Raw genomic sequence first — 54,598 nt, forward strand, 5'->3', positions numbered from 1 at the left:
TGACGGCGGTAGCCGGTCACGGTCGGCGGTGACGGCGGTAGCCGGTCACGGTCAGCGGTGACGGCGGTAGCCGGTCACGGTCAGCGGTGACGGCGTCGGCCCGCGGTGGCCCTCCGGCGCCGCTCGCGGGCTCCACCGGGCCACCGCAGGCCCTCCGGCGCGGGGGGCCTCACCCCTGCTTCGGCGCCCTGGAGGGCCCGAGGCGGAGGGTGAAGGAGTGGCCGGACGGGTCGGCGTAGCCGCGCTCCTCGTGGGGGCCGGGAGCGCCCTTGGTCTCCAGGGGGCGGCCGCCCAGGCCCACGACCCGGCGTTCCACCTCGTCGAGGTCGTCGACGAGGAAGTCCAGGTGGGCCTGAAACGAGTTCTCGGGGCGGGGCCAGCTCGGCGGCGTCGCGTTCGCGTCACGCCGGAAGGCGAGACGGGTGCCTTCGGCGCCCCTGATCTCCACACGGTTGGCGGACGCGACGACCTCCTCGGCGTCCAGCAGCCCCTTGTAGAACTCGGCGAGCTTCTCGGGCTCGGCACAGTCGAGCACCACGACGCCCGCTTTCACCAATGTCATGTTGTCGTCTCCTCCGCGAGGTCCGGACCGGGGCGGGCGGGTCCCGCCCCCGAACCTTGCGGATACCCCGGTTTCAGTCGGCCACCAGCCACTCGCCGCCCCGCATCAGCTCCCGCCCCTCGATCTCGTCGGCCGCCCGCCAGGCCTGGATCCGGCCGGGGAGGACACGGAAGTACAGGTAGGGCGCGGCGAGTTCGCGCGGGTCGAAGCCGGTCTTGCCCGCGAAGATCTCGGCGTCCTCCTCCGGTAGTTCGACGGGCGGCACGGCCACGGCGGTGCCCTCGATCATCACGACGTCCTGGGTCGGGCCGACGGCGATGCGCGCGACGCCGGTGGCGAGCAGGTTGCGGCCCGTGGGGCTGGTGGCGGGGGTGGCGAAGAGCAGGGTCGCGCCGTCCCAGACGAAGGAGAGCGGCACCAGATAGGGGGCCGCACCGCCTTCGGCGGCGGTGGCGACCCATGCGTCGACGTCGTGTTCCAGCCGGTGAAGGGTGTCGATCCTGCGCTGCTTCGCGGGGCGTGCGGATGCCGGAGTCATGGTTTCAGTGTGGCCGCCGCCCCCTGATCCCCGCGAGCCGCGCCACGGGACACGCAGGGGCCGCGCGCAGGGGACGCGCCGCAGGACGGCGGGCACCACTGACAGCTGGACTTCCTGGACAGGTGCCCTGCTATGGTGGACACCTGTCCAAGAAGTTGAGGGAGACCATGGAGATCCTGGCGAACGTACTGGTCGGCCTGGTGGCCGTACTGCATCTCTACATCCTGGTGATGGAGATGTTCCTGTGGCAGAAGAAGCCGGGGATGTCGTTCCACGGTCTGGACGCGGAGATGGCGAAGCGGACCGCCGCGATGGCCGCCAACCAGGGGCTCTACAACGGCTTCCTCGCGGCCGGACTGGTGTGGGGGCTGATCGCGGCCGACCCGACCGGGTTCCGGGCGCAGCTGTTCTTCCTGTCCTGCGTGATCGTCGCGGGCGTGTACGGCGCGGTCACCGCGAACCGCCGGATCCTGGTCGCGCAGGCCCTGCCCGGCGCGCTCGCCCTGGCCGCCGTCCTCATCGCGCAGTGATCCGCGGCGAACCCGAGGACCCGCGCGCGGCCCGCACCCGGGCGAGGCTGCGTTCCGCGCTCCTGGAGGAGTGCGCCGAGCGGCCGTTGGAGGAGGTCGGCGTCGCCGCGCTGGTGCGGCGGGCCGGGGTCGGCCGGGCCACCTTCTACGTGCACTATCCCGATCTGGAGGCGCTCGCGGTCGACGCCTGCGCGGACGTCGTGCGCGAGGCCGTGGAGGCGCTGCACGCCTGGCAGGGACGGCCCGACCCGGTGCGGGCGCCGGCCGCGCTGGCGGAGTTCTTCGCCTCGCTGACGCCGCACGCCGCGTTGTACCGCGCGCTGCTGGCGCCGGGCGGCGGCGGACCGCTCGGCCGCGTACTGCACCGGGACCTGCGGGCCTACAGCCTGCGGGAACGGGAACGGGCGGGTGCGGCGGACGCGCCCCTGGTCGCCTCGGCCGTCGCCGCGACCTTCGCGGGGGTGCTGGCGGACTGGCTGCACGGCGACCTCGAAGGCACACCCGGCGAGATCGCCGACCAGGTGTGGCAGCTGCTGGTCGCGCTGCACGCGAGCCGCTGAGCCGCGTTCACATGCACGCCACCGCGTCCTTCGCCAGGGGCCATGCCTCGACGCCGTCGGAGGTGCGCACGTACGCCGTCGACCGGTCGTCCGTCAGCCACAGCCGCCGGTCGCCGTAGCGGTATCCGGTGTCGTGGGCGTCGGCGGGCATACGGGCGTCACCGTCGTACGGAGAGGTCAGCAGGTCCTCCTCGATCACACCGTCGGGGTCGCGGACGTACTGCCGGTACTCCTCGCCCCGGCCCGTCCCCAGGAAGTGCGCCGTCTGCCAGCCGCAGTGCTCGGCGCCGGGGTGACTGCTCAGTGTCGTGGTCGCGACCCGCGCGCCGTGCCCGTCGGTCCAGATCTCCTGCTCGCCGGAGTCGGTGACGCTCGCGGGGAGTTCGGCCGGGTCGCAGGAGGCTTCGGTCTCCGGGCCCCAGCCCGGCCGGTCCTTCTGGTCCCGGGCGACGACGATCGCGACCTTCGTCCGGCCGCCCACGTCGTACGAGTACAGCACCCGGTCCGGCTCCCGGCGCTCGACGCGGAAGCCGGAGCGCGGGCCGGCCGGCTCGAACACGTCGAAGTAGAGCCGCAGCCCGCCCTCCGGCGTGTCACCGCCGTCACGCTCGCTCCAGCCGTCCGGCCCGGCGCCCCAGGAGATCTCCCCGTCGCACTCCAGCGCCCGGCCCGCGGCGCCCGACGCGATGCGCAGGGCCTGCGGAGTGCTCTCGTCCAGCTCCTTGGTGGCGATGTCCAGCGGACCGCCGTACGGCGTCGCCGGGGGCGTGCCCTCGACGACGACATCCTTCTCGTCCTCGGCGCCGCACCCCACGGCCGCCAGTACCACCAGCAGTCCCGACGCCACGAACCGTCCTCGCATACCCGGCCCCCGTTCCTGTTCCTGTCCCCGTTCCCGCGGTCGCCCCTTCGCGCCCGCTCCTGTGACGCCGCGGTGATCCGGAACGTTCAGCGGGCCGTCTGGAACGTCCGTCGGTAGGCCTGCGGGGAGACCCCGATCGCCGCGTGCAGGTGCTGGCGCAGCGACGCGCCGGTGGCGAAGCCGACGCGGCCGGCGATCTGGTCGACGGAGAGGTCGCTGGCCTCCAGCAGGTGCCGGGCGTGCACGACGCGCTGCTGGATGAGCCAGCGGCCGGGGCTGAGGCCCACCTCGCCGTGGAAGCGGCGGGCAAAGGTGCGCGCGCTCATCCGGGCGTGTGCGGCGAGGTCGGCGAGGGCGAGGGGCGCGTCGAGGCGTTCCAGGGCCCAGGCCCGGGTGGCCGCCGTGCTCGCCGCGCCGGCCACGGGAACGGGCTGTTCGATGTACTGGGCCTGGCCGCCGTCGCGGAACGGCGGGACCACACAGCGGCGGGCCACCTTGTTGGCGAGTTCGCTGCCGTGGTCCTTGCGGACGAGGTGCAGGCAGATGTCGACACCGGAGGCGGCGCCCGCCGAGGTCAGCACGCGGCCGTCGTCGACGAAGAGGACGTCCGGGTCGAGGTCCACCTGGGGGTGCATGCGGCGGAACAGGTCGGCGACGTCCCAGTGGGTGGTGGCCCGGCGGCCGTCGAGGAGACCGGCGGCGGCCAGGACGAACGCGGCGGTGCAGATGGAGACGATGCGCGCGTCGGGGCGGATCCGGGCGAGCGCCTCGGCGACCCCGTCCGGCAGTTCGGCGGTGACCCGATCGGGTGCCACCGGAGCGATCACGACGGTGTCGGCCGTGGCCAGCACCTTCGGTCCGTGCTGCACGCCGATCGTGAAGTCGGCGTTGGTGTGCACCGGGCGGCCGTCGACCGTACAGGTCAGCGTCTCGTAGTGGCCGTCGGCCGCGCCGAGGATACGACTGGGGATGCCGAGTTCGAAGGGGTAGACGCCGTCGAGGGCGAGGACGACCACGCGGTGCTTGCGCTGCTCTGCCTGCATGGCACGATCTTATCGAAGGTTGGCAATCTTGCCATTTCCCGAAGAGGTGCGGCCCGGCAGGCTGGTTCGCATGAGCACTGTGAACACCATGCGCGTCATCGGCCAGGACGTCCTCGGCGGTCCCGAGGTCCTGAAGGAAGTGGAGGTGGAGCGGCCCGCGCCGCGTCCGAACGAGGTGCTGGTCCGGGTGCGCGCCGCCGGCGTCAACCCGACCGACTGGAAGCACCGCGCCACGGGCGGTTTCCTGGGCGAGCCGCCCTTCGTCCTGGGCTGGGACGTCTCCGGAACCGTGGAGGCGGTCGGCATCGGCGTCGCCGCCTTCCAGCCGGGTGACGAGGTCTTCGGCATGCTGCCGTACCCCTTCGGCCACGGCTCCCACGCCGAGTACGTCATCGCCCCAGTCCGCGCCCTGTGGCACAAGCCGGCCGGGATCGACCACGTCGGGGCGGGGGCGCTGCCGCTGGTCTCGCTGACCGCCTGGCAGGCCCTCGTGGAGACCGCCGGCCTGGCGGCCGGGCAGCGGGTCCTGATCCACGCGGCCGCGGGCGGCGTGGGTCATGTGGCCGTGCAGATCGCCAAGGCGCGCGGCGCGTACGTGATCGGCACGGCGAGCGCCGGCAAGCACGACTTCCTGCGGGAGCTCGGCGTCGACGAGGCGATCGACTACCGGGAGAGCGACTTCACCGAGGCCGTGAAGGACGTCGACGTGGTCCTGGACACGCTGGGCGGGGACACCTCCGTGCGGTCCCTGAGCGTGCTGCGGCCGGGCGGGATCGTGGTGTCGATCCTGCCGGTGGGGTCGGACGAGTTCGGCCGGAAGGCGCAGCGGCTCGGCGTCCGGGCGGTGCGGATGCTCGTGGACGCCGACCGGGCGGGAATGCGGGCGATCGCCGGGCTGGTCGAGGCGGGGAAACTGCGCCCCACGATCGCGGGGACGTTCCCTCTGGCCGATGCCGCCGAGGCGCACAGGCTCGGCGACACCGGCCGGACCACCGGAAAGCTGGTCCTGACGGTCGGCTGACCGTACGTCAGAAGGTGAGCACGGGCTTGATGGTCTTGCCCGCGGTCATGTCCCGCACCGCCTGGTCGATGTCCGCGAACGGATAGGTGCCGATCAGGCGGTCCAGCGGGAGCCGCCCCGCCTTGACCAGCTCGACCAGGGCCGGGATGAAGGTCTGCGTCTCGCTGTCGCCGAGGGTGAGTCCGACGACCCGCTTGCCGCCCAGCAGCCCGTTGACGTCCAGGGCCACCTCACTGCCGAAGGGCGGCGCGCCCACGACGACGAGGGTGCCGCGGGCGGCGAGCGCGTCGACGCCCTGGCGCAGGACGGCCGTGTTGCCCGTGGTCTCCACGACGCCGTCGGCCCCCTGCCCGCCGGTGATCTCCGCGACGGCCTCGCCCAGCGTGGCCTGGCCGGCGTCGACGGTGTGCGTGGCGCCCAGCTCCTTGGCCAGTTCGAGGCGTTCGGCGACCCGGTCGACGGCGATGATCGTGGTGGCCGGGGAGAGGGCGGCCGCCATGACCGCCGACAGACCGACGGCTCCCGCGCCGAGGACGACGATCGTGCTGCCGGTCGACGGCTTCAGCACGTTCCAGACGGCGCCGACACCGGTCTGGACGCCGCAGCCCAGCGGGGCGATCGACTCCAGGGGTACGTCGGGGTCGACCTTGACGAGGCTCCGCTCGTCCACCAGCGCCCGCTCGGCGAAGGAGGACTGGCCGAAGAAGTGGCCGCCGAGGGGCTCGCCGTCCCGGCTGAGGGTGCTGGTGCCGTCGGCGCGACGGCCGCCGATGAGGTTCATCGGGAGCCAGGTGGCGCAGTACGCCGGGTGACCGCCGTGGCAGTTGCGGCAGTCGCCGCAGGAGGTGAAGGACAGCACGACGTGGTCGCCGGGGGCCACGCCGGTGACGGCGGAGCCGACCGCCTCGACGACGCCCGCGCCCTCGTGGCCGAGGACTCCGGGCAGCGGGAAGGGCAGTCCGCCGCTCGCCACGCCGAGGTCGGTGTGGCACAGTCCGGCCGCCACCAGACGGACCACCGCCTCGTGCGGGGCGGGGTCGTCGAGGACGACCTCGGACAGGGTGAACGGGGCTCCGCCGGACTCGACGACGGCGGCGCGTGTGGTGATGGGCATCGCTGGAACTCCCTGTGTGGTACGGCGCGTTCAGTCGAGCGAGACGACGACGGACTTGACCTTGGTGTACGAGTGGAGCGCCTCGGGGCCGTACTCGCGGCCGAAACCGGAGTCCTTGACGCCGCCGAAGGGGACGGCCGGGTCGAGCATCGCCCAGTCGTTGACCCAGACGATGCCCGCCTGGAGGCGGTCGGCGACGCGGTGGGCGCGGGCCAGGTTGCCGGTCTGGACGCCCGAAGCCAGGCCGTACGGCGTGGAGTTGGCGAGCGCGACGGCTTCGTCCTCGTCGTCGAAGGGCTGGACGGTGAGGACCGGGCCGAAGATCTCCTCCTGGACGACGCGGGAGTCGTTGGCGAGGTCCGCGATCACGGTGGGCTTGTAGTAGTAGCCGCCGTCGAGGTCGAGGCGCTCGCCGCCGCAGACGATGCGGGCGCCCTCCTTGCGGGCCAGTTCGACGTACTCCTCGACCTTGCGCAGGTGCTTCTCCCCCGCCATCGGGCCGACGACGGTCTCCGGCAGCCGGGGGTCGCCGACCGGCACGCCGGGAACGGCGTCGGCGAGGATGTTCAGCAGGGTGCTGTAGACCGGGCGGGCCACCAGCAGACGCGGGCCGCCCATGCAGAACTGGCCGGTGTTGAAGACGAAGCCCTTGATGACCGCGCCGACGGCCTTCTCCAGGTCGGCGTCCTCGAAGACGATGTGCGCGGCATTGCCGCCGAGTTCCATGGTGACCGGCTTGAGGTTCTCGCCGGCGATGCTCGCGGCGTGCCGGCCGATCGCGGTGGAGCCGGTGAAGGCGATCTTGTCGACGCCGGGGTGCCGCAGCAGCGCCTCGCCGACGACCGGGCCCGCGCCGGTGACGACGTTGACCACGCCGTCGGGCACACCGGCCCGCTGGAACAGTCCCGCCATGTACAGGGCGCTGAGCGGGGTCTCGTCCGCGGGCTTGTGGACGACCGTGTTGCCGGCGGCGAGGGCCGGGGCGATCTTCGAGCCGGCCAGGATCAGCGGGAAGTTGAACGGGGTGATCGCGGCGACCACGCCGATCGGGCCGCGCCTGGTGTAGGCGAGGGCGTTCATCGGGGTGTCGCGGTTCGCGCCGTCCAGGGAGAAGGCAAGGGAGGCGAAGTACTCGTAGTCGTTGGCGGCGTTCGTGACGTCGACCGCGTGCGCCAGCGTGATCGGCTTGCCGACGTCCAGGCTTTCCAGCCGGGCGATCTCGTCGGCCTCCGCGCGGATCAGCTCCGCCACCCGGAGCAGGACGCGGCCGCGCTCCCGGCCGCTCAGCCCGGACCACTGTCCGGCGTCGAAGGCCGCACGCGCGGCCCGTACGGCGGCGTCCACGTCGGCGGCGCCCGCCTCCGAGACGGTGGTGACGACCGCGCCCCGGGACGGATCGACCACCTCGGTCCGCGCTCCGTCCACGGCCTCGCGCCACTGTCCCCCGATGAACAGCCGACCGGGGTCGATCTCGAAGGTGGTCATCACCACTCCTCAGCATCGTCGCCAAGATTTCAACAAACAGGATTCCTGTTGGTCCGCAGTCTCGTTACGGACAGGTTTCCTGTCAATGGTCTACGCTCGGACTCATGGCCGGCACCCAGACAACCAAGGCAGCTTCCGCTTCCCAGCCCCTCAAGGCGCCCCCGTCCCTGCTCTACATGGTGAAGCAGGTGGAGCTGGTCGTGCGATCCCACCTGGACGAGCTGGTCAAGCCGTCGGGGATCACGGCCCTCCAGTACACGGCGCTCACCGTGCTGGAGCGGCACGACGGCCTGTCGGCGGCCCAGCTGGCCCGGGACTCCTTCGTCACCGCCCAGTCCATCGCCGATCTGGTGCGCTCCCTGGAGACGCGCGGCCTCATCCGCCGGGAGCGCAATCCCCGCAACCGGCGCGAGCTGCTGATCCTGCTCACCGAGGAGGGGCGTGAGCTGCTCGACCGGCACGCCGGGCCGGTGCGGGAGCTGGAGGAGCGCATGATCCGGGAGCTCACCGCGCACCAGGCCGAGCAGTTGCGCACAGCCCTCGCCAAGGCGTGGCACGCGCTGTCCTGAGCGCCGGCGCACCCCTTCGCTCACGACGCGAAAAAACTCCGCCAGATTGGTTGAATTTCGAAGACATATGTCAATCGAACATGCTGGAATTCACTCCATCGGGGGTAGCTTTGCGGGGTGGGGAACTGCTGTCCGCTCCCCGCCCGTTGGAGGCTCCCGACCGGTGGAGCGGGTTGGAGGCGATGTCGTCGTGCTGGATCAACCCGCGGCGAACACCCCGCATCTGCGCGTCCGCGAGGACCGGGGGTACACCGTGCTTGAGTTCCACGGCGAGATCGACATCGTCGCGGCGACCGAGATCGCCCCGCACCTCGACCACGCGACGGGCGGTCCCGCACCCCGCATCGTGATCGACCTGACCCCGATCGAGTTCTTCGACTGCTCCGGCCTGCGCCTGCTGTACCGGGCGCGCGGCCGCGTCCTCGACCACGGTGGGCATCTGCACCTCGTCTGCACCCACCGGCTCACCCTGCGGATCCTGCGGGCCACCGGCCTGTACCGGCTGCTGCCGCCCGCCACGACGCTGGACGCGGCGCTGGAACAGCCCGAGGCCACCTCCGGCACCTTATGACGGCGCTCGAAGCGGTACCCGGCGCCCGTGTCTACCCACCACGCGCCGCGTCGAACAGGGCACTGACCGACTCACCGTTGTGAATACGGCGCACGGCCTCCGCGAGGGCCGGCGCGATCGACAGGATCCGCAGTTTGTCCGTGTGCTCCTCGGCGGGCACCGGCACGGTGTTGGTGCACACGATCTCCAGTACGTCGGGCTGCTCGCTGAGCCGCTTGAGGGCACCGGCCGCGAACAGGCCGTGCGTGCACGCCACCCGTATCGACCTCGGCTCCGACTCCCGCAACCGGTCCAGGAGTTCCAGGACGGTGCTGCCCTTGGCGATCTCGTCGTCGAGGACGATGACATCCCGCCCGGCGACCTCGCCGATCACCGCGCTGATGCTGACCCGGTCGTCGGCGTACCGCTGTTTGGCGCCCGCCGCCACCTGCGCGCCGATCATCCGCGCGAAGGCCGCGGCCTCCTTGGCGTTGCCGAGGTCGGGCGAGACCACGGTGGTGCGGCTGAGGTCGTAGCGGCGGAAGTGGGCGGCCAGCTCCCGGTGGGCGTGCAGGTGGTCCACGGGCATCGAGAAGAATCCGTGCACCTGGGGCGAGTGCAGGGTCATGGTGAGGACCCGGTGGACGCCGGCCGCCGCCATCAGGTCCGCGACCAGCCGTCCGCCCAGCGAGATGCGGGGCGCGTCCTTCTTGTCGGAGCGGGCGTAGGAGTAGTGCGGCATGACGACCGTGATCCGGCCCGCCGACGCCCCGCGGGCCGCGTCGCACATCAGCAGCAGCTCGACGAGGTGCTCCTGCACGGGCCGGACCAGGGGCTGGACCAGGAAGACGTCCCGCTCCCGGCAGTTGGCCTGGAGCTGGACCTCCAGACAGTCGTTGGCGAACCTGCTGACGCGGGTGGGGCTCAGGGGCACGCCGAGGTGGGTACAGACCTCGGCGGCCAGCTCGGGGTGGGCACTGCCGCTGAACACGGAGATGTCTCGCACGATCGGCTCCTCGCTGATCATGTCCGGGCGGAGCGGGGAATTCTCATGCTACGGACCGGGTCCGTCCTGCCCACCCTCAGGAGTGCGCGGGAGTCCCCCCGGGTCACTCCGAGTCACCCGGATCCACTCGGAGCCCAACGGACACGGGGGTGACCGGTGACCGCCTTCCGGTGGACCCCGGACCGCCCGAAGCGGCCAACCGGGTGGACGGGCGGAGCCGCACCGGCCGGGGAGAAGACGTCGTCGCCCCGGCCGGCCGGCCGACGACGGGGCAGGTCGGGGCCGTCACCGGGCGTTCCGGGGCGCTGTCCGGCCCGGTCGCCGAGGCGGCCGGGCGCCCGTGGCCGCACTGTCACAGGTTGTCAACGGTGCGGTCTGACAAGGGAATTGGCGGGCATCCGGACAGTAGGAAGGAGGGCCGTCCACATGACGACTTCTCTCAAGCCCGACAAGCCCACCACACGCCTCCCCCGGCGCATGCCCGGCTGGGCCAAGGTGCTCACCGCCGTCGTGGTCGTCCTCGTCGTGATGTTCGCCGGGATCCGGCTGAGCCTGCTGCCGGGACTGCGCGACTTCTTCGGCACCGAAACCCATGACCGCTCCGGCCCCGCACTGCTGGAGTCCATCCAGGACATGAGCCGCTACGACGCCGCCTCCGGCAACTTCCAGGTCGTCGTGGACCTGGAGAAGGACGCCAAGTACCTGCCCGATGCGATCCGCGGCACCCGCACCCTGTACGTCGGGGCGGGCACCGTGGACGCCTATGTCGACCTGGGCAAGGTCGGCGACAAGGACGTGACGGTCGACGACGACCGCACCTCGGCCACGCTCCGGCTGCCGCACGCCCTGCTCGGCACGCCGGCGCTCGACCCCGACCGCTCCTACGCCGTGTCCAAGCAGCGTGGTCTTTTCGACCGCCTCGGCGACCTCTTCTCGGACAACCCGGGCGGTGAGCAGGCCGTGCAGAAGCTGGCGGTCAAGCACATCTCCGAGGCGGCCAAGGAGAGCGAACTGACGGCGCGCGCCGAGACCAACACCACGGACATGCTCAAGGGGCTGCTGCACTCCCTCGGCTTCACGGAGGTGAAGGTCACGTACGGCACCTGACACCGCCGAGGGCGGACATAGCACGCACCGCATTCCTCCGCCTTTCGGGGGTAATCGCGCTACCACGCTGGGAAGTTGAAGACTGGAGGACCGGATGTCCCGTGCAGCCCTGCGTCCGCTCGCCGTGTTCCGTCCGCGGGCCGGCCGGACCGAGGAGCCCGCCCCGCCGAAGAACGGGGCCGGGAAGTCCGACCCGAAACCCCACTCGTCGAAGAAGACGGACCGTACCCAGCGCCGTCCGCTGCCGCTCCCGCTCCGGGCGCTGGCGATGCTGTTCGCCTTCGCGTTCATGGTGGCGTTCGCCGTCGTACTCGCCCGGCTCACCCTGGAGCCGTCGCCCGCCTCCGCGGCGCTGGTGCACTCCAACCTGCGTCCGGGCGACTCCCTGCGCGCCTACCTGGACCAGCCGGAACTGCGCGACGCGGTGAAGCAGATCGGCGGGAACGTGCTGCTCGGCGTACCCTTCGGCGTTCTGGTGCCGGTGGTCGCGCCCCGGGCGCGCGGGCTGCTGCGCGTGCTGCTGCTGACCGCGGGCGTCATGCTGCTGGTGGAGTTCGCCCAGGGCTCGCTGGTGACCGGACGCGCCTTCGACATCGACGACGTCATCCTCAACACCATGGGCGCCCTGATCGGGTATCTGCTCCTGGGACGCAGGGTGAGCCGCGCGGTGCACGCACGGCGTCAGCACGTGTGACGGGCGCGGGACAGGGAGCCGGACCGCCGTCAGCGCGGGGTCCAGGTGTACCTGTCCCCGCCCACCCAGCGCACCACGTCAGGGTCGTCGAGGTCGTGGACCGTGATGCCGAACGCGGCGGCTATCTCGAGGACGTCGGTGACCTCCCTCGCCTCACCGACCACTTCGGAGTCGATTTCCACGATGCGGAACGGCGCCGGGCCCGGCTGCACCCCGAGCACCATGATCCGTGGGTGGGAGATACGGAGGCTCGCGATTTCGGTCATGACATAGAGGGTAGAGCGGAACCTCTCAGGACGAATCATCGTATCTCGCACCTCCCACGAGAGGAGCCCGGACCGTCCCGTCCGTGGTGCGGTCCGCTCGCGGGTGGGGAACTCTGGAGCCAGGAGGTGGCGATGGATCCCGTCGAGGCACTGGACCGGATCGCCTTCCTGCTGGAGCGGTCCCTGGCACCGACCTACCGGGTACGCGCCTTCCGTACCGCGGCCCGGGTGCTGGCCCCGCTGCCCGCGGCGGAGGTCGAGGAGCGGGCGGCCGCCGGGACGCTGGAGTCCCTGAAGGGCGTGGGTCCCAAGACCGCCCAGGTGGTGCGGGAGGCGCTCGCCGGGCAGGTGCCGTCCTACCTGGAGAAGCTGGAGGGCGAGGCCGGCCGGCCGCTCACGGACGGCGCGGGGGCCGGGCTGCGGGCGCTCCTTCGCGGAGACTGCCATGTCCACTCCGACTGGTCCGACGGCGGCAGTCCCATCGAGGAGATGGGCCGGGCGGCCGCCGCGCTCGGCCACGAGTGGAGCGTGCTGACCGACCACTCACCGCGCCTGACGGTGGCCCGCGGACTCTCGCCCGAGCGGCTGCGCCGGCAGCTGGAGGTGGTCGAGGAGCTCAACGCGGCCTGGGCGCCGTTCCGGCTGCTGACCGGCATCGAGTGCGACATCCTCGACGACGGGTCGCTGGACCAGGAGCCGGAGCTGCTGGAACGGCTCGACGTGGTGGTCGTCTCCGTGCACTCCAAGCTGCGCATGGAGTCCCGGGCGATGACGCGCCGCATGGTGAACGCGGTCCGCGATCCGCACGCCGACATCCTCGGCCACTGCACCGGGCGGCTGGTGACCGGGAGGGGGCGGCCGGAGTCGGAGTTCGACGCGGACGAGGTGTTCGCCGCGTGCGCCGAATCCGGTACGGCCGTCGAGATCAACAGCCGACCCGAACGGCTCGACCCCCCGCGCCGGCTGCTGCGCCGGGCCCTGGAGGCCGGCACGCTCTTCTCCGTCGACACCGACGCGCACGCGCCCGGCCAGCTGGACTGGCAGATCCTGGGCTGCGCGCGGGCAGAGGAGTGCGGGGTACCGACGGAACGGATCGTGACCGCCTGGCCGCTGGCGGACCTGCTGGCCTGGACGCGAGAAGGGCGGGTACCCACGGGCGTGCCAGGTGCCTGAGGTGGTACTCGGGGGACTCGAGAGAAAGGACCCGTGATGACACGCGCCGCCGTGTTCGACGTCGACGGCACCCTGGTCGACACCAACCACCTGCACGTCACCACCTGGTGGGAGGCCTTCCGGCAGGCGGGCCACCGGGTACCGATGCACGCCGTGCACCGGGCGGTCGGACTCGGCTCCGACGACCTCGTCGCCCACCTGCTCGGCGACGACCGGGACAAGGACGAGGACGCCGGGCTGAGCGCCGCCCACAAGGCCCTCTACGCACAGTACTTCGACCGGCTGCCCGCGCTGCGGGACGCCGGATCGTTGCTGCGCAGGCTGCACGACGAGGGCTGGACCGTCGTGCTCGCCACCTCCGCGAGCGGGGCCGAGCTGTCCGCCCTCCGGCGCGCCATCGACGCCGACGACGTCATCGCCTCGACGGCGAGCGCGGACGACGTCGAGCAGGGCAAGCCCGCCCCGGAGCCGGTGGAACACGCGCTGGAACTGGTCGGGGCGCCCGCCGAGCGGGCCGTGTTCGTCGGGGACACCGTGTGGGACATGCGGGCCGGCCGTCGGGCCGGGGTGCGCTGCGTGGGCGTCCTGTGCGGCGGCATCCCCCGCGCCGACCTGCTGGAGGCGGGCGCGGAAGCCGTCTACGCGGACCCCGCCGAGCTCCTGGCCTCCCTGTCGGGCAGCCCGTTGGCCTGAGGGGCACGGCGGCCGGCGGGAAGACATTCCCCGTAGTCCGGGCGCAGGTGGGCACCCGCAGCGGATGACGTGGGTGAAGGCCGTACACCGCACGACGCGTGCCCTGGGCAGGGCCACGCGGCGCGAGGCGACGAAGGAAACCGACGACCGGCCCGCACGACGGGACGCCATCCTGCCCGACCGGCCCACCGGTCGGGCGACAGGCACCGGCGACCCGCCCGCGGAACGGGCCGCCGAGGCAACCGGGCAGGAAGCGGGCACCGGCCGTCGTCCGGCCGTCGAACGGGCCGCCGACGCAGCCCGGCACGAAGCACCCACCGGCCATCCGGCCCCCGAACCGGCCACCGGCCCTGCCGAGCAGGAAGCGGGCACCGGCCGTCGTCCGGCCGTCGAACGGGCTACCGCCACTGCCCGGCACGAAGCACCCACCGGCCATCCGGCCACCGAACCGGCCACCGACCCTGCCGAGCAGGAAGCGGGCACCGGCCGTCGTCCGGCCGTCGCGCGGGCGGCCGCCGCGGTCGTCCGGGCCGTCCGGGCTCTCCGGGGGGATGTGGGCGGTGCCGGGCAGGCGGTGCGGGCGGCCTGGCGGGGGCCGGGGCGCGAGCGGGATCTGGCGGTGCAGTCGCTCAAGGCGGCCGGTGCCGCGCTGCTGGCCTGGGTCGTCGCGAAGAACCTGCTGGGCGATCCGATGGCGCTGATGGCGCCCTGGGTGGCGTTGGTGCTGGTGCAGGCCACCGTGTTCGGGTCGCTGCGGCAGGCCGGGCAGCAGTGCACGGCGATCTGTGCGGGCACCCTGTGCGCCTCGGCGGCGCAGGCGGTCACCGGCGACCCGCTGGGCGCGCTCGCGCTGTCCGTGCCGCCGCTGATGCTGCTCGCCAACTGGCCCCGTTTCGGCGACCAGGGGATCTACGCGGCCACCACGGCCGTCTTCACGCTCGCCTCGGGCACTGTCTCGGCGTCGGCGGTGGGTCACCGGGTGGGGCAGGCACTGCTGGGCGCGGTGATCGGGATCGCCGTCAACGCGCTCGTGCTGCCGCCGGTTCATCTGCGGGACGTGCGCGAGAACCTGACGGCGCTCGCGCGGGAGGTCGGCGAGGTGCTGAACGCGGTCGCCGCCGGGCTGCGGGACGGGGAGTGGGACGCGGTGACCGCCGCCGAATGGTCCCGCGCGGCCGCCCGGCTCGAACGGCGGCGCGACGGGCTGCGCTCGGCACGGGACTGGAGTCGCGAGAGCCTGCGCCTGACGGCAGGACCGCTGCGCGGACTGCGCCGGGGCCCGTTCGACGCGCCGCCGGAGACGGAGGACGCCCGCTGGAGCCGCACGACCGAACATGTCGTGGCCCTCACCCGCGCCCTCGCCGTCGCGGCGGACGGCGATCGGACGGCCGGCCCGCCGGAAGCCGCGACCCTGCGGGCCTACGCCCGGCTGCTGGAGCTCATCGGCGAGGCCTGCCAGGCCGCCGCGGCGGACGACCGGCCGCCGAAGCCGGACTCCCGACGCGAGGCGGAGATGGAGGAGCTGCGCGGCCGTCTGCAGGACAGTCTGCGCGACCACGCCGGGGACGGTTCGGCCCACACGGCGGTGCTGGGAACCCTGTTGTTGCAGGTGGAGAACCTGTGGGCGGAGCTCATACCGACCCCTCGGGACGGGTGACGCACATCACCGCGGGCGGAGGCGGGCCCGGGAACACCCATAGGAAGTTCTCCGTTGAACCACTCGTGGGTGTGGATGGGACAGTGTCCCCGGGCCTCACCTTCTGCTCACAGGGACGATCGTTCGGCTGAAGCCCTGTGAAGCGTTCCGCCGAGAGGCGACCGCCATCCGCGCCCACACTCAGTCCGCCCCGACCGTGATTCCCCCGTCCGGTCGGGGCTTCCCCATGTTCCGAGGACCCCTTGTTCCGAGGGTCTCCACGGTCCGCCCCCACGGCTGCGCCACACCGTTCGAGCGCTTGACTTCGAGAGCACTCCAATCCGTAGCGTGCCGGTCATGAGCGACACCGCACAGCACAAGATCGGCTCGGGCTTCGGCGCCACGAGCACCGCCGACGAGGTCCTGCGGGGCATCGACCTGACCGGGAAGCTGGCCGTCGTCACCGGCGGATACTCCGGCCTCGGACTGGAGACCACCCGTGCGCTGGCCCGGGCAGGCGCCCAGGTCGTCGTGCCCGCGCGCCGCCCGGACACCGCCCGCGAGAACCTCGCCGGCCTCGGCGGCGTCGAGACGGACGACCTCGACCTCGGCGACCTGGAGAGCGTCCGCGCCTTCGCCGACCGGTTCCTCGCCTCCGGCCGCGACATCGACCTCGTCATCGACAGCGCCGGGATCATGGCCTGCCCGGAGACCCGCGTCGGCCCCGGCTGGGAGGCTCAGTTCGCCACGAACCACCTCGGCCACTTCGCCCTCGTCAACCGGCTCTGGCCGGCGATCGAGCCCGGCGGCGCCCGGATCGTCTCCGTCTCCTCACGCGGCCACCACTTCTCGGGGATCCGCTGGGACGACGTCCACTGGAGCGACGGCTACGACAAGTGGGAGGCGTACGGCCAGGCCAAGACCGCGAACGTGCTGTTCGCCGTCCACCTCGACAGGCTGGCCCGGGACCGGGGCGTCCGCGCCTTCTCCCTCCACCCCGGCGGCATCATCACCCCCCTCCAGCGGCATCTGCCGAAGCAGGAGATGGTGGACCGCGGCTGGATCGACGAGGACGGGCACGTGCTCGACCCCGAGGGCTTCAAGACCCCGGAGCAGGGCGCGGCCACCCAGGTGTGGGCGGCGACCTCGCCGCAGCTGGCCGGCCTGGGCGGCGTCTACCTCGAGGACTGCGACATCGCCGAGCCCGCCCCGGCGGACGGCGAGCGGGTGGGCGTCAAGGACTGGGCGACGGACCCGGAGCAGGCGGCACGGCTGTGGGAACTGTCCGCCGAACTGACGGGAGTGAACGCGTTCCCGGTGCACGGCTAGTCACCGCTGGTCCGGGTCATGCCCCCACCGCGAACTTCCGCAGGTCCGAGGTGAGCCGGTCGGCGTGGGTGGCGAACAGACCGTGACCCGCGTTCTCGTACACCTCGAGGGTGGCCCGCGGGGCCAGGGCGGCGGCGCGCCTGCCGGTCAGCTCGAGGGGCGCGGAGGTGTCATGGGTACCGTGCACGACGAGCACGGGCAGCTCCAGCGCAGCCAGTTCGGGGGCGACGTCGAGTGCGGCGATCAGCTCACCGATGGCGACGCCGGCCCGTGCCGTCGAGCCGTGACAGCGCCGGATCATGGTCTCGACGTACGCCTCGGAGAGCTCGTTGCCCGGCCGGTCCAGGGCGAAGAAGGCGGGTGCGCCGTCGGCGAAGAACGCGGAACGGTCGCGGCGGAAGGCCTCGACGCCGGCCAGCAGCAGTTCCGGGTCGGCACCTCCGGGATGGTTCGCCGACCGGGCGGGGCCGGGCGTCATGCCCGCGACGAGCGCCACCCGGGCCACGCGGTCGGTGCCGTGCCGGGTCAGACAGCGGACCATCTCGGCGGTGCCGACCGAGTGCCCCACGAGGGTCACCTCCCGCAGGTCGAGGTGGTCGAGGAGGCCCTGGACGTCGTCGGCGAGGCTGTCCAGGTCGAAGCCGCCCCACACGTCGTCGGAGCGCCCGTGGCCGCGCCGGTCGAAGCCCACGCAGCGGTGGCCCTCCCGCGCCAGCGGCAGCATCTGGTACTCCCACATCTCGGCCCCGAAGTACAGGCTGTTCACGAAGACGAGCACGGGTCCGTCGGCCGGGCCGTGGTCGACATGGTGCAGCCGGGCGCCGTCGACGGGGCTCGTGAAGTACGGCATGGGACGTCCTCCTGGACTCCTCGGATGCGATGAGCGGGTACGTCGCCCATGCTTCCGGGCCGGTCGGCGGGCGTCGATTACCTCCGGGGTCATGCCGCGTGCGCCGCTTGCGGCCGGGTACTCGGACGGTCCTTCCCGCGGTCCGCCGAAAGGAGCCCAAGGTGAGCAGCGCAACGGGCAGCAAGGTCGTCGTCACGGGCGCCACCGGCAACGTCGGCACGAGTGTGGTGCGTCTGCTGTCGGAGGATCCGGACGTCGCCTCGGTGCGGGGTCTGGCCCGGCGGATCCCGGACTGGTCGCCGCCGAAGACCGAGTGGACCGCCGTCGACCTGGCCTCCGGGCGGGCCGATCTCGCCGACGCGTTCGCCGGCGCGGACGCGGTGGTTCATCTGGCCTGGGCGTTCCAGCCCACGCACGATCCGGCGGCGACCTGGCGTACGAACGTCCTGGGCAGCATCCGGGTCTTCGAGGCGGTGGCCGCCGCGCACGTGCCCGTCCTGGTGCACGCGTCCTCCGTGGGCGCGTACTCGCCGGGACCGAAGGATCACGCGGTGGACGAGTCATGGCCCACGCACGGCTGGCCGGACGCCGCCTACTGCCGGGAGAAGGCCTATCTGGAACGGACCCTGGACACCTTCGAGCGCGACCACCCGGAGACCCGGGTGGTGCGGATGCGGCCGGCGTTCCTGTTCAAGCGGGAGTCGGCGAGCGAGCAGCGGCGCATCTTCGGCGGCAGGTTCCTGCCCGGCCCGATCGCCCGCCCCGAACTGCTGCCCTTCCTGCCGGACGTACCGGGACTGCGCGTACAGGCGCTGCACACCGACGACGCGGCCGAGGCCTACCGGCTCGCCCTGCGCTCCGACGTGCGCGGCCCCTTCAACCTGGCCGCCGAGCCCACCGTGGACGCGGAGCTGCTCGGCGAGATGTTCGGCGCCCGCCCGGTACGCCTGCCCCGGACGGCGGCCCGCTCGGCGATCGCCGCGGCCTGGGGCCTGCACCTCCTCCCGGCCTCACCGCACCTCTTCGACGCGGTCCTCAGGCTCCCCCTGATGGACTGCGCCCGCGCCCGCGTCGAGCTGGGCTGGCATCCGCGGCACACGGCGACTGAGGTGCTGGAGGAGTTCCTGCTGGGTCTCCGGGGCGGGGAAGGCGAGGCCACCGAGCCGCTGCGCGGACGCAAGGTGGGCTGAGCGTCCCGAGGACGCTCAACCGCCGACCGGCCGGTCGCCGTCACTCCACTCGTCCGACCGGCCGGTCGCCGTCACTCCACTCGTCCGACCGGCCGGTCGCCGTCACCCGGACAGGCCGCCGACAGCCCTCGCCGGTTCGCCGGTCGGTCGGACGGTCACCGAGTCACCGACGGCCCCCAGTCGGCCGGACGGCCCGCCGACGGCCCTCGCCGAGTCACCGACGGCCCCCAATCGGCCGGTCGCCGTCAGCCGGACGGCCTCGACCCGCAGCCGCAGCCGCAGCCGACGGCAGAGTACGGGCAGTCGGTAGTACAGGCAGACGGACCGAACGACGCGGTCGACGGTCTTTCGGCGGTCTCGGTGCGGGGGCGCAGCCGCTCGGCGTGCGCCGACTCGGCGGCGCTTCCCGGCCGGTGCGGCCGGTGCCGGTGCGCTGACGGTGGATCGGCCAGGAGCGGATCTCATCTCCGGTCGGCCGTACCCATGGCGGATCTCATCTCCGGTCGGCCGTACCCATGGGGACTGCTCAGGCGGACGGCTCGTCGGGCACGGGGTCGTCGGACTGACCGCTGTCCGCGTGGGGCGCGCCCTGCCGGCCGGTACCCGACTCATCGGTGTCGGGGACGTCCGGAGCTTCATTCGAAGCCTCGTCGGGCTGCTCGGAGTCACCGATGTCCCAGGGGTCCTCGCCCTCGCCGGCCTGCTGGTCCGGCAGGTCGCGCGGGATCGGCGCGCCGCTCTCGCCGGGCCCTGTGGAGCGCTGTACGGCCACGACGTCCTCCCTTCGCCGTCGCACCGCGCCGGACGCGGGCGACATCTCCGGGCGTCGCTCGCCCGGGCGAGAGGGCGAGTACCTCTTCGGTGATCAGCGAAACCTGAACGGACGACCGGGTGTAGGCAGCCGTGCCCCGGGCGAGGCACTCGGCGCCGAGCGTGGCCCCGGCCTGGGAGCAGGGACTCGGCGCGGGGGCCCGGTGCGGGGCGGGGTGGGTCAGCGGGGGGCTCGGCGCGGGGGCCCGGTGCGGGGCGGGGTGGGTCAGCGGGGGGCTCGGTCTTCCAGGACCGTTCGCCAGGCGGGGGCCGGGCCGGCGGGGGCGGGCTCGGGGCGTCGGCCGCCGCGGGCGAAGAAGTCGGCGAGCGGGAGGATGGCAGCGCCGACGGTGACCGCGTCGGGGCCGAGCCGTCCCAGCTCGACGGTGACCTTCTGAGCGGGGTGACGCAACGCGTACGCGGTGGCGTGGCGGCGTACGGAGGGCAGGAAGCGGGTGCCGAGCTGAAGTCCGGCCCAGCCGCCGATGAGGATGCGCTCGGGCTGGAAGAGGTTGATCAGGTCCGAGAGGCCGGCGCCCAGGTACTCGGAGGTCTCCTCCAGCACCTCGAGCGCCACGGGGTCGGCGGCTCCCCCTCCCTCCGGCGGGTAGGCGGCGCTCAGCATCGCCGTCAGCGCCGTCTCCTCGTCCACGTCCTCCGGCGGGCGTCCCCCCTGCTCGCGCCAGCGTTCCAGCAGCGCCTCGGCGCCCGCGTACGCCTCCAGACATCCGAGGGCGCCGCAGCGGCAGCGGCGGCCGCGCACCCGTACGGTCAGGTGTCCCCATTCGACGGCCCGGCCGTGCTCCACCTCGGGAGTGACGAGGCAGGCGCCGACGCCCGAGCCGAAGAGGACGACGACCGCGTTGCGCGCGCCGCGTCCACCGCCGAACCACATCTCGGCCTGACCGAGGGTCTTGGCGCCGTTGTCGATGAAGTACGGGACCGACTCGGGGAGGGTGGAGCCCTCACGGAGGAGCGCCTCCAGCGGGACGGCGTCCCAGCCGATCGTCTGACCGTGCACGACGGCGCCCTGTTCGGGGGTGTGCTCGATGATGCCGGGGACGCCGATACCGACCCCGAGCAGCTGTTCGGGGCCGATGCCGGCGGCGTCCAGCACCTCGGCGACGCCGTCCCGGATGTGCCCGACGATCCCGTCGACCTCGTACCGTCGCTGCTCCAACGGCCGTTCCACCCGCGCGAGTTCGGTGAGGGTGAGGTCGAACAGCTCGATCCGCACCCGGGTCTCACCGACATCCACGCCGATCATGTGACCGCTGGCGGGGACCACCCGCAGCAGGATGCGGGGACGGCCGCCGTCGGAGTCGACGCTGCCGGCCTCCTCCACCAGTCCGTCGGCGACCAGATCGGCGACGACATTGCTGACCGAGCCGGAGCTCAGGCCGGTGGCCGGACCGAGCTCGAAGCGGCTGAGGGGTCCGTCGAAGTAGAGCCGTTGCAGTACGGCCGTACGGTTGGCCCGTCTGAGGTCGCGTACCGTGCGCCCGTTCCGCCCCGTCATGTCGCTCCCCTTCGCACCCTGCCCGACCTGCAACATACCCTTGCGGGGGGTTGGCCCGCGACATTCCTCCAACCCTTAGTTCACGATGTGAGCTAAGAGACGCCCGCGGCCTCGATCTCGTTCAGCGCCCCGAGGAGCTCCGGGGCGACCGTCTCGCTGAGCCAGCGGTCGTGATCCGGACCGGACGCCCGGGGGACCGTCTCGGTGAGCATGATCAGGTAGAGGTAGGCGCGGTACAGGGCGAGACGCAGCCGGGCGGAGGCGTCGAACTCGGCATCGCCCCCGGCCGCGCGATAACCCGCCAGGAACGGTTCGTCGTTCCTGATGTCGCTCAGCAGCGCCAGTGAGACGAAGTCCGCGAGGGGGTCGCCCCAGAACATGCGCTCGCCGTCGATGAGGCCACCGATCCGGGCCCTTCCGTCGGCGCGGTCGACGAGGATGTTGCCCGGCCACAGGTCGAAGTGCACGAGTGTCGCGACGGTGACCTCGTCGAGGGCGTCGTACGCGGCCCGGGCGACGGCGGCCACCTCGTCGGCGGGGCGGGGCAGTGCGGCGCCGTAGCGGCGGGCATCGGCGAGGACGGCGTCGAACATCCCCGTGAACGCGGTGCGCCAGTCGGTGGCGAGGGGGCCGAGCGCGCCCGAAGGGTAGCCGAAGCCCGGCCCGGTCACCCGGTGCAGACGGGCGACCCACTCCCCCAGATCCCTGCGCAGTCCGGCCCGTTCGGCGGCTCCGAGCGAGCCGTCCCAGGGGTCGCCCGGGCACACCGTCATCAGCAGCCACCGCCCGTCGAGGGCCACGACCCGCGGCGCCGGCACCTCGGCCTCGGCCGCCCCGCGACAGAACTCCGCCTCCGCGAACAGCAGTCGGCTCTCGTGGCTCAGTCCCGGCGCGGTGGGCGCGACCTTCAGTACGTAGTGGCCGCCGTCCGCGAGACGAAGCTCCTCGACGGTGTTGTACGTGCCGCCGCCGAGCGGACTCACCCGGGCCAGCCGGTCGGGCGGGATGCCCGCCGTCCCCAGTACGTGCCGCGCCCGTTCCCAGGAGTCCGTCACCCCGCCCGCCCCTTCCTCTTCCTCCCGGTCAGCCCGCCGCGTTCACGTCCTCGGCGTGGCGGCCGTCCCCGATCGCTCCGTTCCGCCCCGCTTCGGCGCTCCTGTCGTCGGCGTGCGGGTCCCGGTACAGCGTACGGAACGCCTCCCGGACGCGGGCGCCGTCCGTGAGCCGTCGCGGCACACGTGGCCCCGGGCTCCGCCGGCGTCCTGTCGCCGCTCGCCGGGGGCGCCGGGACGGCCCGCGCCGCCCGCGAGACCGGCCGCACCCGGGGGCGGCGTCACCTGTTGCCTGCGGCGCCTGGCCACGCGGGCGGGCGCGGCCGACCGGGGGAACTGTTCGCCCGCGCGGACGGGGCGTCGACGGGTCGCCTCCCCCGTCGCCGACGACGGCACCGCCCGCCGGGAGGCTGGTGGTGCACGCGTGTCCGCCGGGCCCGGGGACGCGTCAGGACGCGCGCGGCGACCACCGCGGGTCTCGGCCGAGGAAGGCCAGCAGCGTCGCCGCCGGATCGTGGCCGTTCGGGGTCTCCCGCGCCGGGGCGAAGACTCCGAACGCATCGCGGAGATGGTCCACGAGGTGCTCCGCCGTCGGCCGGATCCCTTCGGCCGTCGCTGCCGGGAGGGGACGGTCCTGGCCGGTGGCCACGGCGATGTCCCAGGCGTGTACGGCCGCGTCCATCGCGGCGGCGCCGACGGCGAGGGGGAGGGGCAGCGGGCCCAGCGGCGTCGGCACCTGCTCGGTGTCCGCGGGCAGCCGGGCGTACGCCCCGGCCACGGCGTCGAGCACCTTGGCCAGCTCGGCCGTCGGGTCGCCGTCGAACGCGTCGGCCGGGTGGAACGGGTCGCTGTCGGGCTGCCCGCCGGTGAGGGCGAGGCCGTAGCCCTGCTGGTCGATACGGGCGTGGTTGAGCACCTGCCGTGCCGTCCATGCGTCGCACGGCGTCGCCACGCCCCACTGCTCGTCGCCGACCGCCGCGACCACCTCGCGCAGATAGTCGTGTGCCCGCAGGAGGACCTCGGTCTCCCGCACCCCGGCCCTGTCCGCCCCGACCGCCTCGCCCGTCATGAGTTCCCCCTCCGGTTCACGCGCCCGGTGTCCTTCCCGGCCGGTGAGGACAATCTAGGGTCGCTTGCGGACAGATACGGTCCGCAACGCGGCCGATCGGCGCACCCGCCCGTCCGTCGCGTGCCGCGAGGTACGGAAGAAACGTTCGAGGCGACGGGGGACGGGGAACTGGACTAGGGATGCAAGAAGTACGTGAGCGTGCGGCGCCCCTGGTGCGGCTGGTGCAGCGCCATCGGGAACCCGTCGTGGTCCAGGCGCTGCGGTCCGCCGCCGCGGCGACCGTCGCCTATGTCATCGCCCTGCGCCTGAGCCCCGAGGCACTCCCGCTCACCGCGCCGCTGACCGCGCTGCTGGTCGTCCAGGTCACTCTGTACGCGACGCTCACCAACGGTGTCCGCCGGGTGAACGCGGTGGTGGCCGGTGTGCTCGTGGCCATCGCCTTCAGCCTCCTGGTGGGTCTGACCTGGTGGAGCCTCGCGCTGCTGATCGTGGCCTCGCTGGCGGTGGGGCATCTGGTGCGGGTCGACGAGTACGTCCCCGAGGTGGCGATCAGCGCCATGCTGGTGCTGGGCGTGACCACCGTCGGGGACACGGCGTGGGCGCGGGTGGTGGAGACCCTGATCGGCGCCTTCGTCGGGCTCGGCTGCAACCTGCTGCTGCCGCCTCCGGTGTGGGTGGAGGAGGCGGGCGAGTCGATCGAGGGGCTGGCCCGCCGGCTGCGGCGGCTGATGCTGCGCATCGGTGAGGAGGCCGCCGGGCGTACCCCCGCGGAGCAGGCGGCCGCCCGGCTGCACGAGGCGCGCCGCCTGGACCACGACATCGTCGAGGTGGACGCGGCCCTGCGGCAGGCCGAGGACAGCCTGCGGCTCAACCCACGCGTGCGTGAGGGGCTGCTGCACCGGGTGGTGCTGCGCACCGGCCTGGACACGCTGGAGATCTGCACGGTGGTGCTGCGGGTGCTCGCCCGGACGCTCACCGACCTCGCCAAGGAGCGCGAGCCGGAGCCGCTGTTCCCGCCCGAGACGGGTCGGACCCTGGAGCGGCTGCTGTCCGAGATCGCCGACGCGGTGGTCAGCTTCGCGGTGCTGGTGACCACGAGCGTCAGCCTCAACGCGGACGCCGCCGAGTCCCGGCTCACCGCCGAACTCCGGCAGGCCGCGGCCACCCGCGACAAACTCGCCCAGCTGCTGCTGGAGCAGCTCCAGCACGACGCCCGCCAGTGGCAGCTGCACGGCGCGGTGCTCACCGAGGTCAACCGCATCCTCGACGAGCTGGACACCGAGCACCGCACCCGCCGCCTCCTGGAGGACCTGGACCGCGTCTCACGGGAGCAGCGCGACCGCATGCCACGAATGACCCGGCTGCGCGAGCGCCTGGGCGTCCAGGACGAGCTGTGGCGGAACCGCACGGGATTCGGCGGGTGGTATCCCTGAGCCGGCACCGGCCAGAGCGGGCTGTCCGGCCGCCCCTCGGCGCGCGTGACCGTCCGTTGTGCGGAGGGTCCGCTGCTTTTGCGTTCGACGGCCTGTCCGGGTCAAGGTGGCTGTCACGGCGGAGGCGCGGGACGACCTGAGGTGCGGGCATGGGCAGTGGGACGGAAGCGGCGCGAGGGGGGTCCCCCCGGCCCGGTCGGAGCCGAGAACCCGGCGGACGCCGGAGCAGGCGCCGCTTCGTCGGGATGCTCGGGGGCGCGGCCGCCGCGTCGGCCCTCGCCGGGTGCGGCAGCGGCGGCGACGGCGGCCCGGCGGACACCCGGGGGACACCGCGGGCCGCGCCGCCGGGGCAGCCCTCGTCGTCGCCGTCGGCCTCCCCGGAGCCCTCGCCGGGTTCCTCCGGCCCCCGTCCTCTCTACCTGGGCACCTACACCTCCGCCAAGGGCGGCGGGAAGGGCATCGGGGTCGCCTCGTACGACCCCGCCTCGGGGCGGATCACCGGCCGGGGCACGATCACCGGTGTCCCGGACCCGTCGTATCTGGCGGTGCACCCGGGCGGCGGAACGCTGTACGCGGTGAACGAGCGTGAGCGGGGCGCCGTGACCGCCGTGCGGCTGTCCGACGGCAAGGTGCTGGGCAGCCGGCCGACGGGCGGCGCGCACACCTGCCACCTGTCGGTCCATCCGGGCGGCCGGTGGCTGCTGAGCGCCGACTACGGCTCGGGCAGCGTGGCCGTGCATCCGATCGACGCCTCGGGGGCGCCGGGCGAGCGCACCGACATGGTGACGCACAGCCGTCCGGCACCCCGGGCAGGCCAAGAGGGGCCGCACGCGCACCAGTTCATCACCGCTCCGGACGGCGGCCATGTCCTCGCCGTCGACTTCGGCACGGACACGGTGTACAGCTACCGCCTGGACGACAAGGCGGGGACGCTCACGGAGGTCGCGCAGGCGCACACCCGGGCGGGCGCCGGTCCGCGCCACCTCACGTTCCATCCCGGTGGCCGGTACGCCTACCTCGCCGACGAGGCCGACGACACGGTCGCGGTCTGCGCCTACGAGCCGTCGAGCGGCCGGCTGACGATCGGGCGGCCGCAGTCCACGGGCGCGAAGGCGGACACCAACTACCCGGCGCAGCTGGCGGTCACGCCGAACGGCGCGTACGCCTTCCTCGCCAACCGCGGTGACAACACCCTCGCCCGCTACGCGGTGGAGGCGGACGGGGCCCGGCTGCGGCTGCTCGGCACGGTGCCGGTGGAAGGCGACTTCCCGCGGCAGATCGCCCTTTCGGCGGACGGCGGCCTGCTGTTCGCCGCCAACCAGCGGTCCGGCACGGTCAGCGTCTTCCGGGTGGACGGCGCGAGCGGTGAGATCCGGCTCGCGGGCGAGCCGTTCGCGTCACCCGTCGCCGTCTGTGCGCTGCCGCTGTAGGGCGCGGGGGCGGGACGCGGCGGCCGCCTGGGTGAGCAGGACGTGCATCCGCTCGGTGAGCTGGCCGACGTCGTCGGCGGGCGCGTGGAAGGACAGGCGTACGTCGCCGTGGGAGCTGGCGCGCTCGATGCGCAGCGTCAGTCCGTGCCGGTCGACGGCGAGCGGCTGCACGCGGACCGCGCCATGCAGGCTCTCCCGCCGGACGAGGCGGGCGAGCCGCTCCACCGCGTCCGGGTGGGCGTCGGCGAGATGCGTGAGCAGGTGTGCCTCGGCGGTGGCCAGCGGGTCGGGCTCGGCGCCGGCGAACTCGTCGACGGCGACGACGACCGCGCCGGTGGGCTCCCTCAGCACCACGCGGGTGGCGTGGAAGGCGAGATGGCCGTCCTCGGGGGTGAACCAGCCGGCGAGCCAGAGCCGGGCGCGGATACGGCCGCGTACCGGAACGGGCGCCACGTCCGCGAACTCCAGCACCGCGGACGGCTCGCCGCGTGGCGCGCAGATCGCCGCCGTGAGCAGGGCGCTGTCCTCGGGCACGTGAAGGATCACGCGGCCGTCCTCGTCGACGGTGTGCGCTCCGACGAACTCCTCGCGCCCGCCGTCCGCGGTCACCGCGCAGGACCATGAGGCCGCGAGTACCGAACGGGCCCGCTCGGCAGCGGCGGGCACGGCAGCCCAGCTTTGGCTGTCACCCATCCCGAACCTCCTTAGGTAAGCCTTGCCTAACCTATCGGAGATCCATGGCCGCGCCAACCACCGCGGCCGCACCCGTCGAAGTCGGGCGCCGGTCACCGCCCTCCGGAGGGAACGGTGAAGATGACTCGGGGGGAGAGGCGAAGGCGCCTCGGAGGGAAGGGTGGACGTGGGCCCGAAGGGGCTGTGACCGACGGTCGTCCCGACCATCACTCCGGCGCGGCGATGACTCCGAGCAGCGCACGCGCGCACAACGCCCGCACCTGCTCCCTCGACAGGTCCGACCCGCGCAGCCACTCCAGACAGACCGCCGTCGTGAACGCCAGCCAGCCGCGCACCGCGAGCCGCACGTCGGGGCGCTCCTCGAAGACCGGCCCGAACTCGGGGTCGGCGCCGAGGGCCGCCAGCATCTGGCGCTCCTGCGCCGCGAGCGCCCGCTGGTAGACCTTCCGTACGGCCTGGTCCCCGGCGGCGTCCGCACGATGGAACGCGCGGTAGCCGTGCGCGTGGGCCTCCACGTACTCCAGGTAGGTGTCGAGGCCGGACACGAGCTGTTCGCGGACCGGGACGCCGGGGACCGCGGCCGTCATACGCAGCATCCGCTCGCTCTCACGCTCCACGACCGCCGCGAAGAAGTCCCGCTTGGTGGGGAAGTAGTGGTACAGCAACCCACGGGAGACCCCGGCGATCTCGGCGACCTGCTCGATCCACACGTCGTCGTACGGGCTCTCCGAGAAGAGCCGCGCGCCGACCGACAGGAGCTGCTCCCTGCGCTCCTCGGTACTGAGTCGGCGCCGGGTGCGTTCCCCCTGGTTCGCGGCCATGCCCGCACCTTACTTGACGCCGGTTCAACAGCGGTACCAGACTGATGCGCGCTATTGAACCCACGTACAACATGCTCAACCTGCCGCTGCATCAAGGGAGATCGCGTCATGGCGGAGACGACGGGGACGACCGGAACGACCGGAACGACGGATGGACCGGCCACGGCGGGGACGACGGCGCCGACGGCGGGCGACGTCCTGCCGAAGGGCTTCCGCAGCGCCGAGCTCGGCTGGCCCGAGCTGGAGCGCATACCGCATCCGCCGCACCGGCTCCCCCTGCTCGGCGACATCCTGGGCGCGAGCCACCGCACGCCTGTCCAGGACTCCCTGCGGTACGCCGAGCAACTGGGGCCGATCTTCCGCCGCAAGGTGTTCGGGCGGGAGTTCGTGTTCGTGGGGGGCGCCGCGCTGGCCGCCGACATGGCGGACGAGACGCGGTTCGCCAAGCATGTGGGACTGGGCATCGCCAACCTGCGGCCCGTCGTCGGGGACGCCCTGTTCACGGCGTACAACCACGAGCCGAACTGGCAACTGGCGCACGACGTCCTGGCCCCGGGGTTCAGCCGGGAGGCCATGGCGGCCTACCACCCGATGATGCTGGACGTGGCGGAGCGGCTCACCGGCCACTGGGACCGGGAGCTGGCCGCGGGCCGGCCGGTGGACGTGCCGGGCGACATGACCAAGCTGACCCTGGAGACGATCGCGCGCACCGGCTTCGGGCACGACTTCGGGTCTTTCGAACGGGCCCGGCCGCATCCCTTCGTGACGGCGATGGTGGGCACGCTCACCTACGCGCAGCGCCTCAACACCGTCCCCTCCCCCGCCCTGCTGCGAAGGGCCACGCGCCGCAACGAGGCCGACATCGCCCACCTGAACCGCACGGTCGACGACCTGGTGCGGGCGCGCCGGGCACAGGGCGGCGGGAACGGCGATCTGCTCGACCGGATGCTCGACACCGCCCATCCGGAAACGGGCGAGCGGCTGTCGGCGCAGAACGTGCGGCGTCAGGTCATCACCTTCCTGGTCGCCGGCCACGAGACCACCTCGGGCGCGCTCTCCTTCGCCCTGCACTACCTCTCCCTCGACCCGCGCGTCGCGGCCCGCGCCCGCGCCGAGGTGGACCGGGTCTGGGGGGACACGGCCGTGCCGGGGTACGAGCAGGTGGCGAAGCTGCGCTACGTCCGCCGGGTCCTCGACGAGGCGCTGCGGCTGTGGCCGACGGCGCCCGCTTTCGCGCGCGAGGCCCGGGCGGACACCGTGCTGGGCGGGGAGCACCCGATACGGCGGGGCGGATGGGCGCTGGTCCTGACGGCCAGGCTGCACCGGGACCCGGAGACGTGGGGGCCCGACGCCGAACGGTTCGATCCGGACCGCTTCGACGCGGCTGCCGTCCGCGCGCGTGCCCCGCACACCTTCAAGCCCTTCGGCACCGGGGCGCGGGCCTGCATCGGACGGCAGTTCGCGCTGCACGAGGCCACGCTGGTGCTCGGGCTGCTGCTGCGCCGCTACGAGCTGCGGCCGGACCCGGCGTACCGGCTGCGGGTCACGGAGCGGCTGACGCTGATCCCGGAAGGACTGCGGATGCGCCTGGAGCGGCGGACACCGGTGGCCGACGGTCCGCTCGCCGAGGAGACGCAGGCGCCGCCCTCAGAGCCGCGCCGTCCAGTGCGCGGGGCGGGTGACTGACTCCGGCAGCCTGGTGCCCGCGCTCCCCCGGGCCGCGTTCAGCTGCGGCTGGGTGAGGAAGAACGCGCCGGTCAGGTCGGCGTCGGTGAGGCCGGTGTCGCGCAGGTCCGCGCCGATCAGGTCCGCGCCGCGCAGGTCCGCGCCGGTGAGGTCGGCGGCGATCAGACAGGCGCCCCGCAGGTTCGCGCCCCGCAGGTCGGCGCCCCGGAGACGGGCGCCCATCAGGTCGGCGCCCCGGCGCTCCTTCCCGCGCCCGCGGACACCGGCCCGGACCAGCTCGCTGGTCTTCAGAAGCAGCACGTTGACGTCCTCGCGGTGGTCCGGGACGTCGAGGACCCCCAGCTCGTCGGGGGTCAGACGGGTGAGCGCCTCGGTCTTCGCCAGCGTCCGGCGCAGGTCGCCGTGGATCGGGCGGGCGGCGGGGAGGCCGAGCGCCTCGGTGAGGTACCAGAGGAGCTCGTGGAGCTGACGGACGACCGGGAAGACCTCGGACATCCGGCGGGCGTCCTCGGGGGGAGCCGTACGCGGGTCCCGGCCGCCGAAGGTGACCTGCGAGACCTTCTGCCCGGCGCCGAAGCAGTCGTACACCGTGCAGCCGGTGAAGCCGGACTGCCGCAGCCGCGCGTGGATCCCGCAGCGGTGGTCCTCGCCCAGGTTGGGGCACGCCCGGCCGGCGGGCTTGTCGATGGCGAAGTCCGCCGAGCGGGCGAAGGGCAGGGCCACGCAGCACAGGCCGAAACAGTTTCCGCAGTCGCCGCGCAGTCCCGTCCGGTCCACCGTCTTGTCTCGCATGCCGTCCAGCCTACTGACCTGCCGGACTACCGGTTGAACAGCTCGAACGCCACGGCCGGTCTGCCGCCGAACCGCTCGCCCACCGACTTCGCCACCCCGGTCAGGAATCCGCGTACGTAGGCTTCCGGTTCCTCGTCGGTCAACGCCTCGATGTAGGCGCGGTGTTCGAGCAGCGAACCCACCGCCCGCTCCAGTCCCGCCGACGCGTCCACGGCGTGGGTGGGCGTCGCTGATCCGGCGACGGCGACCCAGCGCACGCCGTTCCAGGGCTCCAGGCCCCGCTCGGTGAGTTCCGGGAAGATCCAGCGGTTTCCGGAGTCCCCCGCCGCGTCGAGGGTGGCGCGGCCGACCGCGACATGGTCGGGGGTGTTCCAGGCGACCCCGCCCCAGGTGTCGCGGTGGTTCAGGGTGATCACGAGTTCGGGGCGGTGCCGGCGGACGGCGGCGGCGATGTCCCGGCGCAGGGCGGGACCGTACTCGACGACGCCGTCCCGGTGGTCCAGGAACTCGACGGTCGACACACCCACCACGGCGGCACTCGCCCGCTGCTCCCGCTCGCGCAGCGGACCGCACTCGGCGGGCGCGATGGTGTCGATGCCCGCCTCGCCACGCGTCGCCAGCACATAGGCGACCTCACGGCCCGCGTCGGTCCAGGCGGCGACCGCCGCGGAGCACCCGTACTCGAGGTCGTCCGGGTGCGCCACCACGGCGAGGGCACGCTCCCAGTCCTCGGGCATGGGCTGGAGCTGAGGGATCGTCGACTCGGTCATGTGCGCAGACTAACCGCGACGCGGTCGTCACACCTCGTCACGGGTGAGGGCGAGCAGCCGGTCCAGGACGCGGGGGCCGCCGGCCCGGACGCCGTCGTGTTCGAACTCGTCGGTGACCCAGGTGCGCAGGCCGCGGATGGCGCGGGCGGTGCGCAGGGAGTGGGCGGTGTCGACGTACAGGTCGTCGTGGTAGATCACCGCCGCGACCGGCACCTCGTTGGCGGCCAGGCGCGCGGAGTCGTAGAGCGGCGGCCAGTCGGTGCGGGCGGCGAGGAGTTCGGCGGTCTCGCGCAGCGGGCGCAGCGCGGGGTCGGTGTCGAACATCCAGGGGTGCACCGTCTCTCCGGTGAGCAGCAGCGGTCCGTCACCTGCGAGCGTCTTCGCGGCGTCGAACTGCGGGAACTCGGCGCGCACCCGTTCGGCGGCCCAGGCGGTGGCGCGGCGGCCCTGGCCGTAGACCGCCTCGTGGACCAGGGCGTAGAGAGGGTGGCCGGCGTAGGAGAGGAGGCTCTGCGTCTCCTCCTGGAAGGCGTCGGACAGTGCCGGGCCGTGCGGGGTGGGGACGAAGGCCTCTTCGAGGAGGTGGTGAAGGCGGTGGCTGCCCTCGCCGCCGCCGAGGAGGATGCCGAGCGTCTGGAACGCCTCGACGGTGAGGCGGTAGCCGTTCGGGAGGCTCACCTCGTGGTGGAGGAGGTGGTCGGCGATACGGCGGACGCGGTCGACGTCGCGCGGGTAGCGGGCGTAGTGCGCGGCGACCTTGCGCTCCATGCGCGGGTAGGCGGCGCGGTAGACGTCGTCGGCGTGCGCGTCGAGGGCCGGCAGACCGCCGGTGATCAGTGCGGCGGCCAGGCCCTCGGGCGCGGTGGAGAGGTAGGTGACCGTGCAGAAGCCGCCGAAGCTCTGGCCGAGGACGGTCCACGGGGCGCCGCCGGTGACCTGCCGGCGGATCAGCTCGCAGTCGCGGACGATGGAGTCGGCGCGGAAGTGCGCCAGGTAGCCGGCCTGCTCGGCCGGACCGCCGCGCAGCGGGAGCGTCTGCCGGTTGGCCGGGGTGGAGTGACCGGTGCCCCGCTGGTCGAGGAGGAGGACGCGGTACTCCTCCAGCGCGCGCCCGAGCCAGGCAGGCCGGCCGACGAACCGGTTGGCGCCGAAGCCGGGGCCGCCCTGGAGATAGAGCAGCCATGGCAGGTCCTGGTCCGCCTTCTCGCTCGCGACGACCTCGCGGGCGTAGAGCCCGATCGTCTCCCCGCCGGGGTCGGCGTGGTCGAGGGGCACGGTGAAGCGGCGGTCGGTGAGGACGACGCCGGGCTGGCGGTAGCTGACGGACAACAGGGGCTCCCGGGACGATCGGTGTGCGGACCGCGTCCCAGTCCAGCACATGTCCGGGCGGCACCGGAGCCCGGGGGATCATGAACAGCTACTGAACGGCCGCTCAGCGCGCCGACAGGCTGGACCTGCGCACCACCAGTTCCGGCTGGAGCACCACCCGCCGGTGTTCGTGCCGGCCGGCGCCCGCCCCGCCCGCCGTGCCCTCTTCGGTCTCCTCCAGCAGCATCCCGGCGGCCAGGGCGCCCATGGTGACGGCGGGCTGCCGGACCGAGGTGAGGGGAACGGCCGCGGCGGCCGCGAACTCGATGTCGTCGTAACCGACGATGGCCAGGTCCTCGGGGACGTTGATCCCCGCCGCGTACATGGCCTGGAGCACGCCGAGGGCGAGCAGGTCGTTGGCGCAGAACACGGCGGTCGGCCGGTCGGCCAGGCCCAGCAGGCGGGCGCCCGCGTCCCGCCCGGCGGCCACGTCGAGCCGCTCGGTGGGCAGCTCGCGCAGGCACTCCGGGCCGAGGCCCGCCTCGGCGAGGGCGTTCAGGGCTCCGGTGCGGCGGTCGCGGACCTGGGTGAAGCCGGGCGGGCCGCTGACGTAGGCGATGGAGCGGTGTCCGGCGTCGATCAGATGACGTACGGCCAGCGCGCCGCCGGCCTCGTCGTCCACGGAGACCGAGCACTCGGTGGTGCCCTCGGAGACCCGGTCGACGAGGACGAAGGGGATGCCGTGCCGGCGGAACGAGGCGATGTTGCGGCCGGTCGCGTCGGCCGGGGTGAGCAGTACGCCCCGCACCCGCTGCTCGGCGAAGAGCGACAGGTACTCGGCCTCCTCGCCCGCGCTCTCGGCGCTGTTGCAGACCATCACGCCGAGGCCGGCGTCGCGGGCGGCCCGCTCGGCGCCGCGGGCGACGTCCACGAAGAAGGGGTTGCCCATGTCGAGGACGAGCAGCCCCATGATCCGGCTGCGTCCCGCGCGCAACTGCCGGGCGGACTCGCTGCGCACGTAGCCGAGCCGGTCTATCGCCGACAGCACGCGCGCCCGGGTCTCGGTGGCGACGGTGTCGGGGCGGTTGATGACGTTGGAAACCGTACCGACGGAGACTCCGGCGGCACGGGCGACGTCCTTGATTCCCACCGGCTGGGCCATCAGGCGGGGACCTCCAGGTGAAAGGGGTACGGCGGGACGGCCTTCACATTACCGTCACCCCGCCGCACCCCTGTCCGGGTACGGGTACGGGTCATGCGGGCAGTGCGAAGTCGACGACGTGGAGCGCCGAGGGGGTCGTCCCGCTCGACTTCTCCTGGTACATGAACGACAGCACGTTGTCGGCCTTGACGCGGAGTTCGTCGATCACGACCTCGCCGAAGGCGTTGAGGCCGCTGCCGTCGAAGAGCAGCGTCCAGTCCGTGTGGCCGGAGGCCTTGGAGGCGCCGGCGATGCGGCCGAACGGGAGGATCGCGTAGGCGTTGTCGTACTTGTCCAGGACCAGTTTGGTGCGCTGACTGGAGCCGAGGACGACGGGGATCTCCGTCTTCTGCCAGGTCCCGGAGGAGTTCTTGCGCAGGTGGAAGGCGCGGCCGTTGGCGGTGCGGTCGTTGACGTAGTTGGTGGTGCACTGGCCGAAGCGGCCGGGGACGTAGCTGATGACGGCGTGCGGGAGGCCGGCGGAGTCGGTGGCCTGGCTCTCCTGGTTCATCAGGGAGTGGTCGGGATTGAGCGCGTCCACGACGAGTCCGGCGTCCGTGACGGCGACCTTGTCGGAGCCGCCCGTGGTGCCGACGACGGTGCCCGCGTTGTTGCGCCAGGTACGGCCCCGGTCGGTGGAGTAGACGTAGCCGGTGTCGTGGTTGGTGATACCGCCGCTGGAGCACATCACGGCGCCGTTCTGCTCGCGCCAGGTGAAGAAGGAGTGCAGCCGGCCGTTGACGTCGTAGTCGATGCCGTGCAGGTACATGTTGCGGACGGTCGAGGAGCCGTGCTCGCTGGTGTAGGTGCCGGTGGAGCTGGACCACTCGCCGAGGTTCGTCCAGGCCGAACCGTCGTACTCCGCGAGGGCGTTGCGGCCGTTGCCGGAGATGCCGACCCGGTAGCTGAGCTGGAGCTTGCCCTCGGGCGTGGCGACGAACTGCGGGTAGGTGAACTGGGTGGTGAGCGCGAGGCCGTCGAGAGTGGTCTGTACGGCGCCGAAGGCGGACGAGGTCCAGGAGGTCGTCGCCGGGTTGTCGAGGAGTCCCGCGGCCGACTTCACGTAGAAGAAGCCGTCGCTGTGGGAGTCCATGTTGAGGTGGAGCCGGCCGTCGACCTTGGAGACGCCCATGGAGATGACGTTGTGGGAGTCGCTGGCCTTGAGCTGGTGCGGGAGGGTGACGGTGGACCAGGTGGTGCCGCCGAGGACGCGGCGGGCGACGACCGCGTTCCTGGTGGAGGTGTACCAGGTGGCGTACTGGTAGCCCTTGTAGGTCAGCAGGCCGTTCTTCTGGAACGAGTTGTTGTTGACCAGGCCGTCGTAGGACACGAAGAACACGGCTGTGGCGTCGAGTTGGGTCGTGGCCTTCTTGGTGACCGAGGGGCCGGGGTCGGCGGCGCGTGCGGTGCCGGCGGCGAGGACGGGGGACGCCGCGGCGCTGAGGAGAGCGCCGGCCAGCAGGGTGCGTCGTCTCATCTCGGGGGACTCCATTGTCTGCGAGAGCGGGGAACGGAGGTGGAGAGGCGTGGAGTTGGGGAGCGCGGGGGGAGGGGCGGGGGTGTCAGGCGAGGTGGAAGACCTCGGTGAGAGGCTTCATCGCCTCGTCGGGCCGGGCTCCGTCGAGGGCCTCGAAGAACGGGGCCATCTCCGCCTGCCAACGGGCGTTGACGTCGGTGGCCTCCATGCCGGCTTGGGCGGCGGCGAAGTCCTCGGTCTCCAGATAGCCGACCAGCAGGCCGTCGTCTCTGAGGAAGAGGGAGTAGTTGTGCCAGCCGGTGGCCGAGAGAGCTTCCAGCATCTCCGGCCACACGGCGTCATGACGTTCGCGGTACTCGGCCAGCCGGTTCTGACGGACCTTGAGCAGGAAACAGACGCGCTGCATGAAGTACCGCTCCTCGTGCGTGTGGGGGGTGAGGTGAACCGGCGACTAGAAGTTGAACTGGTCGATGTTCTTGGCGTCGAACACGGTCGGCTTGCCGAGGCTGATCACGCCGTCCTTGCCGATGGTGTACGTGGTGGTGCCGGCCTTGAAGGTCTCACCCTCCGCTCCGGTGATCTGGCCCGAGACCAGCGCCACCGCCGTCTGGGCGGCCAGCGCGCCGAGCTTCGCCGGGTCCCACAGCTCGAAGGCCTCGACGGTGCCGTTCTTGACGTAGGTGCGCATGTCGTTCGGGGTGCCGAGGCCGGTCAGCTTGACCTTGCCCTTGTACTTGGAACCCGACAGGTACTGGGCGGCCGCCTTGATGCCGACGGTGGTCGGGGAGATGATCCCCTTCAGGTTCGGGTACTCCTGGAGCAGGCCCTGGGTCTGCTGGAAGGACTTCTGGGCGTCGTCGTCGCCGTACGCGACCTTGACGAGCTTGATGTCCTTGTACTTGGCGTCCTTCAGCTCGTCCTTCATGAAGTCGATCCAGGTGTTCTGGTTCGTCGCGGTCTGCGCGGCGGACAGGATCGCGATCTCGCCCTTGTAGCCGATCTGTTCGGCGAGCAGCTGCACCTCGGTGCGGCCCAGGTCCTCGGCGGACGCCTGCGAGACGAAGGCGTTGCGGCACTCGGGGTTGGTGTCCGAGTCGTAGGTGACGACCTTGATCTTGTTGCTCATGGCCTGCTTGAGCGCGGTGCACAGGGCGCCCGGGTCCTGGGCGGACACGGCTATCGCGTCGACCTGCTGCTGGGTGAGCGTGTTGACGTAGGAGACCTGGCCGGAGGTGTCGGTGCCGCTGTTGGTGCCGACCTCCTTGTAGCTGGAGCCCAGCTCCTTCAGAGCCGCCTCGCCGCCCTTGTCGGAGCTGGTGAAGTAGGGGTTGTTGACCTGCTTGGGCAGGAAGCCGACGGTCAGGCCCTTCTTGGTGGCCGCGTTCGGGTCGGCCTTGCCGGCCGCGGCGGCCGCGCCGGTGCTCTCGTTCTTCACGTCCTCCTTGGTCGTGCCGCCGCAGGCGGTGGCGGCGAGCGCGAGGGAGGAGACGGCGGCGAGGGCCGCGCAGGCACGACGGAGGGATGACTTGCGCATCAGGGGGTTCCTTTACGAGGTGTGCGAGGCGGGGTTAAGCCGTCGGAGTCGGGGCCGTGGCTCTACGGCCCGCCCGTGCGACGGAGATCTGCCGTGCGACCCGGGGGCCGAGCACGGAGACGACGAGCAGGACGCCGGTGACGACGATCTGCGACTGTGCGGAGACGTCCTGGAGGCTCATCACGTTCTGCGCGGTGCCGAGCAGGAAGACTCCCGCGATCGCGCCGCCGAGCGTGCCCTTGCCGCCGTCGAAGTCGATACCGCCGAGCAGGACGGCCGCGATGACGGAGAGTTCGAGGCCGGTGGCGTTGTCGTAGCGGGCGCTGGCGTAGTGCAGGGCCCAGAAGATGCCGGTGAGGGAGGCCAGCAGGCCGGTCACCGTGAACAGGATCAGCTTCTGCCGCTTGACCCGGACGCCGGCGAACCGGGCGGCCTCCTCGCTGGCGCCGGTCGCGAACAGCGAGCGGCCGAAGGGGGTGGCGTGCAGGACGACCACCGCGATCGCCAGCAGGACGACGAAGGGCAGGAAGGCCTGCGGGAGGAAGCTGTCCCCGACCCGGCCGGCCGCGAAGTCCAGGTACTGGGTGGGGAAGTCGGTGACCGCGTCGGAGCCGAGGACGATCTGCGCGATGCCCCGGTAGGCGGCGAGGGTACCGATGGTGACGGCGAGCGAGGGAAGCCCGAGGCGGGTCACGAGCAGGCCGTTGACCAGCCCGCACACCACGCCGAGCAGCAGGCAGATCGGGATGATCGCCTCGATCGTCAGGCCCTGGTTCCACAGGGCGCCCATCACCGCGCCGGACAGCCCGGCGGTGGAGGCGACGGACAGGTCGATCTCGCCGGAGACGACCAGCAGGGTCATCGGCAGCGCGATCAGCGCGATGGGCAGGGTGTTGCCGATCAGGAACGACAGGTTGAGGGCGTTGCCGAAGCCGTCCACGAAGGAGAACGAGAACAGCAGCAGGACGATCAGGAGGGCGCCGACGACCGTGTCCCAGCGGACGGCGCGGGTGAGCGACTCAGGCATGGCCGGCGTCTCCCTTCTTGACGGTGGGCTTCACGGGGGCGGTGGTGGTCCGGGCCGCGGCCGACTTCTTCTTCAGCGCGGACGCCACCCGCAGGGCGACGACCCGGTCGACCGCGATGGCCAGCAGGAGCAGCACGCCGTTGATGGCGAGCACCCAGACCGAACTGACGCCGAGCGCGGGCAGGACGCTGTTGATGGAGGTGAGCAGCAGCGCGCCGAGGGCTGCGCCGTAGACGCTGCCGGAGCCGCCGGTGAAGACGACGCCGCCGACCACGACCGCGCTGACGACGGTGAGTTCGTAGCCGTTGCCGGTGCCGGAGTCGACGTTGCCGAACCGGGCCAGGTACATCGCCCCGGCGAGACCGGCGAGACCGCCGCAGAAGGTGTACGCGGCGAGGATCCGCTTGCGGACCGGGATGCCGGCGAGGCGGGCGGCCTCCGGGTTGGAGCCGAGCGCGTACAGCTCGCGTCCGCTGCCGAAGTGCTTGAGGTAGTACGCGGTGGCGATCAGGACGGCGAGCGCGATCAGCGCCAGCCACGGGACGGCCGAGAGACCGCCGGAGCCGAAGTCGACGAACGAGTTCGGCAGGTCGGCCGCGGTGATCTGGCGGGAGCCGACCCAGATGGAGTCGATGCCGCGGATGATGTACAGCGTGCCGAGGGTGACGACCAGGGCCGGCACCTGACCGAGGCTGACGAGCAGGCCGTTGAGGAGCCCGAAGCCGACGCCCAGCAGGATCGCCAGCACGATCGCGATCACCGGGTTGCCGCCGCCGTGCAGATAGGTGCCGGCGGCGAAGGCGCTGATGCCGAGGGTGGAGCCGACCGACAGGTCGACGTTGCGGGTGATGACGACGAGGGACTGGCCGGTGGCGACCAGTACCAGGATGGTCGCGTTCAGCAGCAGGTCCTTGATGCCCTGCTCGGACAGGAACTCGCTGTTGCCGGCCTGGGTGACGGCGATCATCACCAGGAAGACGACCAGGATGGCGAGTTCGCGCATCTTGAAGACGCGGTCGACCAGCCGGGTGCCGCTGGACTTCGGCACCTCGGCGACGGGGGCCTCGTGGGAGGTGGTCACCGTCATGCGGCTGCCCTCCCGGTGGCTGCGGCCATCACGGTTTCCTCGGTGGCTTCGGTGCGGGGGATCTCGGCGGCGAGCCGGCCCTCGTGCATCACCAGCACGCGGTCGGCCATGCCGAGGATCTCGGGCAGGTCGGAGGAGATCATCAGGACGGCGACCCCGTCGGCCGCCAGCTCGCTGAGCAGCCGGTGCACCTCGGCCTTGGTGCCGACGTCGATGCCGCGGGTCGGCTCGTCGACGATGAGCACCTTGGGGCCGGTGGCCAGCCACTTGGCGAGGACGACCTTCTGCTGGTTTCCGCCGGACAGCGTGTTGACGGTGTCGGCGATCCGGGCGTACTTCACCTGGAGCCTGACCGCCCAGTCGAGGGAGCGGCTGCGCTCGGCGCCGCGGTCCATCAGCCCGGCCTTCACGGTCGTGCGCAGGCCGGTCAGACCGATGTTGCGCTCGATGGACATGTCCATCACCAGGCCCTGGGCCCGCCGGTCCTCGGGGACCAGCGCGAGGCCGGCCGCCATCGCGGTGGAGGGGGCGCCGTTGGTCAGCGGGCGACCGTCGACGGCGACCTCCCCCGCGTCCCAGCGGTCGATGCCGAAGACCGCGCGGGCGACCTCCGTACGCCCGGCGCCGACGAGCCCGGCGAGGCCGACGATCTCGCCGCGCCGGACCTCGAAGGAGACGTCGGTGAAGACGCCCTCCCGGGTCAGCCGGCGGACGCTGAGGGCGACCTCGCCCGGCGTCACGTCCTGCTTGGGGTAGAGCTCGTCGAGGTCGCGGCCGACCATGCGGCGGACCAGGTCGTCCTCGGTCATGTCCGCCAGCGGTTCGCTGGCGATCCAGGCTCCGTCGCGCAGGGTGGTCACCCGCTGGCAGATCTCGAAGATCTCCTCCAGCCGGTGCGAGATGAACAGCACCGCCGCGCCCTGCTCACGCAGGGTGCGCACGACGCCGAAGAGGCGGGCGACCTCGCTGCCGGTGAGAGCGGCGGTCGGCTCGTCCATGATCAGGACCCGGGCGTCGAAGGAGAGCGCCTTGGCGATCTCGACGATCTGCTGGTCCGCGATGGACAGGCCGCGCGCCGGACGGTCGGGGTCGAGCGCGACGCCGAGGCGCCGCATCAGGGCGGCGGTGGCCGCGTGGGTGGCCTTGTGGTCGATGCGGCCGAGGGCCCGCCGGGGCTGGCGGCCCATGAAGATGTTCTCGGCGATCGACAGGTCGGGGAAGAGCGTGGGCTCCTGGTAGATCACGGCGATACCGGCGTCGCGGGCGTCGCCGGGACCGTGGAAGACGACGGTCTCACCGTCGAGCAGCACCCGGCCGGCGTCGGGTCGGTGCACTCCCGCGAGGGTCTTGATGAGCGTGGACTTGCCCGCGCCGTTCTCGCCGGCGAGGGCGTGCACCTCACCGGGGAACAGCTCCAGGGAGACGCCCCGCAGGGCGCGAACGGCGCCGAAGGACTTGGTTACGTCCTTCAACGCCAGCACCGGGGCCGGTCCCGCGTCGGACGGGTGAGTCATAAATGGCTCCTCGACGACGCCTGGGACGTGCCCTCACGGCGTCGTGAAAGGTTTCAACTGGATTGCCGGGACGTTAGGCATCCGGGCCATCTCACGTCAATGGGTACGTCTCGAAAAGTTTTCGATAGCTGAAGGTCACGCGAGGGTCACGAACAACGGAGCAGCCCGGAGGGGTTGACACTCTCCCCGCAGCCTCATAGCTTCCCGTTCTGAATCGTTTCATCCGGGAGTCGTTCCGGACCGATGTCACAGGAGCCGAAGTGACCGACCTCGCCGCGGTGAAGGCCGCGCTGAAGACCCAGGCCGTCGAGACGCCGTCGTGGGCGTACGGGAACTCAGGCACCCGTTTCAAGGTGTTCGCCCAGGAGGGCGTGCCGCGCACCCCGCAGGAGAAGCTGGACGACGCGGCGCAGGTGCACTCGTTCACCGGCGTGGCCCCGACCGTGGCGCTGCACATCCCGTGGGACAAGGTGGAGGACTACTCCGCACTTGCGAAACACGCCGAGGACCGCGGGGTGAAGCTGGGGGCGATCAACTCCAACACCTTCCAGGACGACGCCTACAAACTGGGCAGCATCTGTCACCCGGACGCGGCGGTGCGGCGCAAGGCTCTCGATCACCTGCTGGAGTGCGTCGACATCATGGACGCGACCGGCTCGGCCGATCTGAAGCTGTGGTTCGCCGACGGCACGAACTATCCCGGCCAGGACGACCTCCGGACGCGGCAGGACCGGCTCGCCGAGGGCCTCTCCGCGGTGTACGAGCGGCTCGGGGACGGGCAGCGGATGCTGCTGGAGTACAAGTTCTTCGAGCCGGCCTTCTACGCGACGGACGTCCCGGACTGGGGCACCGCGTACGCGCACTGCCTCAAGCTCGGGCCGAAGGCGCAGGTCGTGGTGGACACCGGGCACCACGCGCCCGGCACCAACATCGAGTTCATCGTCGCCACGCTGCTGCGCGAGGGCAAGCTCGGCGGATTCGACTTCAACTCGCGGTTCTACGCGGACGACGACCTCATGGTGGGCGCCGCCGACCCGTTCCAGCTGTTCCGGATCATGTACGAGGTCGTGCGCGGCGGCGGCTTCACCTCCGAGGTCGCGTTCATGCTCGACCAGTGCCACAACATCGAGGCGAAGATCCCGGCGATCATCCGGTCCGTGATGAACGTGCAGGAGGCCACGGCGAAGGCGCTGCTGGTCGACCGGTCGGCGCTGGCTGCCGCGCAGGCTTCCGGGGATGTGCTGGAGGCGAACGCGGTGGTGATGGACGCGTACAACACGGACGTACGTCCGCTGCTGCGTGAGGTGCGGGAGGAGATGGGGTTGCACCCCGAGCCCATGGCGGCGTACCGGGCGTCCGGGTACGCCGAGAAGATCGTTGCCTCGCGGGTCGGCGGGGAGCAGGCGGGGTGGGGGGCGTAAGCGTCCGCCGTCACCTGTCCGTCGCGGACTGCGGGCCCGTTGTGGCTGGTCGCGCAGTTCCCCGCGCCCCTTCGGGGCGCGCTCCCTCGCCCGCGTTCGAGAAGTAAGGAATCCGCATGTCCACCCACCCCGAAGCCGCCGCCCTCCTCGGTCGGTCCCATCGGCTCGGCGCCGATCCCCGCAACACCAACTACGCCGGCGGGAACACGTCCGCCAAGGGCACCGATGTCGATCCCGTGACCGGTGGGGACGTCGAGCTGATGTGGGTCAAGGGGTCGGGCGGCGACCTCGGCACGCTGACCGAAGCCGGGCTGGCCGTGCTGCGGCTGGACCGGCTGCGGGGGCTCGTCGACGTCTACCCGGGCGTCGAGCGCGAGGACGAGATGGTCGCCGCGTTCGACTACTGCCTGCACGGCAAGGGCGGGGCTGCACCGTCGATCGACACCGCCATGCACGGGCTCGTCGACGCCGCGCACGTCGATCATCTGCACCCCGACTCCGGAATCGCGCTGGCCTGTGCCGCCGACGGGGAGAAGCTGACGGCCGAGTGCTTCGGGGACAGTGTGGCGTGGGTGCCCTGGCGGCGGCCCGGGTTCCAGCTGGGGCTGGACATCGCCGCCATCAAGGCGGCCAACCCGCAGGCGATCGGCGTGGTCCTCGGCGGCCACGGCATCACCGCCTGGGGCGACACCTCCGAGGAGTGCGAGCGCAACTCGCTGCACATCATCCGCACCGCCGAGGCCTTCCTCGCCGAGAAGGGGAAGGCCGACCCGTTCGGGCCGGTCCTCGAGGGCTACGAGGCGCTGCCCGAGGACCAGCGACGGGAGCGGGCCGCCGCGCTCGCCCCGTACGTGCGGGCGATCGCCTCCCAGGACCGTCCCCAGGTCGGGCACTTCACGGACTCCGACGCGGTACTCGACTTCGTGGCCCGGGCCGAGCACCCGCGGCTCGCCGCGCTCGGCACCTCCTGCCCGGACCACTTCCTGCGCACGAAGGTGCGGCCGCTGGTCCTGGACCTGCCGCCCACCGGCGCGGTGGAGGACGCGGTCGCGCGGCTGAAGGAGCTGCACGCCGAGTACCGCGAGGAGTACGCCGCCTACTACCAGCGGCACGCCGACGCCGACTCGCCCGCCATGCGCGGCGCCGACCCGGCGATCGTGCTGGTCCCGGGCGTGGGCATGTTCTCCTTCGGCAAGGACAAGCAGACGGCGCGGGTGGCCGGGGAGTTCTACGTCAACGCGATCAACGTGATGCGCGGCGCGGAGGCGGTGTCCTCGTACGCGCCGATCGAGGAGTCGGAGAAGTTCCGCATCGAGTACTGGGCCCTGGAGGAGGCCAAGCTCCAGCGGATGCCCGCGCCCAAGCCGCTGGCCACCCGGGTGGCCCTGGTCACGGGCGCCGGCAGCGGGATCGGCAAGGCCATCGCCCGGCGGCTGGCCGCCGAGGGCGCGTGTGTCGTCGTCGCCGATCTGAACGCCGAGAACGCGGCCGCCGTGGCCGAGGAGCTGGGCGGGGCCGACAAGGCGGTCGCCGTCACCGTCGACGTGACCTCCGAGGAGCAGATCGCCGGGGCCTTCCGGGCCGCCGCGCTCGCCTTCGGCGGGGTCGACCTCGTCGTCAACAACGCCGGGATCTCCATCTCCAAGCCGCTGCTGGAGACCTCGGCCCGTGACTGGGACCTTCAGCACGACATCATGGCCCGCGGATCGTTCCTCGTCTCGCGTGAGGCGGCCCGGGTGATGATCGCGCAGGAGCTGGGCGGCGACATCGTCTACATCGCGTCGAAGAACGCCGTCTTCGCCGGCCCGAACAACATCGCCTACTCCGCGACCAAGGCCGACCAGGCCCACCAGGTCCGGCTGCTGGCCGCCGAGCTGGGCGAGCACGGCATCCGCGTCAACGGGGTCAACCCGGACGGCGTGGTGCGCGGGTCGGGCATCTTCGCGGGCGGCTGGGGCGCGCAGCGGGCCGCCACCTACGGCATCGAGGAGGAGAAGCTCGGCGAGTTCTACGCCCAGCGGACCATCCTCAAGCGTGAGGTGCTGCCGGAACACGTCGCCAATGCGGTGTTCGCGCTCACCGGCGGCGAACTCACCCACACCACCGGACTGCACGTCCCCGTCGACGCGGGTGTGGCGGCCGCGTTCCTCCGGTGACGGCCGTGCGGTCGTACGCCGCGGTCGATCTCGGCGCGTCCAGCGGGCGTGTCATGGTCGGCCGCGTGGGGCCGGACTCGCTGGAGCTGGTGGAGGCGCACCGCTTCCGCAACCGGCCGGTCCGGGTTCCGGAGGGTCTGCGCTGGGACGTGCTGTCCCTCTACGCGGGAGTTCTGGAGGGGCTGCGGGCGGCCGGACAGGTGGACTCCGTCGGCATCGACAGCTGGGCCGTGGACTACGGCCTGCTCGACGCCGACGGAACCCTGCTCGGCAACCCGGTGCACTACCGGGACGCGCGCACCGAGGGGGTCGCCGAGAAGGTGTGGGCGACCGTGCCGGCGGCCGAGCTCTACGCGGCCACGGGCCTGCAGTACGCGCCCTTCAACACCCTCTACCAGCTGACGGCGGCCCGCGGATCGCGGCAACTCGCTCACGCACGGCGCCTGTTGCTCATTCCCGATCTGCTGGCGTACTGGCTGACGGGCGAGCAGGGCACCGAGCTCACCAACGCCTCCACCACCCAGCTGATCGATCCCCGGACGGGCGACTGGTCGTACGACGTCGCCGCCCGGCTGGGCATCGAGCTGGAGCTGTTCGCGCCGCTGCGGCGGCCGGGCGACCCCGCGGGGCTGCTGCGGGCACAGGTGCTGGAGGAGACGGGGCTGACCGGGCCCGTGCCGGTGACGACGGTCGGCTCGCACGACACCGCCTCCGCCGTGGCCGCCGTCCCGGCGACCGGCGAGCGGTTCGCCTACATCTGCACCGGCACCTGGTCGCTGGCCGGCCTGGAGCTGACGGCGCCCGTGCTCACCGAGGAGAGCCGGGCCGCCAACTTCACCAACGAGCTGGGGCTGGACGGCACGGTCCGCTACCTGCGCAACATCATGGGGCTGTGGCTGCTCCAGGAGTGCCTGCGGGACTGGGGCGACCCGGATCTGGGCGGGCTGCTGCGGGAAGCGGCGGCCGTCCCCGCGCTGCGCCGCGTCGTGGACGCCGGGGACGCCGCGTTCCTGGCCCCCGGGCGGATGCCGGAGCGGATCGCCGAGGCGTGCCGCGCGTCCGGGCAGCCGGTGCCCGTCTCGCCCGCCGAGATCACGCGCTGCATCCTCGACTCGCTCGCCCTGGCCCACCGGCGGGCCGTCCGGGAGGCCCAGCGGCTCGCCGACCACCCCGTCGACGTCGTGCACATCGTCGGCGGCGGGACCCGCAACACCCTGCTGTGCCAGCTCACCGCCGACGCGTGCGGGCTGCCGGTGGTGGCCGGTCCGACGGAGGCGGCCGCGCTCGGCAACGTGCTCGTCCAGGCGCGGGCGCACGGACTGGTCGGCGACCGCGCCGACATGCGCCGGCTGCTCGCCCGTACGCAGCCCCTGACGCGCTACGAGCCGCAGGGCGACACCGGGCGGTGGCGCGAAGCGGAGGCCCGGCTCACCACGCGGTGAGCCGGGGTCTCCCCCGCGCCCCTGCACCGGGCTACTCTGCACTCATCCGATGACCTAACCGCAAGGAGCCGCGATGCGTGTCGCACTGTTCCTGACCTGTGTCAACGACACGCTCTATCCGGACACCGGCCGTGCCGTGGTGAAACTGCTGACCAGGCTGGGAGTCGAGGTCGACTTCCCGATGGCCCAGACCTGCTGCGGCCAGGCCCACTACAACACCGGCTACCGCCATGAGGCCGAACCGCTCGCCCGGCATTTCTCCGATGTATTCGGAGAGTACGAGGCGATCGTGACGCCCTCGGGGTCGTGCGGGGCGATGGTGCGGGAGCTGTATCCGCGGATGGGTGAGCGGGCCCGGGCCGAGGGGCGGGGGGACACCCTCGCCGCCACCCTGGCGCCGGTCGTGCCGAAGACGTACGAGCTCACCGAGTTCCTGGTGGACGTGCTCGGGGTGACGGACGTCGGCGCGTACTACCCGCACAAGGTGACCTATCACCCGACGTGTCACGGACTGCGCGGGCTGGGGCTCGGGGAGCGGCCCCGGCGGCTGCTCCAGGCGGTCGAGGGGCTGGAGCTGGTGGAGCTGCCGGGGGCCGACGAGTGTTGTGGCTTCGGCGGGACCTTCGCGCTGAAGAACTCCGACGTCTCGGCGGCGATGGGCGCCGACAAGGTGCGCAACGCCGAGTCGACGGGCGCCGAGGTGCTGTGCGCGGCGGACAACTCCTGTCTGATGCACATCGGCGGGACCATGACCCGGCTGGAGACCCGCATGCGGCCGGTCCACATCGCGGAGATCCTGGCGAGCACACAGGAGGAGCCGGCGTCATGAGCGGAACGTTCGTAGGAATGCCGGCCTTCCCGAAGGCCGCGCACGAAGCGGTCGGCAACCAGACCCTGCGCGCCAATCTGCGGCATGCCACGCACACCATCCGGGCCAAACGGGCGGCCGCGGTGGCCGAGGTGTCCGACTGGGCGGAGCTGCGGGAGGCGGGCAAGCGGATCAAGGACCACACGCTGCGTCATCTCGACCGCTATCTGGTGCAGTTGGAGGAGACGGTGACGGCGGCCGGCGGCATCGTCCACTGGGCCGCCGACGCGGAGGAGGCCAACCGGATCGTGGCCGATCTGGTCAAGGAGACCGGCGAGTCGGAGGTCGTCAAGGTCAAGTCCATGGCCACGCAGGAGATCGGACTCAACGAGGCGCTGGAGGCGGAGGGCATCCGCGCCTACGAGACCGACCTCGCCGAACTCATCGTGCAGTTGGGCAAGGACCGGCCGTCGCACATCCTGGTCCCCGCCATCCACCGCAACCGGGGCGAGATCAGGGACATCTTCGCCCGGGAGATGGGCGAGTGGGGCCGCCCCGCGCCCGAGGGGCTGACGGACACGCCCGCCGAACTCGCGGAAGCGGCCCGCCTCCACCTCCGCGAGAAGTTCCTGCGCGCCAAGGTCGGGATCTCCGGCGCCAACTTCATGGTCGCCGAGACCGGCACCCTGGTCGTCGTCGAGTCCGAGGGCAACGGGCGGATGTGCCTCACCCTCCCCGAGACGCTGATCTCCGTCGTCGGCATCGAGAAGATCGTGCCGACCTGGCGTGACCTGGAGGTCTTCCTGCAGACCCTCCCCCGTTCCTCGACGGCCGAGCGCATGAACCCCTACACGTCGACCTGGACGGGCACGACGGACGGCGACGGCCCCGGCGCCTTCCACCTGGTGCTGCTGGACAACGGCCGCACCGACACCCTCGCCGACGAGGTCGGCCGGCAGGCCCTGCGCTGCATCCGCTGTTCCGCCTGTCTGAACGTGTGCCCGGTGTACGAGCGGGCCGGCGGCCATGCCTACGGCTCGGTCTACCCGGGCCCGATCGGCGCGATCCTCAGCCCCCAGCTCAGGGGCACCGGCAGCGAGATCGACGCCTCCCTGCCGTACGCCTCGTCGCTGTGCGGGGCCTGCTACGACGTGTGCCCGGTGGCCATCGACATCCCGGAGGTGCTGGTGCATCTGCGGGAACGGGTCGTCCAGGGCGGCCCGGTGACGCGGGAGGGCAACAAGGTGGTGCTGAAGCCGGCCAAGGGCCACGGCGCCGAACGGGCCGCGATGCGGGCGGCGCGCTGGGCGTTCGGCCGGCCCGGCGCCCTGCGCGCCGGGCAGCGGCTCGCGTCCCGGACGCGCCGGTTCCATCCCCGTACGCTGCCCGGTCCCGGCAAGGCGTGGAGCGGTTCGCGGGATCTGCCGGCGGTGCCCGCCGAGCCGTTCCGCGACTGGTGGCAGCGTACGAACGGCGGCACCACCGACGAGGGGACGGCGAAGTGAGCAGCAGAGAGCGGATTCTGGGCCGGGTGCGGCGCGCGCTGGCCGACGTGAGCCAGGACGACCCCGAAGGGCCTGGCAGGGACGTCCGGTACGGGGAGGCCGTCGCCCGCGACTATCTGCGCGAGCACGGTTCCCGGAGCACCGAGGAGACGGTCGAGCTGCTGGCGGAGAACCTGGCGGACTACCGGGCCCTCGTGCACCGGTGCGGCGAAGGTGAACTGCCCTCCGTGCTGGCCCGGTTGCTCGCGGAGCGGAAGTCGGCGACGGTGCTCGTCCCGCCCGGGCTGGACGAGGCGTGGCTGGCGGAGACGGACGTCGCGCGCGTCGCGGACCGGGCGGAGAGCGGCGCGCGGGAACTCGACCGGGTGGACAGCGTGGTCACGGCGTGCGCGGTGGCGGTCGCCGAGACCGGGACGATCGTGCTGGACGGCGGTCCCGACCAGGGCCGGCGCCGGATCACCCTGGTCCCGGATCACCACATCTGCGTGGTGCGCGTCCCCGCCCAGGTGGTGTCGTCCGTGCCGCAGGCTCTCGAACGGCTCGACCCGGCACGCCCGTTGACGTGGATCTCCGGGCCTTCGGCGACCAGTGACATCGAACTGGACCGGGTGGAGGGGGTGCACGGCCCGCGCACCCTGGAGGTGATCCTGGTCGGCTGAGCGCCCTCGCTCAGAGCTCGCGGGGCTCCAGGGGGTCGATCGCCGGGCCCTGCACCACCTGTCCGCGCACGTCGAACCGCGAGCCGTGGCACGGGCACTCCCAGGCCTGCTCGGCGCGGTTGAAGGCCACCAGGCAGCCCAGGTGGGTGCAGCGGGCGGAGAGCGCGTGGAGCTGCCCGTCCGCGTCGCGGTGGACCGCGCAGCGCTCACCGGAGACGCGGACGACCGCGCCGTCACCGGGCGCGATCTGCTCGACGGACGGCCCGGCGGGCGAGGGCAGCCGGTCGCCGACGAAGTGCCGGGCCACGTCGGCCTGTTGTTTGAGGAAGGTGGCGCCCTCGCGGACGACGGAGGCGATGCGGCGGGGGTCGTACAGGTCGTCCCAGGGGGAGCTGCCGCCGGTGATCCGTTCGCCCAGCAGGCGGCCGGCCATGATGCCGCTGCTGAGCCCCCAGCCGCCGAAGCCCGTGGCGACGTAGACGTTCTTGCTGCCGGGGTGGAAGGGGCCGACGAGCGGGACGGTGTCGGTGGAGTCGTTGTCCTGCGTGGCCCAGCGGTGGGTGAAGTCCAGCTCGCCGAAGTGTTCCCTCGCCCAGCCCGCGAGACGTGCGAAGCGCTCCTCGACGTCGCCGCCCGCGCCGGGGGTGAAGTGCTCGCCGGTCACCACGAGCAGACGCCGGCCGTCGTCCAGGGGCGCCGTGCGCAGCGACCGGGTGTTGCGCTCGGGGGTGATGTACATGCCGCGCGGGGCCCGGGCGGCGTCGAGGGGGGCGGCCAGCACCAGTTCGCGGCGCGGGGAGAGCCGGGTGAAGAGGAGGGCCCGGTCGAACACGGGATAGTGGGTGGCGACGACGACGGACCGGGCGGTCACCTTCGTCTCCCCGGCCGCCGAGCGGGTGGTCAGCACACAGGGGTCGCCCTCGCCTAGGCCGGTGACCCGGGTGTTCTCGTGGATCGTGCCGCCGAGCCGCTGGATGCCCTCGGCGACGGCCAGAAGGTACTTGCGCGGGTGGAACTGCGCCTGGTCGGACACCCGGACCGCGCCCGCCACGGGGAACGGCAGCTCCGTCCGGGTGACGTACTCGGCCGGCAGCCCGGCCTCCCGCGCGGCCTCCGCCTCGGCCTTCAGGGCATCGGTGCGGGCGGGATCCTCGGCGTAGGTGTACGCGGCCGTGTCCTCCCACTCGCAGTCGACGCCCAGTTCCTGCGCGGTCTTCGCGGCATACCGGATGGCCTCCATCTGCGAGCGGGCGTACAGCCGGGCTCCCTCCGGGCCCCGGGTGCGGCGCAGACGGTCGTAGACGAGGGTGTGCAGGGCGCTCAGCTTGGCCGTGGTGTGCCCGGTGACCCCGGCCGCGATCCGATCCGCCTCCAGCACGGCGACGGAGCGCCCCCGCCGGGCCAGCTCCCACGCCGTGCTCAGCCCCGCGATGCCTGCGCCGACGACCGCGACGTCCACCGTGAACGGCCCGTCCGGAGGGGGCGCGGGGTCGCCGGGCGGGGCGCTGTGCAGCCAGTACGACCCGTGGGGATGCGCCTTCTCGTCCATGCGGCCCGAGTTCCCGGGGCCGACCGGGTCACACACCCGACCGCCGACCGGCCGGCCCCGGCCCGTCGGCCCCGGCCACTCGCCCTCGTCCGCTCACCGTCGCCCGTCGCGGCACGCCCACCCGGCCTCAGGCCCTTCGGTCGTAGCCGTCCCGGGCCTGCGCCACCTTGGGCAGGTTGTCGGTGGCCCATTCGGCGAGGTGGGCGAAGAGCGGGGCGAGGCCGAGGCCGAGTTCGCTGATCTCGTACTCGACGCGCGGGGGCACCTCCGGGTGGTAGGTGCGCACCACCAGGCCGTCGCGCTCCAGCTGACGCAGGCGCTGGGTCAGCACCTTGGGAGTGATGTTCGTGATCCGGCGTTCCAGCTCGCCGAACCGCTGACGGCCGTGGACGTGCAGGGTCCACAGGATGGGCGTGGTCCAGCGGCTGAACACGATGTCCACGACGGGGGCGATGGGGCAGGCGAGCTCGGGATCGGTCGGGAGGCCGGTCATGTGTACCCCCTGGGGAAGTCACTTTCCTCTGGGTACCTACTATACCTGCGGTGTTAGCGTCGTTCCGCAACGTCAACGACCCATGAAGACAAAGGAGTTACCCATGATCGTGGTGACGGGGGCTACCGGGAACGTCGGCCGTGAACTGGTCCGATTCCTCACGGACGCGGGCGAGCGGGTGACCGCCACGTCCCGGAACATCTCGGACACGGACGTCCCGGACGCCGTTCGGCCGTTGCGCTCGGATCTCACCGACGCGGAGAGCCTGCGGCCGGTCCTCGACGGGGCCGACGCGCTGTTCCTGCAGAACGGTGGCGCCGGCGCTCATCTGCTGCGCCCGCGGGACCTCCTGGACGTCGCCAAGTCCGCCGGGGTCGGCCGGGTGGTGCTGCTGTCCTCCCAAGGGGTGGCGACCCGGCCGGAGTCGGAGTCGCACGGGGCCCTGGCGGGCGGAATCGAGGACGCCGTCCGGGATTCCGGCCTGGAGTGGACGATCCTGCGGCCGGGCGGCTTCCACTCCAACGCCTACGCCTGGGCGGAGCCGGTCCGCGACCGTCGTACCGTCGCGGCCCCCTTCGGCGACGTCGGTCTGGCCACCGTCGACCCGGCCGACATCGCCGAGGTGGCCTCGGTGGCCCTGCGGGAGGACGGACACACCGGTCGGGTCTACGAGTTGACCGGGCCCGCCCGCACTACGCCCCGGCAGCGGGCGGAGGCCATCGGCACGGCGATCGGGGAGCCGGTCCGGTTCGTCGAGCAGACGCGGGAGGAGGCGCGCGAGCTGATGATGGGGTTCATGCCGGAGCCGGTCGTCGAGACCACCCTGTCCATCCTCGGCGAGCCGACCCCCGCAGAGCAGCGCGTCGGCCCCGACGTCGAGCGGGTGCTGGGCCGCCCGCCGCGCACCTTCGAGGAGTGGGCACGGCGCAACGCGGCGGCGTTCCGGTAGGTCGCGGCTCCCCGTCGCCAGGTGACGGCCCCGTGGCCGCGGGCGCCGTCGCGAGTCAGGAGTAGGTCATCGGGCAGCCGTACCGGAGGGAGTACTGCGCGGCGCGCAGGTACAGCGCCACGTAGAAGGCCGCGTCCCGGTCCTCGCTCCACGGCCCCGGCCACGCCTCGGCGGCCTTGTCCACCCCGCCCTCCATGAACCACAGGCTCAGTGCGAGGTTCTCGCCCGCCGGTATCGCGTCCAGGGGCAGGCCGATGACCCGGGCCAGCCGCCGGGCCAGGGCGAGGACCCGCGGGGCCCCGGCGACCGGCGTCTCGTCGCCGGCGTACGCCGTGCCGACGGGGAGCAGGATCTCCTCCTCCAACGGCAACGGCACCAGCACGGCCCAGTCGAGGAGGGTCGACAGCTCCGCACCGGTCAGCTGCGCCCCGCACAGCGCGGTGAAGCCGTCCATGGAGGGACTGATCTTCTCCTCGAACCAGCCCGGCGCGTCCCGTACGGCCTCCTGGGGCTCGTACGGGGGCAGCCCGCGCCGCTCCAGCTCGGCGTTCAGCGCGGCGGCGACGTCTCCGTATCCGTCCTCGCCGGGCTCGGACCAGTCCTGCGCGCTGACGCTCACCAGATACACACCCATGATCGCAACGTACCGCCCGGGACCGACAAGGCCCCCGACCGCTGATGACAACGGGGGTGAACAAGCGCTTAGATAGGTGATCGAACACTCGCCAAGACCGCGACCGACCCGCCCGGAGGCCCCGTTGTTCACGTCCGTCGACGATGTCTCCGCCCGGCTCGCCGAGAGCGGCTATCTGGCCTCCCCCGCCGTCGCCACGACCGTCTTCCTCGCCGACCGGCTCGGCAAGCCGCTGCTCGTGGAAGGCCCGGCCGGCGTCGGCAAGACGGAACTCGCCAAGGCCGTGGCGCAGGTGGCGGGGGCCCGGCTCGTTCGGCTCCAGTGCTACGAGGGCGTCGACGAGTCCCGGGCGCTGTACGAGTGGAACCACGCCAAGCAGCTGCTGCGCATCAGCGCGGGCCGGGACGAGACCTGGGACGAGACCCGCACGGACGTCTTCAGCGAGGAGTTCCTCCTTCCGCGCCCGCTGCTGACCGCCATCCGGGGCGACGAGCCGACCGTCCTGCTGATCGACGAGACCGACAAGGCCGATGTCGAGGTGGAGGGGCTGCTCCTCGAAGTGCTCAGTGACTTCCAGGTCACCGTTCCGGAACTCGGCACGATCACCGCGACGCGCCGCCCGTTCGTCGTCCTCACCTCCAACGCGAGCCGTGAGCTGTCGGAGGCGCTGCGGCGCCGCTGTCTCTTCCTCCACATCGACTTCCCCGAGGAGGAGCTGGAGCGGCGGATCGTCCGGCTGAAGGTGCCCGGCATCGAAGCGGCACTGGCCGAGTCGGTGGTCCGGGTGATCGGCGCGCTGCGCGCGATGGACCTGCGCAAGGCGCCGTCCGTCGCCGAGACCATCGACTGGGCGCGCACCCTGCTCGCGCTCGGCGCCACCACCCTCGACGAGAGGGTCGTCCGCGAGAGTCTCGGCGTGATCCTCAAACACCAGGACGACATCCTCAAGGCCGGCGCGAAGCTCGACCTGGACGCCGTGTGAGCGCCGAGGTCGCCGACCGCCTGGTCGGCTTCGTCGCCGCGTTGCGCGCGCACGGCCTGCGGGTCGGCACCGGCGAGACGGTCGACGCCGCCGAAGCGGCGGCGGTGCTGGGGTTCGCGGACCGCGGACTGCTGCGCGAGGGGCTGGCCGCGACGCTGCTGCACTCGACGGACCAGCGGCGCGTCTTCGACACCGTCTTCGACCTGTACTTCCCGCACGGCGTCGGCGCGCCGCGGGGCGAACCCGGCGACCGTGACGACCTGCGTGAGCGGCTGGCCGCCGCACTCGTCGCCGACGACGGGACGGCGCTGGCCCGGTTGGCGATCGAGGCGGTCGACTCACTGGGCGGCTACGGGAGTTCACCGGGCGCGGACGGCTGGTCGTCGTACCAGACCCTGGAACGACTGCGTCCGCAGACGCTGCTGGCGCGGGTGCGGAACGACATCAGGGCCCGGGGCGGTGACGTCGGGTTCACCGACCGGCTCCTGGAGGACGAGATCCGGCGACGTATCGCGGCCTTCCGTGCCCTGGTGGCCGGGGAGGCCCGGCGCCGGGTGGCGGAGCGGCGGGGGCGGGACGAGATCGCCCGGCGCGCGGTGGCGCCGACCGCCGACCGGGTCGACTTCCTGTACGCCGGGAAGGACCGGCTGGCCGAACTGCGGCGGACGGTACAGCCGTTGGCCCGCAAGCTGGCCACCCGGATGGCCGCGCGCCGCCGCCGGGCCGCCCGGGGCACGATCGACCTGCGGCGCACGCTGCGCGGCTCGCTCTCCACGGGCGGAGTCCCGATGCGGCCCGTGCTGCGCCGCCGGCGCCCCGCCCGCCCCGAACTGGTGCTGCTGTGCGATGTGTCGGGGTCGGTGTCCGGCTTCTCCGACTTCACGATGCTGCTGGTGCAGGCGCTGCACGACCAGTTCAGCAAAGTGCGCGTGTTCGCCTTCGTCAACCGGATCGACGACGTGACCGGCCTGCTCGAACACGGCGCGGCCGACCCGGAGGGCCTCGGCGCCCGGATCCGGGCCGAGGCGACTCTGACGGGCTACCACGGCAGCAGCGACTACGGTGTCGCTCTGGGCGAGTTCGCACAGCGGTACGGCGCGGCGGTGGGCCCGCGCAGCACGGTGTTCGTACTGGGCGACGCCCGGACGAACATGAGCGACCCGAACCTGGCCGCACTGCGACAGATCGCCGAACAGGCCCGTCACGTCCACTGGTTGAACCCCGAGCCGCGCTCCCTGTGGGGCACGGGCGACTCGGCCGCATCCGAGTACGCCGAGCTGGTCGCGATGCACGAGTGCCGCAACGCGCTCCAACTCGGCGCTCTGGTAGGCCGGCTGCTCCCGGTCTAGCCCAGTCTCCCCTGTTCTCCTCGCTCTCTCGCTCTCTCGCTCTCTTGCTTTCCCGCTCTACTGGGCCTTCCCGTAGTCCTTGGCCATCGCCCCGGCGAAGTCGTAGACCACGCACTGTTCGTCGCCGACGACCCAGGCGTCGTGGCCGGGCGGGACGACGAAGACGTCTCCGGGCCCCAGTTCACCCTCGCCGCCCTCGTCCATGGCGATGCGCATGCGGCCCTGGACCACGTATCCGTTGTGGTGGATCTGGCAGGTGTCGGTTCCTGCCATCGACGCCAGCGACTCCGACCAGCGCCATCCCGGTTCGAAGGTCGCCACGGCGAAGTCGAGCCCCGTCATATGGACGGCCTCGATGTGGCCGCGGGGGAAATCGCGCCGCTCGTCCGGCTTTTCGAGCGCCTTCACTTCCATCATGACGCTTCCTCCTTCCGACCGCGCCTCACCACGGCCGGGGCCGGTCTCCCCGGCGGCCCTGGGCGTCGCGGGTCGGGGGCCGGGCCCCACCCCTCCATCCTCCGCCCGTCGCCGGGGAGCCGCCAACCGGAGGCGGCGGCCCTCGATGACCCGTCCTGGCTAGGCGCCGCACAGTTCGGCGAAGCGAGCGGTGTCGATGTTGCCGCCGGAGACGATCACACCGACGCGTCGCG

At 72.5% G+C, this 54,598-nt stretch carries 55 protein-coding genes (1 of these 55 only partly in view); 24 read left to right on the top strand and 31 right to left on the bottom strand.

The genetic code is table 11. The annotated features are described in order from the left end of the window. Positions 1 to 169: 169 nt before the first annotated feature. Both ACIPFH_RS14245 and ACIPFH_RS14250 read right to left on the bottom strand, forming a co-directional pair. On the bottom strand, positions 170 to 562 hold the full coding sequence (locus ACIPFH_RS14245; RefSeq protein ID WP_401826187.1) for a VOC family protein: 393 nt from the start codon (positions 560 to 562) through the stop codon (positions 170 to 172). 73 nt (positions 563 to 635) lie between these two features. Further along, positions 636 to 1,100, bottom strand: coding sequence for a pyridoxamine 5'-phosphate oxidase family protein (locus ACIPFH_RS14250; protein WP_401826190.1), 465 nt, complete (start codon positions 1,098 to 1,100; stop codon positions 636 to 638). A 167-nt stretch (positions 1,101 to 1,267) separates the two neighbouring features. On the opposite strand from ACIPFH_RS14250, the gene ACIPFH_RS14255 reads away from it, so the two are divergent. Beyond that, positions 1,268 to 1,630: a DUF1304 domain-containing protein gene (locus ACIPFH_RS14255; protein WP_401826192.1), complete on the top strand. Its 363-nt coding sequence runs from the start codon at positions 1,268 to 1,270 to the stop codon at positions 1,628 to 1,630. After that, complete coding sequence (locus tag ACIPFH_RS14260; RefSeq protein ID WP_401826194.1) at positions 1,627 to 2,190, top strand: TetR/AcrR family transcriptional regulator; 564 nt, start codon at positions 1,627 to 1,629, stop codon at positions 2,188 to 2,190. Before ACIPFH_RS14255 ends, ACIPFH_RS14260 begins: the two co-directional genes overlap by 4 nt. 7 nt (positions 2,191 to 2,197) lie before the next feature. Here the strand turns inward: ACIPFH_RS14260 and ACIPFH_RS14265 are convergent, their stop codons facing one another. Then, positions 2,198 to 3,052, bottom strand: coding sequence for a hypothetical protein (locus ACIPFH_RS14265; protein ID WP_401826196.1), 855 nt, complete (start codon positions 3,050 to 3,052; stop codon positions 2,198 to 2,200). 86 nt (positions 3,053 to 3,138) lie between these two features. Beyond that, entirely contained in the window at positions 3,139 to 4,095 is a 957-nt protein-coding gene (locus ACIPFH_RS14270) for a GlxA family transcriptional regulator (protein WP_401826199.1), read from the bottom strand. Between the two features lie 70 nt (positions 4,096 to 4,165). On the opposite strand from ACIPFH_RS14270, the gene ACIPFH_RS14275 reads away from it, so the two are divergent. Then, positions 4,166 to 5,116, top strand: coding sequence for an NADP-dependent oxidoreductase (locus tag ACIPFH_RS14275; RefSeq protein ID WP_401826201.1), 951 nt, complete (start codon positions 4,166 to 4,168; stop codon positions 5,114 to 5,116). Between the two features lie 7 nt (positions 5,117 to 5,123). Here the strand turns inward: ACIPFH_RS14275 and ACIPFH_RS14280 are convergent, their stop codons facing one another. Both ACIPFH_RS14280 and ACIPFH_RS14285 read right to left on the bottom strand, forming a co-directional pair. Then, positions 5,124 to 6,230: an NAD(P)-dependent alcohol dehydrogenase gene (locus ACIPFH_RS14280; protein WP_401826204.1), complete on the bottom strand. Its 1,107-nt coding sequence runs from the start codon at positions 6,228 to 6,230 to the stop codon at positions 5,124 to 5,126. Positions 6,231 to 6,260: 30 nt separating this feature from the next. After that, complete coding sequence (locus ACIPFH_RS14285) at positions 6,261 to 7,715, bottom strand: aldehyde dehydrogenase family protein (protein WP_356259043.1); 1,455 nt, start codon at positions 7,713 to 7,715, stop codon at positions 6,261 to 6,263. 104 nt (positions 7,716 to 7,819) lie between these two features. Here ACIPFH_RS14285 and ACIPFH_RS14290 point away from each other — a divergent pair, with 104 nt between their 5' ends. After that, positions 7,820 to 8,284, top strand: a complete 465-nt coding sequence (locus tag ACIPFH_RS14290) for a MarR family transcriptional regulator (RefSeq protein ID WP_356259040.1) — start codon at positions 7,820 to 7,822, stop codon at positions 8,282 to 8,284. A gap of 190 nt (positions 8,285 to 8,474) precedes the next feature. Then, positions 8,475 to 8,855, top strand: coding sequence for an anti-sigma factor antagonist (locus ACIPFH_RS14295; protein WP_401826207.1), 381 nt, complete (start codon positions 8,475 to 8,477; stop codon positions 8,853 to 8,855). Between the two features lie 31 nt (positions 8,856 to 8,886). On the opposite strand, the gene ACIPFH_RS14300 is transcribed toward ACIPFH_RS14295, so the two are convergent. Beyond that, a complete protein-coding gene (locus ACIPFH_RS14300) occupies positions 8,887 to 9,840 on the bottom strand; it encodes a ribose-phosphate diphosphokinase (protein ID WP_401826209.1) in 954 nt (317 codons plus the stop codon). Positions 9,841 to 10,266: 426 nt separating this feature from the next. Here ACIPFH_RS14300 and ACIPFH_RS14305 point away from each other — a divergent pair, with 426 nt between their 5' ends. Together ACIPFH_RS14305 and ACIPFH_RS14310 are read left to right on the top strand one after the other, a co-directional pair. Beyond that, positions 10,267 to 10,947 carry a DUF4230 domain-containing protein gene (locus tag ACIPFH_RS14305; RefSeq protein ID WP_356259031.1) on the top strand — a complete coding sequence of 227 codons (681 nt, stop codon included), beginning with the start codon at positions 10,267 to 10,269 and terminating at the stop codon, positions 10,945 to 10,947. A 94-nt stretch (positions 10,948 to 11,041) separates the two neighbouring features. Next, a complete protein-coding gene (locus ACIPFH_RS14310) occupies positions 11,042 to 11,641 on the top strand; it encodes a VanZ family protein (protein ID WP_401826211.1) in 600 nt (199 codons plus the stop codon). A gap of 29 nt (positions 11,642 to 11,670) precedes the next feature. Here ACIPFH_RS14310 and ACIPFH_RS14315 read toward each other — a convergent pair whose 3' ends face one another. Next, positions 11,671 to 11,907 carry a hypothetical protein gene (locus ACIPFH_RS14315; RefSeq protein WP_356259025.1) on the bottom strand — a complete coding sequence of 79 codons (237 nt, stop codon included), beginning with the start codon at positions 11,905 to 11,907 and terminating at the stop codon, positions 11,671 to 11,673. Between the two features lie 132 nt (positions 11,908 to 12,039). Between ACIPFH_RS14315 and ACIPFH_RS14320 the strand changes: the two genes are divergently transcribed. The 4 genes from ACIPFH_RS14320 to ACIPFH_RS14335 all read left to right on the top strand — a co-directional run bounded on the left by ACIPFH_RS14320 (position 12,040) and on the right by ACIPFH_RS14335 (position 16,738). Beyond that, positions 12,040 to 13,080, top strand: coding sequence for a PHP domain-containing protein (locus ACIPFH_RS14320; protein WP_401826214.1), 1,041 nt, complete (start codon positions 12,040 to 12,042; stop codon positions 13,078 to 13,080). A gap of 36 nt (positions 13,081 to 13,116) precedes the next feature. After that, entirely contained in the window at positions 13,117 to 13,773 is a 657-nt protein-coding gene (locus tag ACIPFH_RS14325; protein ID WP_401826218.1) for an HAD family hydrolase, read from the top strand. Positions 13,774 to 14,326: 553 nt separating this feature from the next. After that, complete coding sequence (locus ACIPFH_RS14330) at positions 14,327 to 15,430, top strand: aromatic acid exporter family protein (protein ID WP_401826879.1); 1,104 nt, start codon at positions 14,327 to 14,329, stop codon at positions 15,428 to 15,430. A 336-nt stretch (positions 15,431 to 15,766) separates the two neighbouring features. Then, complete coding sequence (locus ACIPFH_RS14335) at positions 15,767 to 16,738, top strand: SDR family NAD(P)-dependent oxidoreductase (RefSeq protein WP_401826219.1); 972 nt, start codon at positions 15,767 to 15,769, stop codon at positions 16,736 to 16,738. A gap of 16 nt (positions 16,739 to 16,754) precedes the next feature. On the opposite strand, the gene ACIPFH_RS14340 is transcribed toward ACIPFH_RS14335, so the two are convergent. Then, positions 16,755 to 17,588: an alpha/beta fold hydrolase gene (locus tag ACIPFH_RS14340; protein ID WP_401826220.1), complete on the bottom strand. Its 834-nt coding sequence runs from the start codon at positions 17,586 to 17,588 to the stop codon at positions 16,755 to 16,757. Positions 17,589 to 17,749: 161 nt separating this feature from the next. Between ACIPFH_RS14340 and ACIPFH_RS14345 the strand changes: the two genes are divergently transcribed. Next, on the top strand, positions 17,750 to 18,778 hold the full coding sequence (locus ACIPFH_RS14345; protein WP_401826222.1) for an SDR family oxidoreductase: 1,029 nt from the start codon (positions 17,750 to 17,752) through the stop codon (positions 18,776 to 18,778). 526 nt (positions 18,779 to 19,304) lie between these two features. Here ACIPFH_RS14345 and ACIPFH_RS14350 read toward each other — a convergent pair. From ACIPFH_RS14350 to ACIPFH_RS14370, 5 genes are all read right to left on the bottom strand, one after another. Further along, positions 19,305 to 19,550 carry a hypothetical protein gene (locus ACIPFH_RS14350; RefSeq protein WP_401826224.1) on the bottom strand — a complete coding sequence of 82 codons (246 nt, stop codon included), beginning with the start codon at positions 19,548 to 19,550 and terminating at the stop codon, positions 19,305 to 19,307. Positions 19,551 to 19,814: 264 nt separating this feature from the next. Next, positions 19,815 to 21,107, bottom strand: a complete 1,293-nt coding sequence (locus ACIPFH_RS14355) for an ROK family protein (protein WP_401826227.1) — start codon at positions 21,105 to 21,107, stop codon at positions 19,815 to 19,817. Between the two features lie 92 nt (positions 21,108 to 21,199). Then, positions 21,200 to 22,162: a phosphotransferase family protein gene (locus tag ACIPFH_RS14360; protein ID WP_401826230.1), complete on the bottom strand. Its 963-nt coding sequence runs from the start codon at positions 22,160 to 22,162 to the stop codon at positions 21,200 to 21,202. A gap of 28 nt (positions 22,163 to 22,190) precedes the next feature. Then, positions 22,191 to 22,343 (bottom strand): hypothetical protein, encoded by a 153-nt coding sequence (locus ACIPFH_RS14365; protein ID WP_401826233.1) that lies wholly within the window; start codon positions 22,341 to 22,343, stop codon positions 22,191 to 22,193. A 264-nt stretch (positions 22,344 to 22,607) separates the two neighbouring features. After that, positions 22,608 to 23,228, bottom strand: a complete 621-nt coding sequence (locus ACIPFH_RS14370) for a TIGR03086 family metal-binding protein (protein ID WP_401826234.1) — start codon at positions 23,226 to 23,228, stop codon at positions 22,608 to 22,610. Positions 23,229 to 23,407: 179 nt separating this feature from the next. Between ACIPFH_RS14370 and ACIPFH_RS14375 the strand changes: the two genes are divergently transcribed. Continuing rightward, positions 23,408 to 24,661, top strand: a complete 1,254-nt coding sequence (locus ACIPFH_RS14375) for an FUSC family protein (protein ID WP_356265735.1) — start codon at positions 23,408 to 23,410, stop codon at positions 24,659 to 24,661. Positions 24,662 to 24,906: 245 nt separating this feature from the next. Next, on the top strand, positions 24,907 to 26,091 hold the full coding sequence (locus ACIPFH_RS14380; RefSeq protein ID WP_401826236.1) for a lactonase family protein: 1,185 nt from the start codon (positions 24,907 to 24,909) through the stop codon (positions 26,089 to 26,091). Here ACIPFH_RS14380 and ACIPFH_RS14385 read toward each other — a convergent pair. Together ACIPFH_RS14385 and ACIPFH_RS14390 are read right to left on the bottom strand one after the other, a co-directional pair. Next, complete coding sequence (locus ACIPFH_RS14385) at positions 26,059 to 26,784, bottom strand: DUF2470 domain-containing protein (protein ID WP_401826238.1); 726 nt, start codon at positions 26,782 to 26,784, stop codon at positions 26,059 to 26,061. The two genes, ACIPFH_RS14380 and ACIPFH_RS14385, sit on opposite strands and share 33 nt — an antisense overlap. Positions 26,785 to 26,990: 206 nt before the next feature. After that, a complete protein-coding gene (locus ACIPFH_RS14390) occupies positions 26,991 to 27,605 on the bottom strand; it encodes a TetR/AcrR family transcriptional regulator (RefSeq protein WP_401826240.1) in 615 nt (204 codons plus the stop codon). A 108-nt stretch (positions 27,606 to 27,713) separates the two neighbouring features. On the opposite strand from ACIPFH_RS14390, the gene ACIPFH_RS14395 reads away from it, so the two are divergent. After that, positions 27,714 to 29,291, top strand: coding sequence for a cytochrome P450 (locus ACIPFH_RS14395; RefSeq protein WP_401826243.1), 1,578 nt, complete (start codon positions 27,714 to 27,716; stop codon positions 29,289 to 29,291). Here ACIPFH_RS14395 and ACIPFH_RS14400 read toward each other — a convergent pair. From ACIPFH_RS14400 to ACIPFH_RS14445, 10 genes are all read right to left on the bottom strand, one after another. Further along, on the bottom strand, positions 29,253 to 30,083 hold the full coding sequence (locus ACIPFH_RS14400) for a pentapeptide repeat-containing protein (RefSeq protein ID WP_401826244.1): 831 nt from the start codon (positions 30,081 to 30,083) through the stop codon (positions 29,253 to 29,255). The two genes, ACIPFH_RS14395 and ACIPFH_RS14400, sit on opposite strands and share 39 nt — an antisense overlap. Positions 30,084 to 30,109: 26 nt before the next feature. Further along, on the bottom strand, positions 30,110 to 30,853 hold the full coding sequence (locus ACIPFH_RS14405) for a PIG-L deacetylase family protein (RefSeq protein ID WP_401826247.1): 744 nt from the start codon (positions 30,851 to 30,853) through the stop codon (positions 30,110 to 30,112). 27 nt (positions 30,854 to 30,880) lie between these two features. Further along, positions 30,881 to 32,182 (bottom strand): alpha/beta fold hydrolase, encoded by a 1,302-nt coding sequence (locus tag ACIPFH_RS14410; protein WP_401826250.1) that lies wholly within the window; start codon positions 32,180 to 32,182, stop codon positions 30,881 to 30,883. Positions 32,183 to 32,285: 103 nt separating this feature from the next. Further along, positions 32,286 to 33,323 carry a LacI family DNA-binding transcriptional regulator gene (locus ACIPFH_RS14415; protein ID WP_401826252.1) on the bottom strand — a complete coding sequence of 346 codons (1,038 nt, stop codon included), beginning with the start codon at positions 33,321 to 33,323 and terminating at the stop codon, positions 32,286 to 32,288. A 91-nt stretch (positions 33,324 to 33,414) separates the two neighbouring features. Next, complete coding sequence (locus ACIPFH_RS14420) at positions 33,415 to 34,839, bottom strand: BNR repeat-containing protein (RefSeq protein WP_401826254.1); 1,425 nt, start codon at positions 34,837 to 34,839, stop codon at positions 33,415 to 33,417. An 85-nt stretch (positions 34,840 to 34,924) separates the two neighbouring features. Continuing rightward, the gene (locus tag ACIPFH_RS14425; protein ID WP_401826256.1) at positions 34,925 to 35,245 is read right to left on the bottom strand and encodes an L-rhamnose mutarotase; all 321 of its coding nucleotides are present in this window, start codon (positions 35,243 to 35,245) and stop codon (positions 34,925 to 34,927) included. 45 nt (positions 35,246 to 35,290) lie between these two features. Beyond that, a complete protein-coding gene (rhaS, locus tag ACIPFH_RS14430; protein WP_356262871.1) occupies positions 35,291 to 36,373 on the bottom strand; it encodes a rhamnose ABC transporter substrate-binding protein in 1,083 nt (360 codons plus the stop codon). Positions 36,374 to 36,407: 34 nt separating this feature from the next. Beyond that, on the bottom strand, positions 36,408 to 37,400 hold the full coding sequence (locus ACIPFH_RS14435; RefSeq protein ID WP_401826259.1) for an ABC transporter permease: 993 nt from the start codon (positions 37,398 to 37,400) through the stop codon (positions 36,408 to 36,410). Then, the gene (locus ACIPFH_RS14440) at positions 37,393 to 38,487 is read right to left on the bottom strand and encodes an ABC transporter permease (protein WP_359119381.1); all 1,095 of its coding nucleotides are present in this window, start codon (positions 38,485 to 38,487) and stop codon (positions 37,393 to 37,395) included. Before ACIPFH_RS14440 ends, ACIPFH_RS14435 begins: the two co-directional genes overlap by 8 nt. Beyond that, entirely contained in the window at positions 38,484 to 40,001 is a 1,518-nt protein-coding gene (locus ACIPFH_RS14445) for a sugar ABC transporter ATP-binding protein (RefSeq protein WP_401826261.1), read from the bottom strand. The genes ACIPFH_RS14440 and ACIPFH_RS14445 overlap by 4 nt, the downstream gene beginning before the upstream one ends. A gap of 260 nt (positions 40,002 to 40,261) precedes the next feature. Between ACIPFH_RS14445 and rhaI the strand changes: the two genes are divergently transcribed. The 6 genes from rhaI to ACIPFH_RS14475 all read left to right on the top strand — a co-directional run bounded on the left by rhaI (position 40,262) and on the right by ACIPFH_RS14475 (position 47,992). Continuing rightward, complete coding sequence (rhaI, locus tag ACIPFH_RS14450; protein ID WP_401826264.1) at positions 40,262 to 41,422, top strand: L-rhamnose isomerase; 1,161 nt, start codon at positions 40,262 to 40,264, stop codon at positions 41,420 to 41,422. 116 nt (positions 41,423 to 41,538) lie between these two features. Continuing rightward, on the top strand, positions 41,539 to 43,578 hold the full coding sequence (locus ACIPFH_RS14455) for a bifunctional aldolase/short-chain dehydrogenase (protein ID WP_401826267.1): 2,040 nt from the start codon (positions 41,539 to 41,541) through the stop codon (positions 43,576 to 43,578). A gap of 5 nt (positions 43,579 to 43,583) precedes the next feature. Continuing rightward, positions 43,584 to 45,020: a rhamnulokinase family protein gene (locus ACIPFH_RS14460; RefSeq protein ID WP_401826268.1), complete on the top strand. Its 1,437-nt coding sequence runs from the start codon at positions 43,584 to 43,586 to the stop codon at positions 45,018 to 45,020. Between the two features lie 73 nt (positions 45,021 to 45,093). Next, positions 45,094 to 45,849, top strand: a complete 756-nt coding sequence (locus ACIPFH_RS14465; protein WP_401826270.1) for a (Fe-S)-binding protein — start codon at positions 45,094 to 45,096, stop codon at positions 45,847 to 45,849. Further along, on the top strand, positions 45,846 to 47,333 hold the full coding sequence (locus ACIPFH_RS14470) for a LutB/LldF family L-lactate oxidation iron-sulfur protein (protein WP_401826272.1): 1,488 nt from the start codon (positions 45,846 to 45,848) through the stop codon (positions 47,331 to 47,333). Before ACIPFH_RS14465 ends, ACIPFH_RS14470 begins: the two co-directional genes overlap by 4 nt. After that, a complete protein-coding gene (locus ACIPFH_RS14475; RefSeq protein WP_401826275.1) occupies positions 47,330 to 47,992 on the top strand; it encodes a lactate utilization protein C in 663 nt (220 codons plus the stop codon). Before ACIPFH_RS14470 ends, ACIPFH_RS14475 begins: the two co-directional genes overlap by 4 nt. A 10-nt stretch (positions 47,993 to 48,002) precedes the next feature. On the opposite strand, the gene ACIPFH_RS14480 is transcribed toward ACIPFH_RS14475, so the two are convergent. Beyond that, positions 48,003 to 49,541, bottom strand: coding sequence for an FAD-dependent oxidoreductase (locus tag ACIPFH_RS14480; protein ID WP_401826276.1), 1,539 nt, complete (start codon positions 49,539 to 49,541; stop codon positions 48,003 to 48,005). A gap of 127 nt (positions 49,542 to 49,668) precedes the next feature. Continuing rightward, entirely contained in the window at positions 49,669 to 50,034 is a 366-nt protein-coding gene (locus tag ACIPFH_RS14485) for a winged helix-turn-helix transcriptional regulator (RefSeq protein WP_401826278.1), read from the bottom strand. 103 nt (positions 50,035 to 50,137) lie between these two features. Here ACIPFH_RS14485 and ACIPFH_RS14490 point away from each other — a divergent pair, with 103 nt between their 5' ends. Continuing rightward, a complete protein-coding gene (locus tag ACIPFH_RS14490) occupies positions 50,138 to 50,983 on the top strand; it encodes an SDR family oxidoreductase (protein WP_401826280.1) in 846 nt (281 codons plus the stop codon). A 55-nt stretch (positions 50,984 to 51,038) separates the two neighbouring features. Here ACIPFH_RS14490 and ACIPFH_RS14495 read toward each other — a convergent pair whose 3' ends face one another. Then, the gene (locus tag ACIPFH_RS14495; RefSeq protein ID WP_401826283.1) at positions 51,039 to 51,617 is read right to left on the bottom strand and encodes a hypothetical protein; all 579 of its coding nucleotides are present in this window, start codon (positions 51,615 to 51,617) and stop codon (positions 51,039 to 51,041) included. 124 nt (positions 51,618 to 51,741) lie between these two features. Here ACIPFH_RS14495 and ACIPFH_RS14500 point away from each other — a divergent pair, with 124 nt between their 5' ends. Further along, the gene (locus ACIPFH_RS14500; protein ID WP_359119364.1) at positions 51,742 to 52,599 is read left to right on the top strand and encodes a MoxR family ATPase; all 858 of its coding nucleotides are present in this window, start codon (positions 51,742 to 51,744) and stop codon (positions 52,597 to 52,599) included. Beyond that, positions 52,596 to 53,948 (top strand): VWA domain-containing protein, encoded by a 1,353-nt coding sequence (locus ACIPFH_RS14505; RefSeq protein ID WP_401826286.1) that lies wholly within the window; start codon positions 52,596 to 52,598, stop codon positions 53,946 to 53,948. The genes ACIPFH_RS14500 and ACIPFH_RS14505 overlap by 4 nt, the downstream gene beginning before the upstream one ends. Before the next feature lie 57 nt (positions 53,949 to 54,005). Here ACIPFH_RS14505 and ACIPFH_RS14510 read toward each other — a convergent pair whose 3' ends face one another. Both ACIPFH_RS14510 and ACIPFH_RS14515 read right to left on the bottom strand, forming a co-directional pair. Next, positions 54,006 to 54,365, bottom strand: a complete 360-nt coding sequence (locus ACIPFH_RS14510) for a cupin domain-containing protein (protein ID WP_356258607.1) — start codon at positions 54,363 to 54,365, stop codon at positions 54,006 to 54,008. A gap of 159 nt (positions 54,366 to 54,524) precedes the next feature. After that, a protein-coding gene (locus ACIPFH_RS14515; RefSeq protein ID WP_401826288.1) for a pyridoxal-phosphate dependent enzyme crosses the window boundary here: on the bottom strand, positions 54,525 to 54,598 show its 3' end. The gene runs 898 nt beyond the window's last position; 74 of the gene's 972 nt are visible here — the last part of the coding sequence; the start codon falls outside the window, past its right edge — the gene reads right to left on this strand; its stop codon occupies positions 54,525 to 54,527.

This window comes from Streptomyces sp. NPDC088157 (assembly GCF_044741545.1).
Classification (GTDB): Bacteria; Actinomycetota; Actinomycetes; order Streptomycetales; family Streptomycetaceae; genus Streptomyces.

What these genes read in the sequence shown, in the direction of transcription:
- ACIPFH_RS14385 (WP_401826238.1), bottom strand. Translation starts at nt 26,784, where the DNA reads ATGGGTGACAGCCAAAGCTGGGCTGCCGTGCCCGCCGCTGCCGAGCGG.
- ACIPFH_RS14455 (WP_401826267.1), top strand. Translation starts at nt 41,539, where the DNA reads ATGTCCACCCACCCCGAAGCCGCCGCCCTCCTCGGTCGGTCCCATCGG.
- ACIPFH_RS14465 (WP_401826270.1), top strand. Translation starts at nt 45,094, where the DNA reads ATGCGTGTCGCACTGTTCCTGACCTGTGTCAACGACACGCTCTATCCG.
- ACIPFH_RS14310 (WP_401826211.1), top strand. Translation starts at nt 11,042, where the DNA reads ATGTCCCGTGCAGCCCTGCGTCCGCTCGCCGTGTTCCGTCCGCGGGCC.
- rhaS (WP_356262871.1), bottom strand. Translation starts at nt 36,373, where the DNA reads ATGCGCAAGTCATCCCTCCGTCGTGCCTGCGCGGCCCTCGCCGCCGTC.
- ACIPFH_RS14380 (WP_401826236.1), top strand. Translation starts at nt 24,907, where the DNA reads ATGCTCGGGGGCGCGGCCGCCGCGTCGGCCCTCGCCGGGTGCGGCAGC.
- ACIPFH_RS14245 (WP_401826187.1), bottom strand. Translation starts at nt 562, where the DNA reads ATGACATTGGTGAAAGCGGGCGTCGTGGTGCTCGACTGTGCCGAGCCC.
- ACIPFH_RS14405 (WP_401826247.1), bottom strand. Translation starts at nt 30,853, where the DNA reads ATGACCGAGTCGACGATCCCTCAGCTCCAGCCCATGCCCGAGGACTGG.
- ACIPFH_RS14375 (WP_356265735.1), top strand. Translation starts at nt 23,408, where the DNA reads ATGCAAGAAGTACGTGAGCGTGCGGCGCCCCTGGTGCGGCTGGTGCAG.
- ACIPFH_RS14355 (WP_401826227.1), bottom strand. Translation starts at nt 21,107, where the DNA reads ATGACGGGGCGGAACGGGCGCACGGTACGCGACCTCAGACGGGCCAAC.
- ACIPFH_RS14495 (WP_401826283.1), bottom strand. Translation starts at nt 51,617, where the DNA reads ATGGGTGTGTATCTGGTGAGCGTCAGCGCGCAGGACTGGTCCGAGCCC.
- ACIPFH_RS14445 (WP_401826261.1), bottom strand. Translation starts at nt 40,001, where the DNA reads ATGACTCACCCGTCCGACGCGGGACCGGCCCCGGTGCTGGCGTTGAAG.
- ACIPFH_RS14265 (WP_401826196.1), bottom strand. Translation starts at nt 3,052, where the DNA reads ATGCGAGGACGGTTCGTGGCGTCGGGACTGCTGGTGGTACTGGCGGCC.
- ACIPFH_RS14275 (WP_401826201.1), top strand. Translation starts at nt 4,166, where the DNA reads ATGAGCACTGTGAACACCATGCGCGTCATCGGCCAGGACGTCCTCGGC.
- ACIPFH_RS14510 (WP_356258607.1), bottom strand. Translation starts at nt 54,365, where the DNA reads ATGATGGAAGTGAAGGCGCTCGAAAAGCCGGACGAGCGGCGCGATTTC.
- ACIPFH_RS14285 (WP_356259043.1), bottom strand. Translation starts at nt 7,715, where the DNA reads ATGACCACCTTCGAGATCGACCCCGGTCGGCTGTTCATCGGGGGACAG.
- ACIPFH_RS14255 (WP_401826192.1), top strand. Translation starts at nt 1,268, where the DNA reads ATGGAGATCCTGGCGAACGTACTGGTCGGCCTGGTGGCCGTACTGCAT.
- ACIPFH_RS14270 (WP_401826199.1), bottom strand. Translation starts at nt 4,095, where the DNA reads ATGCAGGCAGAGCAGCGCAAGCACCGCGTGGTCGTCCTCGCCCTCGAC.
- ACIPFH_RS14305 (WP_356259031.1), top strand. Translation starts at nt 10,267, where the DNA reads ATGACGACTTCTCTCAAGCCCGACAAGCCCACCACACGCCTCCCCCGG.
- ACIPFH_RS14440 (WP_359119381.1), bottom strand. Translation starts at nt 38,487, where the DNA reads ATGACGGTGACCACCTCCCACGAGGCCCCCGTCGCCGAGGTGCCGAAG.
- ACIPFH_RS14370 (WP_401826234.1), bottom strand. Translation starts at nt 23,228, where the DNA reads ATGACGGGCGAGGCGGTCGGGGCGGACAGGGCCGGGGTGCGGGAGACC.
- ACIPFH_RS14280 (WP_401826204.1), bottom strand. Translation starts at nt 6,230, where the DNA reads ATGCCCATCACCACACGCGCCGCCGTCGTCGAGTCCGGCGGAGCCCCG.
- ACIPFH_RS14325 (WP_401826218.1), top strand. Translation starts at nt 13,117, where the DNA reads ATGACACGCGCCGCCGTGTTCGACGTCGACGGCACCCTGGTCGACACC.
- ACIPFH_RS14290 (WP_356259040.1), top strand. Translation starts at nt 7,820, where the DNA reads ATGGCCGGCACCCAGACAACCAAGGCAGCTTCCGCTTCCCAGCCCCTC.
- ACIPFH_RS14340 (WP_401826220.1), bottom strand. Translation starts at nt 17,588, where the DNA reads ATGCCGTACTTCACGAGCCCCGTCGACGGCGCCCGGCTGCACCATGTC.
- ACIPFH_RS14395 (WP_401826243.1), top strand. Translation starts at nt 27,714, where the DNA reads ATGGCGGAGACGACGGGGACGACCGGAACGACCGGAACGACGGATGGA.
- ACIPFH_RS14415 (WP_401826252.1), bottom strand. Translation starts at nt 33,323, where the DNA reads ATGGCCCAGCCGGTGGGAATCAAGGACGTCGCCCGTGCCGCCGGAGTC.
- ACIPFH_RS14490 (WP_401826280.1), top strand. Translation starts at nt 50,138, where the DNA reads ATGATCGTGGTGACGGGGGCTACCGGGAACGTCGGCCGTGAACTGGTC.
- ACIPFH_RS14485 (WP_401826278.1), bottom strand. Translation starts at nt 50,034, where the DNA reads ATGACCGGCCTCCCGACCGATCCCGAGCTCGCCTGCCCCATCGCCCCC.
- ACIPFH_RS14315 (WP_356259025.1), bottom strand. Translation starts at nt 11,907, where the DNA reads ATGACCGAAATCGCGAGCCTCCGTATCTCCCACCCACGGATCATGGTG.
- ACIPFH_RS14480 (WP_401826276.1), bottom strand. Translation starts at nt 49,541, where the DNA reads ATGGACGAGAAGGCGCATCCCCACGGGTCGTACTGGCTGCACAGCGCC.
- ACIPFH_RS14470 (WP_401826272.1), top strand. Translation starts at nt 45,846, where the DNA reads ATGAGCGGAACGTTCGTAGGAATGCCGGCCTTCCCGAAGGCCGCGCAC.
- ACIPFH_RS14390 (WP_401826240.1), bottom strand. Translation starts at nt 27,605, where the DNA reads ATGGCCGCGAACCAGGGGGAACGCACCCGGCGCCGACTCAGTACCGAG.
- ACIPFH_RS14250 (WP_401826190.1), bottom strand. Translation starts at nt 1,100, where the DNA reads ATGACTCCGGCATCCGCACGCCCCGCGAAGCAGCGCAGGATCGACACC.
- ACIPFH_RS14320 (WP_401826214.1), top strand. Translation starts at nt 12,040, where the DNA reads ATGGATCCCGTCGAGGCACTGGACCGGATCGCCTTCCTGCTGGAGCGG.
- ACIPFH_RS14335 (WP_401826219.1), top strand. Translation starts at nt 15,767, where the DNA reads ATGAGCGACACCGCACAGCACAAGATCGGCTCGGGCTTCGGCGCCACG.
- ACIPFH_RS14425 (WP_401826256.1), bottom strand. Translation starts at nt 35,245, where the DNA reads ATGCAGCGCGTCTGTTTCCTGCTCAAGGTCCGTCAGAACCGGCTGGCC.
- ACIPFH_RS14400 (WP_401826244.1), bottom strand. Translation starts at nt 30,083, where the DNA reads ATGCGAGACAAGACGGTGGACCGGACGGGACTGCGCGGCGACTGCGGA.
- ACIPFH_RS14420 (WP_401826254.1), bottom strand. Translation starts at nt 34,839, where the DNA reads ATGAGACGACGCACCCTGCTGGCCGGCGCTCTCCTCAGCGCCGCGGCG.
- ACIPFH_RS14435 (WP_401826259.1), bottom strand. Translation starts at nt 37,400, where the DNA reads ATGCCTGAGTCGCTCACCCGCGCCGTCCGCTGGGACACGGTCGTCGGC.